Origin of the sequence: Pectobacterium colocasium, assembly GCF_020181655.1 — a bacterium.
In the GTDB taxonomy this organism is placed as follows: domain Bacteria; phylum Pseudomonadota; class Gammaproteobacteria; order Enterobacterales; family Enterobacteriaceae; genus Pectobacterium; species Pectobacterium colocasium.
Genome location: NZ_CP084032.1, coordinates 1095245 through 1152915, shown reverse-complemented (window position 1 = coordinate 1152915; position 57671 = coordinate 1095245). Strand labels below are relative to the sequence as shown.

Sequence of the window (57671 nt, the reverse complement as noted above, 5' to 3'; positions counted from 1 at the left end):
GGACGTCGCCTGCAACATTATTTTTTCGGCATGTTCAACCGTGACGTTAGAAAAATTATCGACTTCACTTTCAAACTGTCTGAGCGTGAACGTTGAATAAACCGTAAGCACCAATGCAAAAAGCGATGCCAGAATAAAAAGCAGGCTGGCGGACAATAAGAAAAAATTTTTCTTAAAATAGAGCGTTTGAAAATAGGCTAGCAGGCTTTTTTTCATAGGAGCGACGCGTCGTCATGATGAGAAATCCAACATAGCACACAACCTTCCCACAGCATGTATCGATATCTCAAATAATTCTGATTTTAAGACATTGGTGACTGTCGCATTCTGCGCATCCTCTCAGGCAAAGATCCATACCGACACCTTCTCGAGCCAGTCGATGCACGTGGTGCGGCGATCGCTGGCCATGTTTTTGGCCATCACTCATGGTCATCATTACCTCATAAAAATATTTATATCCCCTCAAAAATAGCCTTGTTAGCCGCAAACCACCGGAACCGCTACTCTGCTGGTATGACATGGAACCCACACAGGCGGAGGAAACCACATCATGGCGACTCGCACTCTTCATCAGAATTTAAGGAAAAATAATATGGGATTAACATTGCACCATCTTAATGATTCACGGTCTGTTCGTATCCTCTGGCTGCTTGAGGAAGCAGGAATACCTTATGAACTCGTCAGATATCAGCGGGATGAAAAAACGCACTTAGCACCGGCCTCATTAAAAGCGATACATCCTTTGGGTAAATCGCCGTTGATTGAAGAAGAGGGCAAGATCATCGCGGAATCTGGCGCTATCGTTGAATACCTGATCAATCGCCATGCAAAACACCTGGCTCCAGATGTAAGTGAGGCCGAATACATTGACTATCTTCAGTGGATACACTTCGCGGAAAGCTCCGCCATGCTGCCAGTGTTATTAAAGATCTTTGGCGAATTTGAAAAGAATACCGGCACCACGCTAAATTTCCTTGAGAGCTACGCCGACAACGAATTCGAGAAAGTCTTTTCATTTTTAGACAACATGCTGTCTGCAAGAGAATTTATCGTGGGCGATAAGCTGAGTGGTGCGGATATTATGCTGGGCTTCGTGATTAATACCGTCGTAGAACGACTCGTGCCCGGAGAACGATTCCCGAATATTCAGCGCTATTCACAGCGCCTGAAAAATCTGCCTAGCTGGCAGAAAGTTCAGGACATTGAGTCGCGCGCAGAATAAGGAATCAGCGCGAGGCATCACTTATTTAACAGGCAAACTTGCGAGCCGCCTCGCGCACTTAAGCGCTAGTGGAAAAATCGAATACGCGTCCTTATCCCAGTCATCTGCTACATTGCAAAGAACTGACCTTATGTTTGATAACGTAGTGGTGAGTATCCAACGTGGGGATGACCTCATGTTTTGTCTAAGGCCTCGGCATCCCTATCAAAATCAACAACACGCTATTTTTCAAGATCATGGATAAGATCCCACCGCGACTCATACATATTAATGCGTATAAAAAGCAAGACGTGTCGCCATGCATACCAAATGCCATTGTATTTGTTTTGCTCTGCCGGGTAGGATGATATGACAGAACCACCCAATGTATGGCAATAGTTTCTAGGGAGAATCCAGTGGGTTATAAAGAGAAAGCACTTTGTAAAATACGGACTGTGACAGCATTTCTATCATTAAGTCACGATAAAGAGAGTTGGCAGACAGAAATTAATAAAGCCTCAAAATTTTTATCAGATTTAACGGCAGAGTTTCAACGTCACCACTACACGGTACAGTCCATTCGCATTGTTACCAATCCATTTGGGGAATATCTCGACCTAAACAGTATAGAGAATGCCCGAGCTGATTTACACTATATTAGCAAATTACTGGCTCACAATAATCAGTCAGGAATAAGGGTAAGATTTGCTATTGGTGAAGCAAAAACCACAAGAGAAATTGAGATGCTGCCTGATCTCATTAATGAGTTTGGCGATTTGTGCAATGCCTGTGTAAATATCCCTTTAGATGATTGTGGTATTGTCGACAATGAGCTTATTAAGACTGCCGCATCATGTGTGAAAAAAATTAGTGTAATAACCCCACGAGGCGAGGGAAATTTTAACTTTACAGTCAACTTCAATTGTAAACCACTAATACCTTATTTTCCGGCCGGATATCATCAAAAAGAATTAGGGGATTGCTTTGTTATTGGTCTTGAAACCCCCGATCTGCTGGTTAATACATTAAAAAACTTCAATAAACAGAAAGGTACAAAAAACCATAATCAACTGTTCAGTAATTATTACACCGTCCTGAGCACAGCCCTTCAGTATCATATATCAGCAATTCAACATATTATTAACCATGCAAAAATGGATTTTCCCTTTACGTTTTCAGGCTTCGATAGTTCGGCTGCACCCTCTAAAAATTGTGCCAGTATGGCCGAAGTCTATGAACAAATGGGGGTCGAATACTTTGGAGCATCAGGCACTGTCGAAGTATCAGGATTATTAACTAAGGTATTTAAATCAGTAAAAGAGACTGAGTTGGTGGGGTTTTCTGGGTTAATGCTTGCATTAACTGAAGATCAAGGTTTAGCTGATGGATCTGTAAAATCAAATTTTGATATTCGCTCGTTGCTGACTTACAGCGCTGTTTGTGGAATTGGGCTGGATACCGTTCCTGTTCCCGGTGATGTCTCTATTGATAAACTGTCAGCCCTAATGAGAGACACAGGGACGATGGCTTTTCGCTTAAATAAACCGCTTACTGTTCGAGTCTTCCCTGTTCCTGGTATGCAGGCGGGTGATATCACCAACTTTGAAAGTGATGACTTATGTAATTGTGCGGTGTTGGCTGTACCATAACGTTAAAAAGATAATCTATTTGGCGGGATTTAATACCGTCAAATAGGCTCATTGATTTAGCAGAAACGCTCTAATGCTAAGCTCAGCAGCATTGATTTTCATGAATTAATTATTATTGACCTGATACCTCTTCATGGCAAACTTGCGAGCCGCCTCGCGCGTTCGAGCAAATCGGATACGCATCCCTGATTCAGTCTGGTAACGTCGTCTGACGCCAAATAACGGCCACCAGTGGTAAGATAGCGCATTCACGGGTGATGTTTTTCATCTGTCAGCCAGTATACTTCTGGCATTCCATTTCAAGGCTCAGGTGACACGCCATCAGCACGGTTGACCATCAAACCCTGCACCATCACCTGAACGAACAAAAGCGTTAAGACTGAGTAAAATCAATATGAATGAAGCCACAGAGAAGGACTTCACCGCCCATACGCCAATGATGCAGCAGTACTTTAGGTTAAAGGCTGAACATCCGGAAATCCTGCTGTTTTACCGCATGGGCGATTTTTACGAGCTGTTCTATGACGATGCCAAGCGGGCTTCTCAACTGCTGGATATCTCGCTGACGAAGCGCGGTGCCTCCGCAGGGGAACCGATACCGATGGCAGGCGTTCCCCACCATGCCGTTGAAAACTACCTTGCCAGGCTGGTGCAAATGGGCGAATCCGTCGCTATCTGCGAACAGGTTGGCGATCCCGCCACCAGCAAAGGTCCGGTAGAACGCAAAGTAGTACGTATCGTCACGCCGGGAACCATCAGCGACGAAGCACTATTGCAGGAAAAGCAGGACAACCTGCTGGCCGCTATCTGGCAGGATAGTCGGGGATTCGGTTATGCCACTCTGGATATCAGCTCTGGACGCTTTCGCGTGAGCGAGCCTGCCGATCGGGAAACCATGGCGGCCGAATTACAGCGCACCAACCCGGCGGAATTACTCTACCCTGAATCCTTCGAATCCATGGATTTGCTCGAAAACCGTCATGGACTACGCCGTCGTCCGCTGTGGGAGTTTGAACCGGATACCGCACGTCAGCAGTTGAACCTGCAATTTGGCACCCGCGATTTGACGGGTTTTGGTGTAGAGCAGGCGAAGCTCGCGCTGCGCGCCGCCGGATGCCTGCTGCAATACGCGAAAGACACTCAGCGCACCTCGCTGCCGCATATCCGTGGGATTACCATGGAGCGCCAGCAGGACGGTATCATCATGGATGCGGCCACCCGCCGTAACCTTGAACTGACGCAAAACCTGTCCGGTGGCGTGGAAAATACGCTGGCTGCCGTCTTGGACTGCACCGTAACAGCGATGGGCAGTCGGATGCTGAAGCGCTGGATTCATATGCCCAGTCGCGATATTGATGCGCTTAAGCAGCGCCAGCAGGCTATCAGCGCGTTGCAGGACATCACGCCCGATCTGCAACCCTCTCTGCGACAGGTCGGCGATCTGGAACGTATTCTGGCGCGACTCGCATTGCGCACGGCACGCCCGCGCGATCTGGCACGTATGCGCCACGCCTTCCAGCAATTTCCCGATATTCGTGAGCAGCTTGCACCGCTTGATATTGACTCAGTTCGCCGTTTAGTCAGCCTGATTGGGCAATTTGATGAATTACGAGACTTGCTGGAACGCGCGGTTGTCGAAGCTCCGCCCGTGCTGGTTCGTGACGGTGGCGTCATCGCGCCAGGCTACAATGCGGAACTGGACGAGTGGCGTGCGCTGGCCGATGGTGCCAGCGACTATCTGGATCGTCTGGAAATTCGCGAACGAGAAAAGCTGGGGCTCGATACACTGAAAGTCGGCTTCAATGGCGTACACGGTTATTACATTCAGGTAAGCCGCGGTCAAAGCCATCTGGTGCCGATCCACTACGTACGCCGTCAGACGCTGAAAAATGCCGAACGCTACATCATCCCTGAACTGAAAGAGTACGAAGACAAAGTTCTGACTTCAAAGGGCAAAGCGCTGGCGCTGGAAAAAGCACTCTATGATGAGCTTTTCGATCTGCTGCTGCCTCACCTGGCTGAGCTTCAGCAAAGTGCAGCCGCGCTGGCCGAGTTGGATGTCCTGACGAATCTGGCCGAACGCGCTGATACGCTCAATTACGTCTGCCCGACGCTGAGTGACAAACCCGGCATCAAAATCACAGGAGGTCGTCACCCTGTCGTCGAACAGGTGCTTCGTGAGCCGTTTATTTCGAACCCGTTGTCGCTGGCACCACAGCGCCGTATGCTGATCATTACCGGCCCCAATATGGGCGGTAAAAGTACCTATATGCGTCAGGCTGCACTCATCGTGTTGATGGCGCACATCGGCTGCTTTGTGCCTGCGGATCAGGCGGTTATTGGCCCAGTCGATCGCATTTTCACACGCGTAGGTGCCGCGGACGATCTGGCTTCTGGTCGTTCCACCTTTATGGTGGAAATGACAGAAACGGCAAATATTCTGCACAACGCCACGGAAAACAGCCTGGTATTGATGGACGAAATCGGCCGTGGAACCTCAACCTACGACGGCCTGTCGCTGGCCTGGGCCTGTGCCGAAAATCTGGCGAACCGCATCAAAGCCATGACGCTGTTTGCCACGCACTATTTTGAACTGACCACCCTGCCAGAAAAAATGGAAGGCGTGGTGAATGTGCATTTAGATGCGCGCGAACACGGCGATACCATTGCCTTTATGCACAGCGTACAAGATGGTGCAGCCAGTAAAAGTTACGGTCTTGCCGTTGCCGCACTGGCTGGTGTCCCGAAAGAAGTGATTAAGCGCGCACGCCAGAAACTGAAAGAGCTGGAAACGTTATCGAATAATGCGTCATCCAGTCATATTGACGGCGCGCAGTTGGCACTGCTGAGCAATGATGAGCCGTCTCCGGCGATTGAAGCGCTGGAAGCCATCGATCCTGATGCGCTCACGCCACGTCAGGCGCTGGACTGGCTGTATCAGCTAAAGAAAATGCTCTAACGTGTAATGAATGGATGAAAAAAAGGCACTGAAAATCAGTGCCTTTTCTTTTTAACGCTGTATCAATCTATCTGCGTATCGCAGTTTGCCCGCGCGTTCATACGTGCTTTATCGCTGCTGTTAGGGACCACCGCTTTCACCATCTGTCCTTCTTCCATTGATGGAATAACGGCAAAATGCGCAGTAAAGGAAACCAGTACCGGTTCACCCGCCGACGCCGTAGTACGAAGATACAGTCTTTCCAGCACGGCATTACTCGCTACTACAAACGTTTTCCCTGTCGCACAGTCAGAGAAGGTCGCAGCATCCGCCAGATAGCGGTACATGCCCTTCATCGACATCGGCGTATCCGGCAATGCCTGCTCGGTTGCCGTCAGTTGGCGAGGAAGAGAGGAGTTGATGGGAAGCCCTTGCTGATCCAGCATTTCCAGCCCCTTATCAATCGGGCGGAAGTAACGTTTTTCTCCTGCACTATCCGTCAATACCAGCTTATCCGCGGTACGTCGCCATTGCCCATAGGAAGCAAATGTGTTGTTGCCCGCTCGCGTTGTCTGATACTGCTCTCGCAGCACAAAAGTCCCGTCTTTTTCCAAAAACAGCGACGTATCAATCCCTCCGCAGTCCGCACAGGGTAAAACGCCACGATAACTTTGCGCCATTGGTTTAAGAGGCTCTTCCTGAACTTGTGAACGGGTATGACACCCAATCAACCCAGAAACCCCTGCAATCAACAGCACACCGATAGCCAGTTTTTTCATCATTATTGTCCTGCCGTCTCTGCCCTGTTTTTATCGTTCTGACTCAATGCTCTGGAATGTATCCAGCCTGTTATCATCCCTGAGTCTGAGGAATTTTCCACTCAGAAAATGCTATTTCCAGACTATTCTTATCGTCAGACAACCAGATCGTCCCTTCCTGTATCGTTGCCTGCAACGCCATCGTGCGTGCGGCCAGCCCGGCAAGTTGAGTCAGTTGATTATCATCCAAAAAGCGAATAGCCAGATTCTTGTATCCGGAAACCTTACTTGCTATCGCACTCCACCAAACCTGCGCCGCACGCTCGCTGTACGCGTATAGCACCACGGCACGGGACTGGTTGCAGGCTTTCTTAAGCCGCTTTTCATCCGGCAGACCCAGCTCAATCCACAACTCCAGTTCCATCGTATCATTGCGCCGCCAGATTTCCGGTTCGTCATCGGCACTGAGCCCTTTGGTAAAGCGCAGGTTTTCATCAGCATGGCAAATCCACGCTAAAAGCCGCAGCATCATGCGCTGTTCCGTTTCAGACGGATGCTGCGCGATCGTCAGGTTCGCGTCGTGAAAAAAATTCCGATCCATATCGGCAATATTAACTGCTGCTTTGTAAACCGTTGCTTTTAGTGCCATCAGTAACCTCGTCGTTATTCCCTTTAGTTTACTTGAGTTAGCGCCATCCTCACAGTAAAGGTGATATCTGCCACGTAACTGATAGATTAGGCCTCTAAGGACTACTGATATCCTGTTAGTGCCTATGCTATAGTCGGTTTGATAAATAGAGTTTATCTTCGTAGGCTTACAACATCGCGCACCGCAACAGGTGATGATGCATGAATATCTACCGAGCTAAGCTTTCAAGGGAGGATATAGTGCAAGAATACTGTGAATTAGTACGTCGCTTATACGCAGAGATCGCCAGTGGCGATCTGGGCTATATACCCGATTCGCTGGGTTGTGTTTTGAAAACCCTGGATGGCATTGCCGCGAATGATGCGCTGCCATCCTCCGTCAGGGAACAGGCCGCTTTTGCCGCCGCTAACTTATTGGTGAGTGATTATGTCAATGAGTAATGAATATCAACCCATCAACTGTGATGATTACGACAGCCTGGAAGCCACTTGTCAGCAGAATATGACGCTGACGCTGGAACTACGCAATGGTGAAGTTGTGACCGGTAAAGCCAGTGATATGATCTCCCGTAAGCAGGTCGAATATCTGGTGATCGAAGCCTCCGGGGCAATGCGCGAACTGCGCCTCGACCACATCGTCAGTTTCAGTCATCCTGAAATCGGGAAGGTCGTCGTCAGCGAATCCTGACAGGCTTATCCTTTCATTCAGCGGCAAACGCTGAACAAACGCTTCCGAAACGGACAACGCAGGTTGTCCGTTTTTATTCGAGTATTTACCTGCTTTCGCTTTTATCCAGATCAGATGACTTCAGCTTTTATCCCAAACTTATTCTTCCCAAACCCTATTTTTCCCAAACCGTATTTTCCCAAACAATGTGCCACACGGGCTGGTTTTCTCTCACCTGCCCTTCCCGCGTGACGAATCGTCCCACGGCCGCAATGAGCTGTTCGTTGTAGAACACCAGCGGCGTCCGGTCGCGCCACCAGGGCGGAACACCCAGTTCCTGCCAAAGTTTCTTGATTTGCCGCCCGTGGGTTCTGCCGACAATATGCACGGTTCCACGGGTCGAAAAACGAATACTTACCGCTTCACCGTTTTCCGGCGCGCGCACTGCCAGCCCACTATCGGCCAGCAGCAGCGTACCAAGATTGTCAGGGAGCGGCAGCGGACGTGACGTCGGCTGCCACGGCAAAATGCGGTCTTGTAGCGAGCTCATCAGCGGCAGCAAATAGAGATGCTGACGGAAACGACGGATCTGCCACTGATTTAATTGCAATATAGGTTCCGCATCCTGACGGCTCATCGCCACCTCATCCCAGAGTCGCTGTAGCTGTTCACGCGCGGGCATGGTCGCACCTTGCTGTGCCAGCCAGCGCCGCAGTAGCGCAAAACGACGCACCGGGCTTAGCGGAGCCAGGCCGTCAATGCTCAGCGCCCCATCCGGCTGACATAGCGCCTGCAATGATTCTTCCAACAGTTCATCCAGCAACTGTTCCTGTTCAGCACACAGTTCGGCGCTACGCGCCACGGCGGAGGAGAAATGCGGCCAGCGCTGCGTCAAGCGCGGTAAAATTTGCCGGCGTAGAAAATTGCGATCGAAACGCTCATCCTGATTGCTGTCGTCCTCGATCCAGTGAAGCTGATGCCGCTGCGCATACGCTTCCAACTGGATACGCGAAAATCCTAACAACGGACGCACCAGTCGATGATGACCTAGCGTACTGTGCGCTGCCATGGCAGACAATCCGGCAGGCCCGCTGCCGCGTTTAAGCGCCAGTAAAAAAGTTTCACTCTGGTCATCAAGATGCTGCGCCGTCAGCAGGGTTTCCCCCTCTTGCAGATGCGCTTGCAGTGCCTGATAACGCGCCGTTCTGGCTGCCGCTTCAATACCGCCGTTCTGCGCCTCAACCGTCACCGACAGCGAGGCAAACGGCACCTGCCAGTATTCACACTGCTGACGACAATGTTCAGCCCAACTCTCTGCCAGCGGATTTAAACCGTGATGAATATAGGCCGCGCGAATAGCCAGCCCGGAACGCTGACGAACCGCCACCAGCAGATGTAGCAACACGCTGGAGTCCAGACCGCCGCTGTAAGCCAGCAGGATCGACCTGCATCCGGCCGTTTGCGCCGCGATCGTCTGGAGCAATCCATCATCAGGTAATCCATCGTTAGATTCAGTGCCGTTCACAACATCAGGTCTCATACAGTTCTAAGGGCAAGCCGTCAGGATCGGAGAAAAACGTGAAGCGCTGCTGCGTTTCAGGATCGATCCGTACGGGTTCGCAAATAACACCTGACTGCTCCAGCGCGGCAACAGCCTGTTCAACATCAGCCACAGCGAAAGCCAGATGGCGCAGGCCGCAGGCTTCCGGCCGACTCACACGCGCAGGTGAATGAGGGAAAGAAAATAACTCAATGGTATAACGCCCATTCAGCGAGAGATCCCCTTTCCACGACTGCCGCGCTTCACGGTAAACCTCCTGGTTCAACGTAAACCCCAGCACATCACAATAAAACGCCTTACTGCGCGCATAGTCGGAGGCAATAACCGCAATGTGATGAACATCAAGCAGCTTCAGCATGCTTCAACCCCTCATAGCAAAAAATCCGCTGTCATTTCTGACAACGGATTTTCAGAGTAACGCCAGAATTGCCTGATTGATAATACTGCAATCAATCAGACAATCACGCTATCAGCAGTAACCATAGTTCATCAAACGCTGATAACGGCGGTTTAGCAGTTCTTCTTCCGTCAGACCGTCGAGGTCGAGCAAATCGGCTAGCAGCTGCGCTTTCAACGATTCGGCCATCACTGGAACGTTACGGTGTGCCGAACCCAGCGGTTCAGGAATCACGGTATCGATCAGTTTCAGCTCTTTCAGACGCGGCGCGATGATGCCCATCGCTTCCGCCGCCAGCGGTGCCTTATCCGCACTCTTCCACAGGATAGACGCACAGCCTTCCGGTGAAATAACTGAATAGGTGCTGTACTGCAACATGTTGACCTTGTCGCCCACGCCGATAGCCAACGCACCACCGGAACCCCCTTCACCGATAACGGTACAGATGATTGGCACTCGCAGCGTCGACATTTCACGCAGGTTGCGCGCAATCGCTTCAGACTGACCGCGCTCTTCCGCGCCAACGCCCGGATAGGCACCCGGCGTATCGATAAAGGTAATAATCGGCATCTTGAAGCGTTCGGCCATTTCCATCAGGCGCAGCGCTTTGCGATAACCTTCCGGTGCGGGCATGCCGAAGTTACGGCGAATCTTTTCTTTGGTTTCACGTCCTTTCTGATGACCAATGATCATCACCGGACGCCCATCCAAACGGGCAATCCCGCCGACGATGGCTTTGTCATCGGCATAGGCGCGATCGCCAGCCAATTCATCAAAGTCAGTAAAGATGTGCTTAATATAATCAAGCGTATAAGGACGTTGCGGATGGCGCGCTAATTGCGCAACCTGCCAGGCACCCAAATCAGCGAAGATTTTGCGCGTCAATTCAACGCTCTTCTCACGCAGGCGCTGGACTTCTTCGTCCAGATTAATATCCAATTTTTCGTCTTGACGGCTGACTGCGGTCAGCGAGTCAATTTTCGCTTCCAACTCTGCAATCGGCTGCTCAAAATCAAGAAAATTCAGACTCATAGTATTCCTATATTAGTCAAATTCCAGTTCCACCTGCTCATTACCCACTAATGTGCGCAGCTCGTTCAGTAGCGCATCGGCAGGCGTTACACGCCATGCTGCGCCGAAACGTAGTCGGGCGCGCGCATCTTCACGCTGGTAATAGAGATGCACTGGGATCGTCCCCGATCGATGGGGTTCCAACGATTGGCGGAGACGGTTTAATAGCTGGTCATCAATTTGCCTGTCAGTCAGCGAGATAGCAAGCCCGCGCGCGTATTTTTCCCGCGCTTCACTGATATCCATTAACTCTCGGACGGTCATTTTAAGCCCGCCGCTGAAGTCATCAAAGCTGACCTGTCCACTGGCGATAAGGATACGGTCTTTCTCAAGTAAATGCTGATATTTTTCCAATGCATCGGTAAACAGCATGATCTCGAGACGACCGGAGCGATCGTCCAGCGTACAGACACCAATGCGGTTACCCCGCTTGGTTACCATGACGCGAGCCGCCAACACCAGCCCAACGGCAGTGGTCATTTTACCCCGATCCGTCGGGTGCATATCTTTCAAACGCACGCCACCGGCGTAGCGTTCAATTTCCTTAATATATTGCGTGATCGGGTGGCCGGTCAGGTACAGCCCCAGCGTTTCCCGCTCCCCATCCAACACCACCTGCTCCGGCCACGGCGGCACGGTGCTGTAAGATTGCTCAACCTGCTCAGGCGCCTCTGCCAGCACACCGAACATATCCACCTGACCAATGGCTTCCGCTTTCGCATGCTGATCGGCAGCTTTAAGCGCATCAGCCAATGAATTCATTAGCGCGGCGCGATGCGGCCCCAGGCGGTCAAATGCCCCGGACATAATCAGCTTCTCCAGCACACGGCGGTTCAGCTTCTTAATGTCAGTACGCGCGCAAAGATCAAATAGCTCTCTGAAATAACCGCCCTGATTACGCGCTTCGATAATCGCTTCAATCGGGCCTTCACCCACGCCTTTAATTGCGCCGATGCCGTAAACAATCTCGCCATCGTCGTTAACGTGGAAGTGGTACAGCCCACTGTTGATGTCAGGAGGCAGGATTTTTAACCCCATCCGCCAGCATTCATCAACCAGCCCGACCACCTTATCCGTGTTGTCCATATCGGCCGTCATTACCGCCGCCATGAATTCAGCCGGATAGTGCGCTTTCAGCCACAGCGTCTGGTAAGACACCAGCGCATAAGCCGCTGAGTGAGATTTATTAAAGCCGTAACCAGCGAATTTTTCCACCAGATCGAAGATTTTCATCGACAGTTCACCGTCGACGCCCATCCGCTCCGCCCCGTCTTTAAAGACGGACCGCTGTTTGGCCATCTCTTCCGGTTTTTTCTTACCCATCGCACGGCGTAGCATATCTGCGCCGCCTAGCGTATAGCCAGACAGGACCTGAGCGATCTGCATGACCTGTTCCTGATACAGGATAATGCCGTAGGTCGGCTCCAGCACCGGCTTGAGTGACTCGTGCTGCCATTCGATATCAGGATAAGAGATCGCTTCACGGCCGTGCTTACGGTCGATGAAGTTATCCACCATGCCGGATTGCAGCGGGCCGGGGCGGAATAGCGCCACCAGTGCGATCATATCTTCGAAGCAGTCGGGTTTCAGACGCTTGATGAGATCCTTCATGCCGCGAGATTCAAGCTGGAATACCGCTGTGGTTTCCGAGCGTTGCAGCATGTCGAAACTTTTCTTGTCATCGAGCGGGATCGCCGCGATGTCAATCGGTTCCTGTCCCTGCTTCGCGCGGCGGGCGTTAATCATCCCCAGCGCCCAGTCGATGATGGTCAGCGTACGCAGACCCAGGAAGTCAAACTTCACCAGCCCGGCATATTCCACGTCGTTCTTATCGAACTGGGTAACCGGGTGGTTCCCTTCCGCATCACAATACAGCGGTGCGAAATCGGTAATCTTGGTGGGGGATATCACCACCCCACCCGCATGTTTACCGGCGTTACGCGTTACCCCTTCGAGCTTGCGCGCCATATCAATGAGAGCCTTAACTTCCTCATCGGCTTCATAAATTTCCGGCAATTGCGGTTCAGCGGCAAAGGCTTTTTCCAGCGTCATGCCCGGATCGGGCGGCACCAGTTTTGAAATACGATCGACAAACCCATAAGGGTGCCCAAGCACGCGTCCGACGTCACGAATAACCGCTTTCGCCGCCATCGTACCGAAGGTGATAATCTGTGATACCGCATCACGTCCGTACATTTCCGCAACGTGATCGATGACCTTATCGCGTTTTTCCATACAGAAATCGACGTCGAAGTCGGGCATGGAAACACGTTCAGGGTTAAGGAAACGTTCGAACAGCAAGTCGAATTCCAGCGGGTCCAGATCGGTGATTTTCAGTGCGTAGGCCACCAATGACCCCGCACCGGAGCCACGCCCCGGCCCAACAGGCACGTCGTTGTCCTTCGACCACTGAATAAATTCCATGACGATCAGGAAGTAACCGGGGAACCCCATCTGGTTAATTACGCCCAGTTCAACATCCAGACGCTCGTCGTACTCCGGCCGCCGCGCGGCGCGCACTTCCGGGTCAGGGAACAGGAATTCGAGACGTTCCTCCAGCCCCTTTTTCGAGCACTCAACCAGAAAATCTTCCGTGGTCATATCGCCCGTCGGGAACTGCGGCAGGAAATATTCCCCCAAACGGATCGTTACGTTACAGCGTTTGGCAATTTCAACGCTGTTCGCCAGCGCTTCGGGGATATCCGCAAATAGCTCGCACATTTCCTCTTCGGTACGCATGTACTGCTGTGGGCTGTAATTACGCGGACGTTTGGGGTCATCAAGCGTGTAGCCATCGTGGATAGCCACGCGGATTTCGTGAGCGTCAAAATCATCAGTGCTGATAAAACACACTTCATTGGTCGCGACTACAGGCAACCCGTGCTTTGTCGCCAGCTCGACGGCAGCATGCAAATAGCTTTCTTCGTCGGGGCGTGACGTGCGGGTCAGTTCCAGATAGTAGCGCTGGGGGAAGTGTTCCTGATAAAACGCCAGACACTGCTCGGCCTGTGTCTGGTTGCCGCGTAGCAAAAACTGGCCGACATCACCCCGGCGACCGCCAGACAGTAAAATCAGCCCTTCCCGATGCTCAATCAGCCAATCCCGGTCAATTGTCGGCCCGGCAGCGCCATAACCACGCTGATAAGCATGAGAAATCAGCAGAGTGAGATTCTGGTAGCCTTCATTATTCATCGCCAGAACAGTGAGATGTGCGAGTTCATCCCCTAATTCGTCGCTTTCGACAGAAAAGTCTGCGCCGATAATCGGCTTGATGCCCGCGCCATGCGCGCCGCCATAGAACTTAACCAGCCCGCATAGGTTGGTAAAATCGGTAATCGCCAGCGCTGGCATGCCGAGTGCCGCTGCTTTTTTTACCAGCGGACCGACTTTGGCCAGCCCATCGATCATGGAATAGTCACTGTGAACACGCAGGTGAACAAAACGTGGTTCGGCCATATCCAGATCCCATAATTTATCGATTAGTTAGCATGGCAGGCACGACGACATGCACATGCCACATCGAGAGTTAATGATGATGTTTTACGTCAGCCTATGTATTACGTGAGCCGACGTTTTAAGCCAACTTATGTTTTACGCCAACCCTAATGCGCGTTTGACTGGCGCGAAGCTCCGACGGTGAAACTCAGTGGCACCCAGTGCGGCCAGTTTCTCCAGATGAAAAGCCGTTGGATAACCTTTATGTTGGGCAAAACCATAAGCGGGGAAGCGTTGATCCAACTCGACCATCTCACGATCGCGAGTGACTTTCGCCATAATCGAGGCTGCGCTGATTTCAGCCACGCGACTATCCCCTTTAACCACCGCCTGAGCGGGCATCGACAGCGCCGGGCAACGGTTGCCGTCAATCAGAACAAAATCAGGCACGACAGCCAACCCAGCCACCGCACGCTGCATGGCCAACATGGTAGCATGCAGGATATTCAGTTGATCAATCTCTTCCGGTTCTGCACGGCCAAGGCTCCACGCCAGCGCCTTCTCTTTGATTTCATCATAGAGCGCCAGCCGACGTTTTTCACTCAGCTGTTTGGAGTCCGCCAGCCCGACAATTGGCTGAGTCGGGTCCAGAATCACCGCAGCCGTCACCACTGCGCCAACCAGAGGGCCGCGCCCCACTTCATCAACGCCAGCGATACAGGTCGCCTGCGGATAGATAAACATTTCACTCATGGCTTTATTAACATGGTTTTACGAATAGGGGGTTTATGAACGCGGCTTGACTAATTCCAGTACCGCCTGAGCCGCCTGCTCATCGGCGTTACAGCGAATCTGCTGATGCAAATCCACAAATGTCGTACGCAGTGCAGCCGTTTTATCTGAATCTGCAAACAGCGGCAGCAGCGCGGCAGCCAGCTTGTCAGGCGTACAGTCTGTCTGTAGCAATTCCGTCACCAGTTCGCGCCCAGCCAGCAAATTCGGCAACGACACCCACGGCGTTTTGACCAGACGTTGTGCTAGCCAGAAGGTAAAAGGCTTCATGCGGTAGCCCACAACCATCGGGCATTTAGCCAGCATACACTCCAGCGCCGCCGTACCGGATGCTAATAGCGCCGCATCACTGGCAATCATCGCTTCACGCGCCTGACCATCCAGCAGATGTACGCGTAAATCGGGAGCCACAGTGCTTTTGATCTGCTCAAACTGTTCACGCCGTTTGCTGTTCACCAGCGGAACCACAATGTCCAGATCGGGAAAATGTTGGCGTAGCAACACCGCCGTATTGAGGAAATCCGCGCTAAGCATTTCCACCTCTGCGCCGCGACTACCCGGCAGAAGCGCCAGACAGTGCGCTTCTGCCGCAATACCCAATGTTGCACGCGCCGCCAGCTTATCGGGGTGCAATGGCATTGCATCAGCCATCGTGTGGCCGATAAAGCGACAAGGTACATTGAAACGATCGTAAAACGCTTTTTCAAAAGGCAAAAAAGCCAGCACCAGATTGGTCGCTTTACCTATTTTGAAAACGCGTTTTTGACGCCATGCCCACACGGACGGGCTGACGTAGTGAATGGTATTGATGCCTCGCTGCTTGAGGTTACCCTCCAGCGTGATATTAAAATCGGGTGCATCAATCCCCACGAACACATCAGGCTGGAGTTCACTGAAGCGCTGGGTTAAATCCCGCCGAATTTTCAGCAGACGAGGAAGTCGCCCAAGCACTTCAACAATCCCCATGACGGCCAGCTCTTCCATTTCGTACCAGGCTTCACAACCTTCAGCCTGCATACGCGGCCCGGCAACACCGACAAACCGCGCATCGGGCACCTTTTCTTTTAGCGCCCGGATCAGGCCCGCGCCAAGGATGTCGCCGGAAGTTTCCCCGGCGACCAGCCCGATAGTCAAAGGACGTGATGACATGGATTAACGAATAATGCCGCGAGTAGAACGGGCAAAGAAATCGGTAAACGCCTGCACCGCCGGATGTTCCGCTGCCAGTGCTTCAATTTCCGGTTTCACTTCGTCCAGCGTTTTACCGCTGCGGTAAATCAGCTTGTACGCGTTACGGATCGCGTGCAGGGTTTCTTTTTCGAAACCACGACGCTTCAGGCCTTCAATATTCAGGCCAAACGGCGTCGCGTGGTTACCCTGAGCGATAACATACGGCGGCACGTCTTGCGCCACGCCGGAGCATCCACCCACCATGACGTGAGCACCGATGATGCAGAACTGGTGTACTGCCGTCATCCCACCGATAATCGCAAAATCATCAACGGAAACGTGACCACCTAGCGTTGCGTTATTCGCCAGAATACAGCGATTGCCCACCACGCAGTCGTGTGCGATATGCGTGTTGATCATCAACAGGTTATCGCTACCGACTTTAGTCAACCCACCGCCCTGTGTCGTGCCGCGATGAATCGTGACGCTTTCACGGATACGGTTACGATCGCCAATCTCAACACGGGTCGGTTCCCCAGCGTATTTGAGATCCTGATTCACTTCACCAATTGACGTGAACTGATAGATTTCATTATCGCGACCAATTTTAGTGACGCCATTGACGACGACATGTGATTTCAGCACCGTACCCGCACCGATCTCAACCTGAGAACCGATATAGCAGAACGGGCCAATATGAACGCCAGCGCCAATAATGGCACCGTCTTCAACAATCGAACTTGGGTGAATAAAGGCGGTTTGATCAATCACGTTATCAGGACTCCCGACGGCGAGCACACATCATTGACGCTTCGCAGGCCACTTCGCCATCAACTTTGGCAACACCTTTAAAGCGTGCAACGCCGCGACGCTCTTTGATGAATTCAACTTCAAGGATCATTTGATCGCCTGGCTGCACAGGGCGCTTAAAGCGCGCTTCGTCCACAGCGGCGAAATAGTACAGTTCGCCCGGCTCCAGTTTGCCCACGCTTTTAAACGCCAGAATACCGGTGGCCTGAGCCATCGCTTCCAGAATCAGCACGCCGGGAAAAATCGGTTTGCCCGGGAAATGGCCCTGGAAGAAGGGTTCGTTGAAAGAGACGTTTTTCACCGCCCGCAGAAACTTCCCTTCTTCAAAATCCAGTACCCGATCAACCAGTAAAAATGGGAAACGGTGCGGTAATAGTTCTAAAATCTCTTCAATATGCAGAGTATGAGTGTCAGTAGTCAAAATACTCTTCCTGTCCATAAAAACTGATGCCATCAACAACACGGCCTGCGCAGACCCTAAATTAGGTGTCTTCAGGCAGGCCGCAAATAAAAACGCGAGTGATTAAACGTTATCGACTTTTCGTTCAACGGCTTTTAACCGTTTGCTTATCTCATCAATATTCATCACCAGCGCTGCGGTTTTACGCCATACTTTGTTGGGTTGCAAAGGAATGCCCGAAGAGTATACCCCAGGTTCTGTGATTGGTCGCATGACCATCCCCATTCCCGTTACCGTCACTTTATCGCAGATCTCCATGTGCCCGTTAATGACGCTGGCACCACCGATCATGCAATAACGACCAATTTTCAAGCTCCCCGCCATAATGACGCCACCCGCTACCGCGGTATTGTCGCCAATCACGACGTTGTGCGCAATCTGACATTGGTTATCAATGATAACACCATTGCCAATGACCGTATCATCCAACGCGCCACGATCGATAGTCGTGCTTGCGCCGATCTCAACCCGATCGCCAATTCTGACCGTTCCTAACTGCGGGATCTTCACCCAGTTACCGCGATCGTTGGCATAGCCAAAACCGTCTGAACCGATAACCGTTCCTGACTGGATCAGACAATGTTCACCCAGCTCAACGCGGTGATAAATCGTTACATTTGCCCACAAACGGGTACCGGCGCCAATGCGGGCATCTTTACCGATAAAGCAGCCAGGGCCAATAACAACGCCATCGCCCAGCTGTGCACCAGATTCAATGACGGCATTTGCACCAACTGACACCTGCTGGCCCAGCGTCGCGTCTGGCGCGATAACCGCGCTCGGCGCAATGTCGGTTGCCGGTTGCGGCGTGGTGTCCAGCAGTTGCGCCATACGAGCATAGGTAAGGTAGGGATTCTTCACTACCAGCGCAGTGACCTGACAGTAAGGTAAATCCGCTTCCGTCAGCACGACCGCTGACGCTTGCGTCCCAGCCAGTTGCTCACGGTAACGACTGTCGGAAAGAAACGTAATTTGCCCAGTTTTTGCCGAATGCATAGAAGCAACACCGGTGATGACGATATCGCCATCACCGTGTAATTGTGCATCCAACTGTTGAGCTAACGCGTCCAGTCGAATTGAATACATGGTTTATTTAACCTGTTTCAGCACATCTGCAGTAATGTCTTTCGCATTGGCAACATACGCAACAGCGTTAGCGTCAATCACAACATCATAGCCTTCTTTGGTTGCAACAGCTTTCACGGCATCCTGGATACGGCTCAGGATTTTGTTGCGTTCTTCCATCTGACGACGACGGTTGTCCTGGTCAAAAGCCTGTGCTTTGGTAGAGAACTGCTCACGCTGCGCCATGACGTCCTTCTCCATTTTGCTGCGATCGCTCGCTTTCATGGTAGAACCATCACGCTGCAACTTCTGCATCTTGGTCTGTAAATCGTTTTCCATAGATTGCAGTTCAGAAGCACGGCCTTTGAACTCGTTTTCCAGCTGTTTGCCAACGGTTTCACGCTGCGGCAGCTGTTGGAAAATGCTGGAGACGTTAACAACGGCAATTTTGTCAGCAGCCTGAACGCTGGCTGAAGCAGCCAATGCTAAACCGAGGCCTGCGGCACATAACCACTTTTTCACTATAAACTCCTCAACCTAACCTATTTGTGTCTTAACACTTTAATTATGAGCATCACGTCATAGTATGAACGGTTTATGTTCAACCGTTCATATCCACGAACTATTCATATCAACGAGCTATTTATATCAACAAGATACTCGTCTCAACGAATCATGATACGACATTCCCTGCATACGACCTATTGACGTCACACTACCAGGTTTTGCCAATGTTAAACTGGAATTGTTCCGACTTGTCTCCATCGTACTTTTTAACCGGCTGGGCATAGGAGAAGACCAATGGCCCAAGCGGAGACATCCATTGCAACGCGATACCGCTGGAAACACGGAAGTTGCTCGCTTTGCTGTAATCCGGCACGCCTGCGGCAATCGTTGCTGGTGTATTTTCCCAGTTGGTATCCCATACCGTACCACCATCGACAAAGAAGGAAGTACGGACGGAGCTCGCGTATTTGTCGCTGATAAACGGCGTCGGCACGATCAGTTCCGCACTCAGCACGGCCATCGCGTTACCTCCCACTGCGTCATCCAGATTGGTTGAATCAATCGGGCAGTTGGAATAAGACGTTGCACCCGCAGCACACTTGTAATACGCCGCTTTAGGACCAATGGTGTTGGACTGGAAGCCACGCACCGTGCTGGAACCACCGGCATAGAAATTGTCGTAGAACGGCACTTCTTTACCACCGAGACCATCAGCAAATCCCGCACGCGTACGGCCCATCACGACCCACTTACCACTCTCGGTCAACGGATAGTAGCTCGCCGAATCAAACGTCAGTTTGTAGTATTCGTTATCCGAGCCCGGCACCGTGACTTTCACATTCGCAGACGCACGTGTTCCTTTCGTCGGGAAGTAGCCGCGATCCAGATTGTTATATGACCATCCGGTATTCAGGAAGAAATCGTTCGCTTTGAAGTCAGCGCTAGATTTATTACCTTCCTGAACCACGGATGGATTCACTCCTACGGAATCCAGATAACGCCACATCGCCACCTGCGGTCTCATATCCGACAGATCGTTATGGACATAATCCAGACCGACACGCAGTGAGTTATTCTCGTTAATCGGGAAGCCCAGTGTGCTGCCAACGCCGTAACTCACGTTGGTATAGTCGGACAGATCGGCGTCAGACGCCTCAAATTTGTTATAGAAGATACGGCCACCGAGGCTAACGCCATCGACGGTAAAGTACGGGTCAGTCAGTGACAGTTCGACATACGTCTGGTAATCGTTTTTCGTCCCGCTGATACCCACGGAGTTACCCGTTCCCAGCCAGTTGTCCTGCTGAACCCCAGCCTGGAAGCTCACGCCACTTTCTGTACCGAAACCGACACCAAAGTTGAAGGTACCCGTATTACGCTCTTTGACTTTATACGTGACATCAACCTGATCGGCCACGCCGGGAACACGCTGCGTTTCTACATCAACGCTTTCAAAGAATCCCAGTCGGTTTAGACGCTCTTTGCCCTGTTCAACCAGATCGTTGCCTAACCAGGCACCTTCCATCTGGCGCATTTCACGACGCAGAACGGCGTCTTTCGACGTGTCGTTGCCGTCAAAGCGGATATGACGAACATAGAAACGGTTACCAGCATCAACGTTGATGTTTAATCTCACCGTCTTGTCTGCATCATTAATTTCCGGCTGCGTTACCACGCGCGGATAGGCATAGCCATAACGACCCAGCAGTTTCTTGATGTCCTCTTCCATCCGGGTCACTTTCGTCCCGTTGTAGAGTTCACCCGGTTCAATCTTCGTCAGTCCTTCGATTTCCGCAGAGTGGCCAGCCAGATTGCCTTTCACCGTCACGCCGGACAGCTTGTACTGCTCGCCTTCCGTCATATTGATGGTGATGTAGATACCTTTTTTATCTGGCGTCAGGCTCACCTGAGTAGAATCGATGTTGAAACGCGCATAGCCGCGATCCAGATAGAAACTCCGAAGGGTTTCCAGGTCGCCAGACAGTTTTTGTTTCTGGTATTTACGATCGCCAACCACGTTCCACCACGGCACTTCATCACGCAGTTGGAAACGGGAGATCAATTCGTCGGAGCTGAACGCTTTGTTACCGACAATATTAATCTGTTGGATCTTGGCGGAAACGCCTTCCGTGAAGACCAGTTTCAGGTCTACGCGGTTACGCGGAAGTGGCGTGACAACGGCTTTAACCGATGCGCTGTACTTACCCACGCTGTAGTAGAAATCTTCCAGTCCTTTTTCGATGCTAGTGAGCGCGGTGCGGTCCAACGCTTCACCGACGCGCACGCCGGAGGCCTCCAGGTTTTCTTTCAGCATGTCGTCTTTAACGGACTTATTGCCGGAAAACGTGACGCTGGCGATTGTCGGACGCTCTTTCACCTGCACAATCAGCGTTCCGCCATCGCGCAGGACGCGAACATCTTCAAAATTTCCGGTCGCAAACAAGGCACGGATGGTGTTACCGATATCATCGTCACCGATGGTATCACCAACGCGGACTGGCATACTAAGTAATGCCGCCCCGACGGCAACCCTTTGCAGGCCCTCGAAATGAATGTCCTTCACCACGAACCCGTCTGCACCGTATACGGTTGCGCTGCTGAACAGCAGCGACGCTATGAGCAACTTTTTGATCGCCATCGTTGTTATGCGTTTTTCCTAACCTAATCCCGCGCCTAGAGACGAGAGAAATCATTGAAAAGTGCGAGTCCCATTAACAACATCAGCAATACTGTACCAATGCGATAGCTAACGTCCTGCACACGCTCAGAAACCGGCCTACCCTTCAGCTTTTCAACCGCAAGAAAGAGCAGGTGTCCACCATCCAATACCGGCAGAGGGAACAGATTGATGATCCCCAAATTGACGCTGATTAAGGCCAAAAACATCAGGTAATAAATCAATCCATAATCTGCTGACATTCCTGCGCCCTGAGCAATCGAAATGGGACCACTCAGGTTGTTCAGCTTAACATCACCCATAACCAGTTTCCCTAACATACTGACGGTCAATTTCATCAGTTGCCAGGTTTTATCTGTTGCCTGGTAGATTGCGCTAAACGGCCCATACTGGCGCACAGTCCTGTATTCTTCAGGCAGTGGCGTCACACTTGGCATAACGCCCGCTAGCCCTTCAACTCTGCCACTCCCCACAGATTTGCTGTCTGGCGTTAACGTCAACGGTACTGTTGCACCGTTCCGTTCCACCTCCAGAGCAATAGATTGTCCGGGATTATCACGCACGGCGATGACGAAATCACGCCATTGCGCGAGCACCTGCCCGTCGACTTTAACGATCCTGTCTCCGACTTGCAAACCTGCTTTTTCCGCCGCCGACCCCGCCTGCACTTGATGCAGTACTGGCTCGATTTGCGGACCGCGCGGAATAATCCCGAGCGAAGCGGCAGGATCTTGCTTATCAGGCTCAAACTGCCAATCACGTAAATCCAGCGTTTTCTGAACGACGCGATCAGAGCCTAATGGAGCGGTTCCGATCACAACCTCGCTATCACCGATTTTACCGATCAACGCCAGACGCGCAGTATCCCAATCAGGCGTTTCGATACCATCTACTGACTTTAGTTCCATTCCCGCCGACATTTCCGCTTGCGCCGCGATGGAGTTGGGCAGTATTTCACCCACAACCGGACGCACGCCCGGCACGCCGAGAATAAACACCAGCCAGTACGCCACAATGGCAAACAGGAAATTGGCAATCGGGCCAGCGCTAACGATAGCCGCACGCTGCCAGACTGTTTTACTGTTAAAGGATTGGTGGCGGAATTCTGGCGCAACCGCGTCGACGCGCTCATCCAGCATCTTGACGTAGCCGCCAAGCGGGATCAGCGCAATCACAAATTCTGTACCGGTACGATCGCGACGACGCCATATTGCGCGCCCGAAGCCAACGGAGAAGCGTTCGACCTTCACACCACAGCGGCGAGCCACCCAGAAATGCCCAAACTCATGGACGGTGACCAACACACCCAGTGCGATGATAAACGCGGCAAGATTCCAGAGAAAACTCAGCATAAATAGCTCTACCGCTTTATTCTAAGCCACTTTAAACAGCAGCAGCATCAGGCAAGAGAATACAGGAACCGCAGCCGTCAGGCTGTCGATACGATCGAGCACACCACCGTGTCCCGGAATCAAATGACTACTGTCTTTGATGCCCGCCTCACGTTTGAACATGCTTTCCGTCAAATCACCCAGTACCGAAGCCAACGCCGCAGCGATAGAACACATCAGCAACGTCGATGGGGAGACCGTTAATGGTGCGTAGAGGCTAAACAGCACGGAGATGAGCGCCGACGTCGCCAGACCGCCGAGAAAGCCTTCCCAGGTTTTGCCCGGCGACACTTTTGGCGCGAGTTTACGCTTGCCAAACAGTTTACCGAACATGTAGGCACCGCTGTCCGCTCCCCACACCAGCAGCATGACGTACAGCAGCCACCAGGCCCCCGTAAACGGATTAATCGCGTAATGATAATGACGAAGTGCGACCATGCCCCAGAAAAACGGCACAATCGTCATAATGCCGAACACAAGCCGCAATGCGCGCGAATGGCGCCAGAATGAGGCAGAAGCCGGATAGAACAGAACCAACAGCAGCGCCACACTCCACCACGCCAGCGATGACCAGAGTGCGATACTGATCTGTGGAATATGCACGGAATAATGGTAGGCCGGGAGCGACAACAGCATCAGCGCCAGCAAGAAACCACATAGAATAGCGAGCCACAGGCGTTGACTATAAGAGGCAAACCCCGCCAGTTGACCCCACTCCCATGCCGCCAGCATACAAACAGCCAGCGTAACAAGCGTGAACCCCAGAGGAGGCAGCAAGAAAAGCGCCGCAATAACAATCGGGATCAAAATAAAAGCAGTAATCAGGCGATACTTCAGCAAAAGTTCCCCCTAGGATGCATCAGCATCGATAGGTGTTGTTCCCCCGAAGCGGCGCTCGCGTTGTGCAAAAGCATTCAGCGCACCTTCAAAGACTTGTTCATCGAAATCAGGCCAGAGGACATCAGTAAAGTAAAGTTCAGCATAAGCAATTTGCCACAGAAGAAAATTACTGATGCGGTGTTCTCCACCGGTTCTGATCACCAAATCAACCGGAGCCAGATCATTCAGACAGATGTACTGACATAATGATGCTTCATCAATACTATCAGGACGCAGAATGCCTTCCTGCACCTGCTCTGCAAGTTGCCGTACTCCCTGAATAATATCCCAACGGCCGCCATAATTCGCAGCAATATTCAGTGTGAGCCCCTGATTCTTTTCCGTCAGCGTCTCCGAACGGCGGATGCGCTCTTGCAAGCGAGGACTGAAGCGGCCGATATCGCCGACGACCCTTAAGCGAACATTGTGCTTGTGCAGGCTTTTTACTTCGCTGTCCAGCGCCCGAACAAACAGTTCCATGAGTGCGGAAACTTCCTGCGCCGGACGGTTCCAGTTTTCACTACTAAATGCATAAAGCGTTAGTGCGTCCAGCCCTTGGCTTACTGCAAAACTGACTGAACGTCGCACAGCCTTTACACCAGCCTGATGGCCAAAAATCCGCATTTTCCCCCGGCTTTTCGCCCAGCGACCATTGCCATCCATGATAATGGCAACATGCCGCGGTCCGGCGGGTGGCAGATCGTGAGTATTTTTTTGATTATCGGACGGCATAACGCGTACTTATTTCCTCAAGCAAGAAATACAACAGTCCTTCCGTAACATCAGACCCCGTTAGCGCAAAAAAAGCCGTGAACGATCACGGCTTAGCTTCACGGTCGATTAAACAACTTTCGCATAATCAACCACTGAGTGGCGCAGACTATACCACCTCCACCGCACATGAACAAATTGTGCCACGGGTCTATCCGGCTATCGCGCGTAGTGTGTCAGGATCTGTGCTGCGGCCTGTCTAGCCCAGCGATCGATGTCAAGAACATCATCAACACTGGCGGGTTCTGGTAATGTAAGTTGTTCAATAACATGCCGATTTACCGCCGCAATATCCGTAAAGCGAATCTGCGACTGCAAAAATGCCGCTACCGCAATTTCATTCGCGGCGTTCAATGCCGTCGTGGCTGACTGACCATGATTACAGGCATCAATTGCCAACTGCAAACAAGGATAGCGCGCATAGTCCGGCGCCAAAAATGTCAGCGCGCCAATCTGGCAAAAATCTAACGCTTTTGCGCCCGATGTCACACGCTCGGGATAAGCCATCGCATGGGCAATCGGTGTACGCATATCAGGTGATCCTAACTGAGCCAGAACGCTGCCATCACGGTAACGTACCATCGAGTGAATCACTGACTGCGGATGAATAATGACTTCCATCTGCTCAGCAGAAGCGTTAAACAGCCAGCGCGCTTCGATATACTCCAGCCCTTTGTTCATCATCGTGGCGGAATCAACCGAAATTTTGCGCCCCATTGACCAGTTTGGATGCGCACACGCCTGATCCGGCGTCATGTCCGCCAGCGCCGACACCGCGGTCTCACGAAACGGTCCGCCAGATCCCGTCAAAACAATACGTTCAACACCATGCTGCGACAATGAAGCGTAGCCTAACTGACGCTGAATTTGCTCAGGTAAACTCTGAAAAATCGCATTATGCTCGCTATCAATCGGTAAAAGCTGCGCGCCACTTTGTGCGACCGCGTCCATAAAGAGACGCCCGCAGGTAACCAATGATTCTTTATTCGCCAACAAGACCTGTTTTCCAGCATGAATTGCCGCCAGCGTCGGCAATAATCCTGCGGCCCCCACAATCGCGGCCATGACCTGATCGACGCCATCCAACGCGGCAAGCTCACACGCAGCCTGCTCCCCAGCCAAAACCTCCGTTTTGCAGCCGTATTCCGCCAACTGTTGGCGCAGAGCCATTGCAGAAGCTTCATCCGCCATTGAGGCATAGGCGGGTTGGAAAGTGAGACACTGCTCCAGCATCAGCTTGACGTTGTACCCAGCGGATAATGCGCGTACGGCAAACTTATCAGGATTGGCTTTAATGACGGCCAGAGAACTGACGCCAATAGAGCCAGTGGAACCAAGAATTGTCAGTTGCTTCATTAAAAATGCTCTGAATAACCGGATTTGATGACAGGAAGGTACACGAGTCTGAGACGATTCCCATGATATACCCGTAATACTTCAAGCCGCAGGTGCGTTGGCTGCGTTCACTCACCCGAATCACTTACCTGAGTAAGCTCATCGGGACTCCCTCTCTTGCCGCCTTCCTGCAACTTGAATTATTTGGGGTATATATCTCTGCTATCGATCACAGTCGCAGTCATATATATAGCAAAAAATTGTTTACTGCTCAGAGGGGCTGGCCTTCACCCATTCCTTGCATAAAAAAATAAAGCGCCGCCGGAAAAAAGGGGCAAGCCCACACATTTCCTGCGACGCAATATTCAACAGGCTGATTAGAACTCCATCAGCTCCGCTTCTTTTTCTGCCAGTGCGGTATCCACTTTCTTGATGAAGTTGTCAGTCAGTTTCTGCACATCATCCTGAGCACGACGTTCTTCATCTTCACTGATCGCTTTATCTTTCAGCAGCGCTTTCAGTTTGTCGTTAGCATCACGGCGCACGTTGCGTACAGAAACACGCCCTTGTTCCGCTTCGCCGCGCACGACTTTGATCAGATCTTTACGACGTTCTTCCGTCAATGGTGGCAGCGGAACACGGATGACGGTGCCAGCAGAAGAAGGGTTCAGGCCGAGATCGGAGGCCATGATGGCTTTCTCAACCGCCGGGCCAAGCGTACGGTCGAATACCGTAATCGCCAGCGTGCGGGAGTCTTCTACGACAACGTTAGCAACCTGACGCAGTGGCGTTGCGCTGCCATAGTATTCAACCTGAATGCCATCGAGAATGCTAGGCGATGCACGGCCAGTACGGATTTTGCTGATCTGGTTTTTAAACGCTTCAACACATTTGTCCATGCGCGTTTCAGCATCTTTTCTGATTTCATTAGTCACGTTGTGAACCCTTGAAAACTGGTTGCCTGGCGGACCATGTCAGTACACGATCCGGTGAATAATTAATGCCAGCGCTTGGCTGGCGTATGGAGCAATACTGACAATATATTACCCCATAATTGACGTTACTGGCTGATTAACGTCCCTTCTTTTTCACCCATGACAACGCGGCGCAGTGCGCCCGGCTTGTTCATGTTGAAAACACGAATCGGTAAATTATGGTCGCGTGCCAGCGTAAACGCAGCAAGATCCATCACTTTCAGCTCACGTTCCAGCACTTCCTGATAGGTCAGCGAATCGTATAACGTTGCTGAAGGATCTTTTACCGGATCGGCAGAATAGACGCCATCGACCTTTGTCGCTTTCAATACGACATCCGCTTCAATCTCAATGCCGCGCAGGCAAGCCGCAGAATCCGTGGTAAAGAAAGGGTTACCTGTCCCGGCGGAGAAAATCACCACACGGTTATTACGCAGCAGGCTAATGGCTTCCGCCCAGCTGTAATTGTCACAGACGCCATTCAGAGGAATGGCGGACATCAGGCGAGCGTTCACATAGGCACGGTGCAACGCATCACGCATTGCCAGACCATTCATGACGGTCGCCAGCATTCCCATGTGGTCGCCCACAACGCGGTTCATACCCGCTTTAGCCAGACCCGCGCCACGAAACAGGTTACCACCGCCGATAACCACACCGACCTGAATGCCTAACTCAACCAGTTCTTTCACTTCCTGAGCCATGCGATCCAGAATGCTCGCATCGATACCAAAACCTTCAGTTCCCTGTAAAGCTTCGCCACTGAGCTTCAGCAGGATTCGTTGATAGACGGGTTTTGCATTGGTTGCCATGGTGTTCTTATCCTACAGGCTGTCGTCGTATTGGGGGGTTGTAAAATCAAAACTATTCCACCCGGCCCCCTATCTGAATGCAGGAAGCCAAGCGTATTGAAACTCTTTGGGCTGGATAAAAAGGAACCGCCAACTGGCGGCTCTTTTTTTACTGATTAAGACTGCTTACTCATCGCTGCGACTTCAGCAGCAAAGTCAGTCTCAACTTTCTCAATACCTTCACCCACTTCGAAACGGATGAAGTTAGTTACGTCAGCATTGTGCTCTTTCAGCAGCTGACCAACAGACTTGGCTGGATCCATAACGAAAGGTTGACCAGTCAGAGAAACTTCACCGGTGAATTTCTTCATGCGGCCTTCAACCATTTTCTCTGCGATTTCTTTCGGCTTACCAGACTGCATCGCGATTTCCAACTGAACCTGGTACTCTTTCTCTACCACTTCAGCAGACACGTCTTCCGGCTTAACGAATTCAGGCTTGCTTGCAGCAACGTGCATAGCCAGGTGTTTAACCAGCTCTTCGTCAGCACCTTTAGCAGCAACCAGAACACCGATGCGCGCACCGTGTTGGTAGTTACCCAGAACTTCGCCTTCCAGAGCAGAAACGCGGCGAATGTTGATGTTCTCACCAATTTTCGCAACCAGCGCAACACGCTCTTCTTCGAACTGTGCTTTCAGCACTTCAACATCAGTGATTTTGCCTGCAACAGCCGCGTCCAGCACTTTGTCAGCAAAGGCCTGGAAACCACCATCTTTAGCAACGAAGTCGGTCTGGCAGTTAACTTCCAGGATCACAGCGTAGTTACCGTCGATCTTAGTCTTGATTACGCCATCAGCAGCAACGTTACCTGCTTTCTTCGCCGCTTTGATTGCGCCGGATTTACGCATGTTTTCGATAGCCAGCTCGATGTCGCCGTTAGCTTCAACCAGCGCTTTCTTACATTCCATCATGCCCGCAGCGGTACGCTCACGCAGCTCTTTTACCAGTGATGCGGTAATTTCAGCCATTCTAAAATCCTCGGGAGATTTGCTCTGCCTGGTCGTCACGACCAAACAGCTTTAAAAGTGAAAAAGGGGCCATAAAAAGGCCCCTAACCAAACTAGTACTACCTGGTTAATAAGGGCTCAACGAGCCAGACTTATTATTCAGCTTCTACTAAGCCTTCTTCTGCCTGCACAGCCAGATCTTGAGAACGGCCTTCGCGGACAGCAGTAGCAACAGCGCTCAGGTACAGGCTAACTGCACGGATTGCGTCATCGTTACCAGGGATGATGTAGTCAACGCCATCTGGATCGGAGTTGGTATCAACCACGGCGAATACTGGAATGCCCAGGTTGTTAGCTTCTTTGATGGCGATGTGCTCGTGATCGGCGTCGATAACGAACAGCGCGTCTGGCAGACCGCCCATATCTTTGATACCGCCCAGGCTGTTTTCCAGCTTGTCCAGTTCACGAGTGCGCATCAGCGCCTCTTTTTTGGTCAGCTTGTCGAACGTGCCGTCTTGAGATTGGGTTTCCAGATCTTTCAAACGTTTGATGGACTGACGAACGGTTTTCCAGTTAGTCAGCATACCGCCCAACCAACGATGGTTCACGAAGAACTGATCGCAGTTGTTGGCTGCATCTTTTACCGCTTCGCTTGCTGCGCGTTTAGTACCAACGAACAGAATTTTGCCTTTGCGAGAAGCAATTTTGCTCAGCTCAGCCAGAGCGTCGTTGAACATTGGTACAGTTTTTTCAAGGTTGATGATGTGAACTTTGTTACGCGCACCGAAGATGAATGGTTTCATTTTCGGGTTCCAGTAACGGGTCTGGTGACCAAAGTGTACGCCAGCCTTGAGCATATCGCGCATGGAAACAGTTGCCATGATTACCTCTATTAATTAAGTATGGGGTTATGCCTCCACATGTCCCATTGCGCCGACCCCATCCGGTGAAACACCTCAGGAGCACCCCGGCGAACGTGCCGACATGTGTGTGTTATTTACACAAAGTGAGTTTAGTCGATGTGGTTGAGTACCGTATAACCGATATCCAGCCGGATCATCGGCGCGCTTTATACCATAAATCCCCCAGCGACACCAACATTTGTTATTCCATCGTCTACGAATCAGAATGATAGTTTGGCAAGCCAGCGGCAGGACTGGTAACATAAGTTATTAGTTATTCATCTTAATTCTCGTGTCTTAAATGACACCTGCGGACGACCACCCATGGCAATTTCAATTAAAACTCCCGAAGACATCGAAAAAATGCGCGTCGCTGGCCGTCTGGCTGCCGAAGTTCTGGAAATCATCGAACCCCACGTGGTGCCGGGCGTGAGCACCGCCGAGCTGGACAGAATCTGTCACGATCACATCACCAACAAGCAGCAGGCCATTTCCGCCAGCCTGGGCTACCATGGATTCCCGAAATCCGTGTGCATTTCCGTCAATGAAGTGGTGTGTCACGGTATTCCGAGCGACGACAAAATCCTTAAGGATGGCGATATCGTCAATATCGACGTCACCGTCATCAAAGACGGCTTCCACGGCGATACCTCAAAAATGTTCATCGCAGGCAAGCCAACCATTCTGGGCGAGCGCCTCTGTCGCATCACGCAGGAAAGCCTCTATCTGGCGCTGAAAATGGTTAAACCCGGCATTCGTCTGCGTACGTTGGGTAAAGCTATCCAGCAGTTTGCGGAAGGGAATAACTTCTCCGTAGTGCGTGAATATTGCGGTCACGGTATCGGTAAAGGCTTCCATGAAGAGCCGCAGGTTCTGCACTATGATGCCGATGACGGCGGTGTGGTGTTGCAGGCGGGTATGGCATTTACGATCGAGCCCATGCTTAATGCCGGTGATTTCCGTATTCGCACGATGAAAGACGGCTGGACGGTAAAAACCAAAGATCGCAGCTTGTCGGCACAGTACGAGCATACTATTGTGGTAACCGATAACGGCTGCGAAATAATGACGTTGCGAAAGGATGACACCATCCCCAACATCATCACGCATGAAGAGTAAACACTAAGCCGGCAGATGCCGGCTTTTTTTATGGCGTGCAGAAAGCACGCCCCCCTACGGGCCGCCGCAAGAGGCGTTGAAAAACGCGCTCTGCGTTTTTTTATGGGCTGCGCTATGACAGATAACCGCTTTTCGCCAGACAATACACCACCTGACGCGTCCTCACCAGACAGCCCTATAGACACCACTGCATCAGTACAGCTTCCTGCGTCACCGCTGACCTACGCGGATGACATGTTGGATTGTCAGACGTTGAAACAGCAATTAGAACTGTTTCAGCTTTGGCTCGGTGCAGAATTCCGCGCCGGCGTCAGCGCAGAAAAGCTGATAGATGCCAGAACCCTGTTTATCGATCGCCTGTTGCAGCGGCTGTGGTACTTCTACGGCTTTGAAAATATCGCCCAGACCTCGCTGGTCGCTGTAGGCGGATATGGCCGCGGTGAACTGCACCCCCTCTCCGACATCGACGTGCTGGTCTTAAGCCAGACGGCACTAAGTGAGGAACATTCCCAGCGCGTCGGCCAATTCATCACCCTGCTGTGGGATCTGAAACTGGAAGTCGGCCATAGCGTCAGAACGCTGGAAGAGTGCCTACAGGAAGGACGTGCCGATATCTCCGTCGCAACCAATCTGATCGAATCGCGCATGATATGCGGCGACGTCGCCCTGTTTCTCACGCTGCAAAAACACGTATTCAGTGATGAATTCTGGCCATCATCCACGTTTTTTCCGGCAAAAATCGCCGAACAGCAGGAACGCCATCAACGCTATCACAGCACCAGCTACAATCTGGAGCCCGATATCAAGAGCAGTCCAGGCGGGCTACGCGATATTCATACGCTGTTGTGGGTCGCGAGACGCCATTTTGGTGCCACGTCGCTGAATGAGATGGTGGGGTTCGGCTTCCTGACCGAGGCCGAACGTAAAGAGCTGAATGAATGCCAAAGCTTTTTGTGGCGCATCCGCTTCGCCCTGCATCTGATCCTGCCGCGTTACGACAACCGACTGCTGTTCGACAGGCAGCTTAACGTCGCACAGCTGTTGCAATATCGGGGTGAAGGCAACACGCCAGTAGAGCGCATGATGAAGGATTTCTACCGTATGACGCGCCGCGTCAGCGAGTTGAATCAGATGCTGTTGCAGCTCTTTGACGAAGCCATTCTGGCACTGGATGCGAGTGAGAAACCTCGTCCGATTGACGATGAATTCCAGCTACGCGGTAATCTGGTGGACCTGCGCGATGAAAACCTGTTTATCAAAAAGCCGGAAGCCATCATGCGCATGTTCTACCTGATGGTGCGCAACCGCGACATCAACGGTATTTACTCCACCACCTTGCGCCAACTGCGCCATGCACGTCGTCACCTCGCCAGCCCGCTTTGCACCATTCCAGAAGCGCGCCAGCTATTCATGAATATTCTGCGTCACCCGCATGCGGTGAGCCGTGCGCTGCTGCCAATGCATCGCCACAGCGTGCTGTGGGCGTACATGCCGCTGTGGGGGAATATTGTCGGTCAGATGCAATTCGATCTGTTCCATGCCTATACGGTGGATGAGCACACCATTCGCGTCCTGCTCAAACTGGAAAGCTTCGCCGATGAGGAGACGCGACCGCAGCATCCGCTGTGCGTAGAACTCTACCCTCGCCTACCCCAGCCTGAATTATTGCTGCTGGCCGCCCTGTTCCACGACATCGCAAAAGGCCGTGGGGGCGATCATTCCGAACTGGGCGCACAGGACGTGCTGGAATTTGCCGCGCTGCACGGGCTGAATTCACGCGAAGCTCAACTGGTTTCCTGGCTGGTGCGCTGCCATTTGCTGATGTCCGTCACCGCACAGCGTCGCGACATTCAGGATCCCACCGTCATTCAGCAATTTGCTACCGAAGTGCAGAGCGAAACCCGCTTGCGCTATCTGGTCAGCCTGACAGTAGCGGATATCTGCGCCACCAATGAAACGCTGTGGAATAGCTGGAAGCAAAGCCTGTTGCGCGAACTCTATTTTGCGACAGAAAAACAGCTGCGCCGTGGTATGCAAAATACGCCGGATTTACGCGAACGCGTCCGTCATCATCGCTTGCAGGCGCTGGCGCTGCTGCGGATGGATAATATTGACGAAGAAGCGTTGCACCACATCTGGAGCCGCTGTCGGGCCGATTATTTCCTGCGCCACTCGCCAAACCAGCTGGCCTGGCACGCGCGTCACCTGTTGGAGCATGATGTCAACAAACCGCTGGTGCTGATCAGCCATCAAGCCAGCCGTGGCGGCACAGAGATTTTTATCTGGAGCCCGGACAGGCCTTATCTTTTCGCGGCGGTCGCCGGTGAGTTAGATCGACGCAACCTCAGCGTGCACGACGCGCAAATCTTTACCAGCCGCGACGGCATGGCGATGGATACGTTCATCGTGCTGGAACCTGACGGCAGCCCGCTGGCGCAGGATCGGCATGAAATGATACGTCACGCGCTGGAACAAGCGCTGACACAACGGCATTATCAACACCCGCGCGTACGGCGACCGTCACCTAAACTGCGCCACTTCAGCGTGCCAACGGAAGTCAACTTCCTGCCGACACATACGGACAGACGCAGCTATATGGAGCTGAGCGCGCTCGATCAACCAGGGCTGTTGGCACGCATCGGTGAGATTTTTGCCGATCTCAACCTGTCGCTGCACGGCGCACGCATTTCCACCATCGGCGAACGGGTAGAGGATCTTTTCATTCTGGCTGACAGCGACAGGCGGGCATTAAAGCCGGAATTACGTCTTAAATTGCAAGAACGGTTGACAGAAGCCCTTAACCCAAACGATAAAGTACCATTGAGTTAATTTTTACAATCAGGAAAGAGAAATCAGGATGCACCAACAACTACAGAACATCATTGAGACGGCTTTCGAGCGCCGCGCTGAAATCACTCCGGCAAATGCAGATACCGTTACGCGTGAAGCCGTCAATCAGGCTATCAGCCTGCTGGATAGCGGCGCCCTGCGCGTTGCAGAGAAAATCGACGGCCAATGGGTTACCCATCAGTGGCTGAAGAAAGCCGTGCTGCTCTCTTTCCGCATTAACGATAACCAACTTATCGAAGGTGGAGAAACACGCTTTTTCGACAAAGTGCCAATGAAATTCGCTGACTATGATGAAGCGCGTTTCCAGCGTGAAGGCGTGCGCGTTGCTCCACCAGCCAGCGTGCGTCGCGGTGCCTATATCGCACGTAATACCGTACTGATGCCATCTTACGTCAACATCGGCGCTTACGTTGATGAAGGCACCATGGTGGATACCTGGGTAACCGTCGGTTCTTGTGCTCAGATCGGTAAAAATGTTCACCTGTCCGGCGGCGTCGGCATCGGTGGTGTTCTGGAGCCGTTACAGGCGAACCCAACCATCATCGAAGATAACTGCTTCATCGGTGCGCGTTCTGAAGTCGTGGAAGGCGTTGTGGTTGAGGAAGGTTCCGTCATCTCTATGGGCGTGTTCATCAGCCAAAGCACGCGTATTTACGATCGTGAAACCGGTGAAATTCACTACGGTCGCGTACCCGCAGGCTCCGTTGTGGTTTCCGGCAACCTGCCGTCCAAAGACGGTAGCCACAGCCTGTACTGCGCCATCATCGTGAAGAAAGTGGATGCGAAAACCCGCGGTAAAGTGGGTATCAATGAGTTATTACGCTCTATCGACTAAACGAGAAACGGCGGGTTAATCACCCGCCGTTTTTTTATGTTCGAACGATAAGTTATTTATATGTTCCCTCAATACTTCGGTATGACGGGTATATACCCTAAATAATTCGAGTTGCGTGAAGGCGGCAACTGCGCGAATCTCCAGGAGCTTACTCAGGTAAGTGACTGGGGTGAGTAAAGGCAGCCAACGCACAAGCAGCTTGAAGTATGACGGGTATAAACAGCGTAGGTTCTCGCTGGCATGATAATCAGGACTCTATAGAAACCGAGAAGGTGACGCTATGTATGACAATCTAAAAAGCCTGGGCATTACCAATCCCGATGATATCGATCGCTATAGCCTACGTCAGGAAGCGAACAACGACATCCTGAAGATCTATTTCCGTAAAGATAAGGGCGAGTTTTTCGCTAAAAGCGTGAAGTTCAAATACCCACGCCAGCGTAAGACCATCGTGGCCGACAACTCAGGACAGGGCTATAAAGAGATCAACGAGATCAGCCCCAATCTGCGCTATGTGATTGATGAATTAGACAAGATCTGCCAGCAGGAACAGGTTGAAGTCGATCTGAAACGCAAAATTCTCGACGATCTACGTCATCTGGAAAGTGTTGTGTCCAACAAGATTACCGAAATCGAAGCGGATTTAGAGAAGCTGACCAAGAGTCGCTAAACACGGTCATCGCTAATAGGTCGCAACGAAAACGGGAGCACAACAGGCTCCCGTTTCTCATTTCAGCACAGCATCACTGCGCATCAACCAAATCAGCCCATCCTTCAACCCACGGACATGACATCACTTCCGGTTCTGGATGTTCGACGGCATCAATTTCCAACACGTCGCCCAGGCGCTTAGCACCGATTTCCTGCAACAGCGCATCGAAAAGATGGCCGCCTGCACAGAAATTCGGATAGCTGCTATCGCCTAACGCAATCACCCCATAGCGCAGCGCGGGCTGGTAACCGCCTTTCTCACGCAGTGCGGCGTAGAGCGGAACAATAGAGTCAGGCAGTTGGCCTTGTCCCGTCGTCGACGTGACCACTAAAACCGTATGCTCGCGGTAATCCAGCCAAGATTCCAGCGTGGCATCTTCAAAGACCTTAACCTCATGGCCACGATCCCTGAGGATATTTTCGGCTTCTTCAGCCACCAGCAATGCATTCCCGTAGACCGTACCGACAAAAATACCAATCTGCGCCATGCTTCTGACTCCCTTTGTAATTCGATGTATTTGATATAGATAGGTTTGATATAAACGTTATACGGCAGATATTACCCAACGAAATGCTCGCTATCCTGACCTGAGTCGGCAGGAAACTCAACCCCTTCAAACTCAGGGAGAATCCCCTGCCAGCCAAATTGAGTCATCACGCCCTGCCACGGCGCATCCCAGCGAGCCTGCAACGTCAATGGCTGCCCGCTCACTGGATGATTAAGCTGTAGCTCGCTGGCATGCAGCATGAGTCTACCGCAGGAAAAATGTGTCTCCATGCCACGATTGTGTCGCAGGTCACCGTGCGCGGTATCGCCGATAATCGGATGACGAAGGTGTGACATATGGCGGCGGAGCTGATGTTTACGCCCGGTCTGCGGTTTCAGTTCCATCAGGCTGTAGCGTGCCGTTGGGTAACGGCCGATGGCAACCGGCATTTCGACCTGCGCCAAAGAACGATAATGCGTGACAGCAGGCTGCGGTGCCTTATCAGGATTCGTAAACTTGTCGGCGATCTTGTCCAGTTCTTCGGTGAGCGCATAGTCAATCACGCCATCATCCAGCACATAGCCCCGCACCACGGCATGATACATTTTCTGCATCTGGTGTGATTCAAACTGCTGGGATAACGCACGCGCCACCTCGCTGGACAGCGCGAGCAACAACACGCCGGATGTCGGCCTGTCGAGACGATGCACGGTATAGACGTGCTGGCCGATCTGATCGCGCACGGTCTGCATCACCACGACTTTTTCTTTGCGATCCAGCCAGCTACGGTGGACTAGCCAGCCGCTGGGTTTATTGACGGCGACCAGATGCTCATCCTGATAAATAATCTCAAGCATCGTGTACTGCGCCATCCTGTGCATCCGGGCGGAATAGCTCATCGAGTAGCCCGATACGCAACAGGATCGCCGCCGTCTCTTCTGGCGTGCCTTCCAGCGCTTCTTCAAAATAGGGAAGCAAAGCCAGCTCAGCAGGCAGCGCTAATTCGCTATCCAACAAAGCATGCATGCGCGGCAAAAAGACCCACTGCAACCACTCTTCGGGTTTCATGGTATCCAGGCTGAAAGGCTCAGTGCTGTTAAACGCCTCATCTTCTGGCGGAACAACCTGCCAGAAAGGACTTTCTCTCAATGCGCGCTCAATATCGAATAATGACTGACGAACCTGGTTCTCTCTACTCATGCGGTTTCTCGCCCTTGAAGCCAACAGTAATGGCGGCAAAGCATAGCATTGATATCAGACTGACCCAATCGCCGCATGTTGACCACAGGCTATCGGCGACAGCCTCAGTTCCCCATGCTACAGGCAAAAAAGTGGGGGTACTGATTGCTCAGTACCCCCGGTTCGTTTTATAGCTATCCCGCTACACATTTGCATCCCTGCTCATCCATGAAAACTTTTCCTTTTTGGTCTCCCTGACCCACAATCCTTGCTGGCGTCCTACTTTCTTCCTGACGTTTCCATCCTGTATCTTCCGTGACTAAATCCCTTTAGGCTCCTGCCCCACCGATATTCCTAATCGGCTCTCGGTCTCCTTCCTGGAGGTGTCCCTGATTTCATCCTGAAACCGTGTTTCTTCCTGAAACTGCGCTTCTTCCTGAAACGAGTGTTTCTTCCTAAAACAATCTTTATCCCTAAAACAGTGTTTCATCCTGAAACTGTGTCTCTTCCTGAAACAACGTTTCGTCCTGAAAACAACCCGAGTGCAGTAACACTATTTTGTTACCGATAGTCACCATTACACACACTGTAACCGGTTACTAACTTAAGTAATAAGATGTATTAATTGTCAGCTTTCAGCAAGGGGGAAGTGACAATGTTTCTCAACATCCCTTAAGCGACACGGTAATTTTTTATTGTAATTTGCTAATTAATAATGGAAAAATAAAAATGAAACATATTTTCAACATTAAAGATAAGACATTTCTTACAGCAAATGTAAGAGATCTCTCACAAAGCCGAAAGTGAAATTCGATTAACCATTAGACCGCTAACGGGTTCAGGTTAGAAAGAAACGCTGTCAGCGTCGGCGCTAAAATCTGACGCTTTTTCGTACCGAACTCTTCCAGGATGATTTCACCAGAAATATTACACAACGACACCATTGTCATCTCAGAATCAGTCGTTGCTAAAAACAGCGTTGGCGTCAGCTTAAGGCGTTTCTGAGTTAACAAGTGACCAATCAGATTCTCCTGCATGCGGGTGAAATCTTCCTCGCTCCACACCTGCAACAGTTGACAGGAGAGCGAATCAAACTGCGCCGCCATATCCCCAGCATACTGCGCGGTGTAAAAAGCATGAACATCAGGATGCAGGCTGATTTCCAGTGCACGTTCCACGCCATCCAATGCGGCTGAAGGAGCAAAAGGCTGCGGCGACCAGTAAACCGTATCTTCATGATTTTCGACAATACACGGGGAAGGTATGCCGTAAAGGGCTTCACTGGCGGGTAAATGCCCCTTCTCCTGCTGCCAGCAGTCAACATAGCGCTGGGTAAACGCCGCCAGTGCCGAAACGACCTCATGCTCCATAATTTTTCTCATCACTCTTTTAGTCAGGTTACACTATTCGCCATCACGCTTATCACATCAAGGTAACAGCATGTCCGTTTATGACAAGCATCAGGCCCTGAGCGGGCTGACACTGGGCAAACCCACTCCCTATCACGATCGCTATGATGCCGCCCTTCTCCAACCCGTGCCACGTAGCCTGAACCGCGATCCACTGGGTATTCATCCTGATAGCCTGCCTTTTCATGGCGCAGATATCTGGACGCTCTACGAGCTTTCCTGGCTGAACAACCGCGGCGTGCCTCAGGTGGCCGTCGGTGAAATGCATCTCAATGCGGAAAGCCTGAATCTGATTGAATCAAAAAGTTTTAAGCTGTACCTGAACAGCTTTAATCAGACGACATTCGACAGTTGGGAAAGCGTACGCGCAACGTTAGCCAAGGATCTGGCGCACTGCGCTCAGGGGGATGTCAGCATCACGCTTTTCAAACTCAGCGAGCTTGAAGGGCAGCCGCTAGCAGGATTCACAGGCGAGTGCATCGACGATCAAGACATTCAGATCGACAGCTACGATTTCAACGCCGACTATCTGGCGACAAACGAACAGGACGCACCTGTCGTTGAAGAAACACTGGTCAGCCACCTGCTGAAATCCAACTGTTTGATCACCCATCAGCCCGACTGGGGCTCTGTACAGATCCACTATCGCGGCAAACGCATTAACCGCGAAGCGCTGCTGCGCTACATTGTTTCGTTTCGTCATCATAACGAATTTCATGAGCAGTGTGTGGAACGAATTTTTAACGACATCATGCGCTATTACCAGCCGGAAAAACTCAGCGTTTATGCCCGCTATACCCGACGCGGCGGGCTGGATATCAACCCGTGGCGCAGTAACACCCCGTTTAACGCGCCAAATGGACGCCTGCCACGCCAGTAACCGACCGATAAATCACAGGCTCGTACAGTAAGATGCGTAGCGTCACGCAAGTTAGGCGACAGACTGCTGCCAACATTGGAAAAAATGATGGCAGCGCGTTAAGGTGGTGTGCCAGACAACAAAAGATCCATAACGTCTGAACGGTACTCAAGTAGGTTTCATTTAGGCTCGCGGTATTTAACGTATGACGTTTCGCGTCGCGTCTAAAATGAATGACATTCGTGCCGTGTTGCTGAAACGTCGAGCGTGTAGCGACGGAACGTGCTCTCAGCAGCCAGCATGGCATCGCGAATTATATTGCGTTTCAAGGAGCAAAATTGATTACACATATCAGCCCATTGGGATCGATGGATTTGTTATCGCAGTTGGAAGTGGACATGCTGAAAAGCACAGCCAGCAGCGATCTCTACCGTTTGTTTCGCAACTGTTCCCTCGCCGTACTGAATTCCGGTAGCCAGACAGATAACAGTAAAGAACTGCTGTCTCGTTATGAAGATTTTGATATCAACGTGCTGCGCCGTGAGCGCGGTGTCAAACTGGAATTGGTGAACCCGCCGGAAGATGCTTTCGTTGACGGCAACATCATTCGCGCTTTGCAAGCTAACCTGTTCGCCGTATTGCGCGACATTCTTTTCGTCAACGGCCAAATCGCCAGCGCAGGTCGCTACCAGAACCTGAATCTGGAAAATTCCTCCCATATCACCAATCTGGTGTTCTCTATCCTGCGTAATGCCAAGGCGCTCCACGTCGGGGAAGAGCCGAACATGGTGGTTTGCTGGGGTGGCCACTCAATTAATGAAATCGAATACCAGTATGCGCGTAAGGTGGGCAGCCAGCTCGGCCTGCGTGAACTGAATATCTGTACGGGCTGCGGCCCTGGTGCGATGGAAGCGCCAATGAAAGGTGCCGCCGTTGGTCACGCACAGCAGCGCTATAAAGAAGGACGTTTCATTGGTATGACCGAGCCGTCCATCATTGCGGCCGAACCGCCGAATCCGCTGGTCAATGAACTGATCATCATGCCGGACATAGAAAAGCGTCTGGAAGCTTTTGTCCGTATCGGACACGGCATCATTATTTTCCCTGGTGGGGTCGGAACGGCGGAAGAGTTCCTCTATCTGCTGGGCATCATGATGAACCCGGAAAACAGCGAGCAAGTGTTGCCGATTATCCTGACCGGGCCGGAAGAAAGCGCAGACTATTTCCGCGTGCTGGACGAATTCATTGTGGGCACGCTGGGTCGTCAGGCTCGCCGTTACTACTCGATCATCATTAATGACGCTGCGGAAGTCGCCCGCCAGATGAAGAAAGCGATGCCGCAGGTGAAAGAAAGCCGTCGCCACACGGGCGATGCCTACAGCTTTAACTGGTCATTGCGCATCGCTCCCGATCTGCAACTGCCCTTCGAGCCGACACATGAAAATATGGCCGATCTCAACCTGCATCCGAATCAGCCAGCTGAAGAGCTGGCTGCCGCGCTACGCCGGGCGTTCTCCGGGATTGTGGCCGGTAATGTGAAGGAAGTCGGCATTCAGGCGATTGAACAACGTGGGCCGTACAAAATTCATGGCGACCCGCAGATGATGAAAAGCATGGATACGCTGTTACAGGGCTTTGTCGCACAACAGCGCATGAAGCTGCCCGGCAGCGCCTATATCCCCTGCTACGAAATCTGCTCCTAACGGTTCACCGCTCGGTCGTACCTATGTGGGGGGAGCCCAGCTTCCCCCGCTTATTACATCAGGAATTACGCGATGCCCGTCCATTTGTTGATTATTGACGCGCTCAATCTGATACGTCGCATTCATGCGGTACAAGGTTCTCCCTGTATCACAGCATGCCAACATGCATTGCAGCAACTCATACAACACAGCCAGCCTACGCACGCTGTTGCCGTTTTTGATCATGAAGAGTTTGATGATGAAGGTCGTGTGACCAGTTGGCGCCATCAGCTCCTGCCTGACTACAAGGCAGGACGCACGCCAATGCCAGATAATCTGAAACAAGAACTCCCGCAGATTAAAGCAGCGTTTGCCGAAGTTGGTGTAGCAAGCTGGCATAGTCCCGGCAATGAAGCCGACGATCTGGCAGCCACGCTAGCCACCAAGTTGTCATCAGCGGGTCATCAAACAACCATTGTGTCGACCGATAAAGGGTACTGTCAGCTATTAGCGCCACACATTCAGATCAGGGATTACTTTCAGAAACGCTGGCTGGACCTGCCATTTATCGAACAAGAGTTTGGTGTGTCACCGCAACAGCTTACGGACTACTGGGGACTGGCAGGCATTAGCAGCAGTAAAATTCCGGGCGTCGCAGGTATTGGCCCCAAAAGCGCCGCACAGCTTTTGCAACAGGCAGGGAGCCTGGAGGCGCTTTATCAGCAACTCGATGCCGTGCCAGAAAAGTGGCGTAAGAAGCTGGAACAGCATAAAGACATGGCGCTAATCAGCCGTCAGGTGGCCATGCTGCGTACCGATTTAACGCTTAATGGCAATCTGCAACAGTTGAGGCTACCGTATTAAGAGACGGGCGATGTGCCCCTATTAATACCTGTCTCTTAGTCACATTTTTTATGCAGACTAGGAGAGGGTTTCGCGCGCAATAATACCATCATTTTTCATGCTACCCCAGTAGCACGCGCCCGACATGGGGCGGCTCACACGCCGCTCGCCCCATGACCCCAGGCTTCTGGCTAAATTATGCCGCTACGCGGTGCCTTCGTCGGTATCTGGCTTAACGGACCGCTTGCGACATGCTCCCAGCATGGCGCAAGCTTTCGCCGCATCCCTGCGGCTCATCCTAAGCCGACTATTTCCTCAGCATAATTTTTTACGCCGGATAACAGCAAAATCCACAATATCTCTTATTTTACCGCTCGTCGCGACGGCCAGGCACTGCGCTCCAGAAACGACGAACGTGTACGGTGATTTCCTCGCGGTCATGGTACAAATGCTTGGCATGCACTTCAGCATTAATCCCATTTTCGCTCAGGCGTTCACGCAGCACGGCCAGATTCTGCGACACCTCTTCATAGCGCTTCTTCATCGGCAGTTTCAGGTTGAAAATGGCCTCGCGACACCAACCCTTGATCAGCCAATCACTCATCAGGCTGGTGACCTTCGCCGGCTTTTCCACCATGTCGCACACCAGCCAGTACACGTTATTACGCGGTGGCTCAAAGCGGAAGCCGTCCGCCTGATGGTGCATCACCTGCCCAGTCTCCATCAGGCTCGGTGCCATGGGTCCATTGTCTACCGCATAAACCATCATGCTGCGTTTAACCAGTTGGTAAGTCCAGCCGCCGGGACACGCGCCTAAATCCACCGCGTACATACCGCTGCCCAAGCGCTCATCCCACTCATCCGCAGGAATAAAAACGTGGAATGCTTCTTCCAGTTTCAGCGTCGAGCGGCTTGGTGCATCAGAAGGGAATTTCAGCCGTGGGATCCCCATATAAAACGGTGAATTGTTATTGCTATAGGAATAGCCGACATAGCAGCAGCCTGGCGCAATGAACAGCACATGTAGTACCGGCCGATCCGCTTTTTCATAGCCCAACAGAATTTTATGTTCGCGCAGTGCCGCACGCAGCGGCACGGTGAATTTGCGGCAGAACTTCATCAGTTCTTTGCTTTCGTTGGTGTCAGGAACTTCAACGCGCAGCTCTCCCGCCCGTTCAATAGCCCCTGACAACATACCGACAATTGGCGTGATGCGATCTTCCGGCGGCAAATCGCGCAGCAGTTCACCACTTACGAACATCTGACGGGCAAAAATCAGCTCATGAAACGGCAGTGTTTTCACCAAACGCTCAGCATCTTCATGCTGATAGCATTCAAACACCACGTAACCGCTGTTTTCTTTTACCCGCGCGAAGCCGAAGGCGTTATGCTGCGTGGCTTTTTCCGTTATTTCCGCCGCACACTCTTTCTCAAACCCGGGACGACAATACAAAATGACCTTATTCATGGCGTTCAGCCTTTCTCTTCAGACGCAGTGCGCCAATCAATAATAATATCCATCCCACCAGAAAACAGGTGCCACCAATCGGCGTCACATAAACCCACAGTTTCAGGTGAGAAAGCGCCAGACAGTACAAACTTCCGCTGAAGAGTACCGTTCCCAACGCCAGAAAAACGCTGCTCCAGTAAAACCACAGATTGGTTCGCTGTTGCATCGCAACCGCCAGCGCCAGAATCGCTAACGTGTGAAATGCCTGATATTCAAGGCCGGTACGCAGCCAGCCCAGTTCCGTTGCGCCCAGCGTTTTGCTGAGGACATGGGAACCAAACGCGCCTAGCGCGACAAAAGTGAAGCCGCTGATAGCAGCAAACACCAGCATGAAACGACTATTCATCGTAGTTACCTATAATCGTTGTTATCTATCATCGTAGCTATCTGCATAAGTTATCTACGTGAGTTATTCGGTCACTCAACCTTCGACAGCCACACGGCCTCAGCGCGTGCCGTTGTCATAGCGAAAACGAAACTTTTCCTGCTCACTGGCGGCCCGCGCCAGAATCCAATGGCGAAAGGCGGCTATTTTACCCAGTTCTGCCTGACTGTCATGACATACCAGATAAAAAGCGTTCCGGCTGACCAGCACATCGTTAAATGGGCACACCAGTCGCCCGGCTTCGATTTCCGTTTGTGCCATGACATTATTCGCCAACGCCACGCCCTGCCCGTGAATGGCCGCCTGCAACACCATGGCGCTATGGCTGAAAATCGGCCCCTGCTGCACGTTAATTTGCACGCCAAGCTGACGCGTATAGGACAACCAGTCACGACGTGACGCATCGTGCAGCAGCGTGTGTGCGACCAAATCATCTGGTGTTTTTAACGGGTGATTCCCCGTCAGCAACGCTGGCGAACAAACCGGCAAAAGATACTCCGCGTACAGTTTTTCTACCCGCAACCCCGGCCAATTTCCGCGACCGTAGAAAATCGCGACATCCACGTCATCCGCCAGACGATCTTCATCGCGATCCACCGCCTGAATACGCACATCAATCCCCGGATAGTCGGAGTTAAAGCTCGACAGACGCGGTACCAGCCAATGAATGGCAAAGCTGGGCAACAGACTGACCGTTAACGCGCCTTTGGCACTGCGGGATTGCAGCTTACGGGTTGCGTCATTCAAAGAGGAGAAGATCTCTTTGATATCAAGATAGTAACTTTGCCCCTCTTCCGTCAGCAGCAGAGAGCGATTACGACGGCGGAACAATTTAAGCCCCAGAAAATCTTCCAATGATTTAATCTGGTGGCTGACGGCAGCCTGCGTAACAAACAATTCTTCTGCCGCTTTGGTAAAGCTTAAATGGCGAGCCGCCGCATCAAAAACGCGCAATGCGTTGAGCGGGGGGAGACGTTTTGACATGAATGAAATCTTTTAGTTTACGCTAAATCAGCGGTTTATCGGGCACATTTATACCCATTAAATCTTAAGATGCAGAAAGGCAACAAAGGGCAAGATCGCCTGCCAATTAGCTGGCTAAGCGATTAATACCAGTGGCAATAGCCGGATTCTCTGCAACGAAAAGATGACGGGTACAACTATTAGTTTTTATAATCCGAGACATTATAATTTGTCCGTTGAGGATGTACCAGCAAATACCTATATTAGCGCAACTTCCTGGGCCGGAACGAAAAGTGCGGAGGGGTAACCTGAGGTGCTTTTGGCTTGTGGTTGTGATGTTGTGTTTGCTATTTGTTTGTCTGCCTTTTGCAGATGTGGTAGCGAGTCTACCCTATTCACTTCCTGTACATTTACCCTGTCTGTCCAAAGTGATTTTTTGTGTAGCACCGCAAATTGCGGTGCTTTTTTTTTGGCCTGCGTTTCACACCTGAAACGATGACAACCGATGCGAGTCTGCGCAGCTTAACAGGTAACGCGGGATGATAGGCAAACCGCACTATTTCCCTTTCGCCATTTCTTTCACATTATCGCGATTAATTTGCTGCTGCTGACCGTAGGCATCGGTATAGCTGATCATACCCGTCTCATCATCAACCTTCGGTTTCCCCTCTGCAACGATGGTGCGCCCGTCATTGGTATGCATGACGTAATTACTGGAACAGGCTGCCAGAGAAAACGCCATCACGATAGCGGCAAAAATAGAAATTTTATTCTTCATAGTTAAGCCTCAATGAATTTAAATGTTTTCTAGTTAACCTTATTCATCAGGAAATCCTGAAAATTAACACTTTAAAGCGTAGCAATAGTTGCTTTTTTTTCCATAAAATCGCATTAGGCATAGTCCTAAACTTGTCTCTCTCAACAAAATGGGACAGGATCGCCCCTCCAAAAGAGGATGCTCATGACACCGTTTAACCCCGCCACCTTTCGCCAACAGTTTCCCGCTCTTCAGCATTCGACGGTGTATCTTGATAGCGCCGCGACCGCGCTGAAACCACAGGCTGTCATTGATGCGGTTCAAGCGTTCTATTGCAGTGAGAGTGGTACGGTGCACCGCAGCCAGCATCGCGGTGCGCAGGCGTTGACCCAGCGCTTTGAAGGCGCTCGAGAGCAAGTCGCTACCTTACTCCACGCGGACGATCCGCGTTCGATTGTCTGGACCAGAGGCACGACGGAAGCGATCAATCTGGTTGCGCAGAGCTATGCCCGTCCTCGCCTTCAACCGGGCGATGAGATCGTGGTGAGTGAGGCGGAGCATCACGCTAACCTCATTCCGTGGCTAATGGTGGCGCAGCAAACCGGCGCAAAGGTGGTGAAGTTACCGATAGGCGCGGACTTCTTACCGGATGTTGAGCAGCTAGCCACGCTGCTTACCCCCAAAACCCGGTTGCTGGCGCTGGGGCAAATGTCAAACGTGACGGGCGGACAGCCCGATCTGGCGCGCGCGATTGCGCTGGCCCACCGTTATGGCGCGGTAGTGATGGTTGATGGCGCGCAGGGCATTGTTCACTGTCCGCCGGATGTACAGGCGTTGGATATTGATTTCTATGCGTTTTCCGGGCACAAATTGTATGCCCCAACCGGGATTGGCGTGCTGTACGGCAAAACCGCCTTGCTGGAAAGCATGATGCCGTGGCAAGGCGGCGGAAAAATGATGACGCAGGTGTCCTTTGACGGCTTCAAGCCCAAGGCGATTCCACAGCGGTTTGAGGCGGGAACGCCACACATTGCCGGCGTGCTTGGCCTGTCTGCGGCACTCGACTGGCTGACCACGCTGGACTGGCACGCCGCAGAGCAGCACAGCCAGCAGTTAGCGCAGCTTGCCGAAACGTATTTAGCGCAGTTCCCCGGCTTTCGCAGCTTCCGTAGCCCGCAGTCCAGCGTGCTGTCCTTTGATATTGCCGATGTGCACCACAGCGATCTGGTTACGCTGTTAGCTGAAAGCGGCATCGCACTGCGTGCTGGGCATCACTGTGCGCAGCCGCTGATGGACGCGCTCGGCGTCAGCGGCACGCTCCGCGCCTCGTTTGCCCCCTATAACAACCAACAGGATGTTGCTGCGCTGATCGCAGCAGTGGGCAGCGCCCTTGAATTATTGATCGACTAAACCATGACCCAGACAACTGACACCACGCATCCTTTTGGCCACCACACCACCGTCGCCGACCTGCTGGCGCGATTCGATGCCTGCCGCGCGTGGGAAGATCGCTATCGGCAGCTCATTTTATTGGCAAAGGCGTTGCCAACGCTGCCCGAGGTGCTGAAAACCGACGAGATTTCATTATCCGGCTGTGAAAATCGCGTCTGGCTGGGTTATCAGCGTCAGGAAGACGGCAGGCTGCATTTTTATGGCGACAGCGACGGGCGCATTGTGCGGGGATTACTGGCGGTATTGCTAACCGCCGTTGAGGGAAAAACGCCAGAAACGCTATTGCAGCACGATCCGCTGGCGCTGTTCGATATGTTGGGGCTGCGCGCGCAGCTCAGCGCTTCGCGTTCAAGCGGGCTGGCGGCGCTGGCCGCCAGAATCAGGGACATAGCAGAACACGAAGCAGCGGGAAAATAGCGAGATTCACGCGACTTCTGCACCACAGGCTTTATTTTGTCACAAACACCTGTTACGTCGCAGACGCCCTTTCCCTTTTCGCCATCATCTTCTTCAGCGCATGGGATACCGCAACAAACCCGAAGGTTGCGGTGACCATCGTCGCGGCCCCAAAGCCTGATGCGCAATCCATACGCATGACGCCGTCTGCCGTGCTGCGCGATGCACAAACGGAACCGTCAGGCTGCGGATAAACCAGTGGCTCGCTGGAAAACACACAGTCGATACCCAACTTTCCCTTGCTGTTCTTCACCACGTTAAAATCGTGCTTTAACCGCTCGCGCAACTTGGCAGCCAGCGGATCCTGAATCGTTTTCGCCAGATCGACCACTTCAATCCGAGTCGGATCGATCTGCCCACCTGCACCGCCGGTTGTCACCACCGGGATTTTATAGCGGCGACAGTAGGAGAGCAGCGCCGCCTTCGGGCGTACGCTGTCGATGGCATCAATCACATAGCTGAAGTTTTTATCGAGCAGCTCGGCCACGTTTTCCGCGCTAATGAAATCATCCACGCAGGTGACGCGACATTCCGGGTTGATCGCCAGAATACGTTCCGCCATCACTTCCGTCTTCGACTGCCCAGTGTGCTGACGCAGCGCGTGGATCTGTCGATTGGTGTTACTGACGCACACATCATCCATATCAATCAGCGTAATCGCGCCGATGCCGGTACGCGCCAGCGCCTCAGCCGCCCAGGAACCGACACCACCAATGCCAATCACACAAACGTGAGCCTGAGAAAACAGCGCCAGCGCCTGTTGACCATATAACCGTGCGGTGCCGCCGAAGCGTTGCAAATAGGCTTCGGATAATTGCGTACTCATTCAATCAACCTTACGAAAACAAAATCACAGGAAAATAACACAGCGAAAAAGCGGCTCAGGATAGCGCTAAACCCGCACCACATCCACCAAACAGCTCATGGCATTCGGCCCCTGCGTCAGCGGCGATGTGCCGATATCCAGCGTCAGTACATTCGCATTGCCAGACTGCTCAACCGGATACCACGTTTTCTGACCGAAGCCGGGTTCAAACCAGGCACCGGTGGACATAATCACCACGCCCGGCGTGACGCCATCGGTAATCTGTACGCCCGCCAGAATGCGACCACGCGCGTTTCTGACTTCCACCTGCGAACGGTCGACGATATCCCGTTTGGCGGCATCCTGCGGGTGCATGTACAGCGTCTCTTTTCCTGCGGTTTTATTCGCGGCAACCTGCGGCGTCGCTGCCAGTTGGCTGTGCAAACGGTCGGACGGCTGAATGGAAATAAAGTGCAGCGGCCATTCCTCCGTGCTTTTGGCTCCCAGCCATTCAACGGGAGGCTGCCATTCCGGGTGCGGCGCAAAATCGGCATAACCATAGCTGGCGATGGCCGAGCTGAACAGTTCAATTTTACCGCTTGGCGTACTCAGCGCATGCTGCTGAGGATCGCGGCGGAAATCCTCAAAGAACACAAACGGCTTTTCATCCATCGGGATTTCGACATATCCCTGCTGCCAGAAATCCTCGAATGACGGCCAGCTGTCAGCGGCATCCCGCTGCCTTGCTCGGCATTCTTCATACAGGTGTTCCAGCCACTGCTGCTCACTGCGATTTTGCGTGAACACATCGCCATAACCCAGACGCTCGGCCAGTTCGCTGAAAATATCCACGTCATTACGCGCCTGATGCTGCGGCGCAATCGCCTGATGCATGGCAAAGATAAAGCGATCGCGAGACGACCCGCCGATATCATTACGCTCCAGCGTTGTCGTGACGGGCAGTACGATATCCGCCATCTGCGCTGCTGGCGTCCAGACGATATCCTGCACAATCACCGTATCCGGTTTGCGCCAGCCGTCTACCAGACGGTTCAACTGCTGGTGATGATGGAATGGGTTACCGCCCGCCCAGTGAATCAGATGAATATCGGGATAAGTATGGGTTTCGCCCTGGAAGGTATAAGGCGTGCCGGGATGCAATAGCATATCGGCGATGCGCGCCACGGGGATCGCTCGCCCCGCATTCGGGCTGGAAGGCGAAGCGGGCGCTGGCGTTGAAATACGCTCGTTGCCGACGCTATTCATCGAACCATGCCCGAAGGAGAATCCGCCGCCGGGCAACCCCACCTGTCCCAACATTGAAGACAGCGCAATCATCATCCAATACGGCTGTTCGCCGCGGTGCGCGCGTTGCACTGAATAAGAACAGGTAATAAAGCTGCGCACACCGATCAACTGCTGCGCCAGACGCCGAATACGTTCAGCGGGAATGCCAGTGATGTCGCTGGCCCATTCGGGCGTTTTCACCACGCCGTCGCCGCGACCGTGCAAGTAGTCGCTCAACTGCTCGTAACCAACACAGTAGCGTTGCAGGAAATCCTTATCGTCAGCGCCCAAACGCTGAATTTCATAGCCCAGCGCCAGCATCAGAGCGACATCGGTATTCGGGCGGATTGGAATCCACTCGGCATTCACAAATTCAGGGCAGTCATCGCGCATCGGGCTGATGTTAATGACCGGAATCCCTTTCGCCACCAGCGTTTCCAGCGCGGGCTTCAAGGTGTGGTGCCCGGCACCGCCGGAGGCCACCTGCGCGTTTTTCAGCGCCAGACCACCAAACGCGAGGAAAATATCACAGTGCTCGGCGACGCTGCGCCATTCCGTCACCTTGCCCGTCAGCGGATGGAAGGTGCCAATCACGTACGGCAGGAAGAACTGCGCTGCGCCCCAGCTGTAATTCCCCTGCTGATCGACCGCGCCGCCGCCGGAGAAATAGAAGCGCCGAACCTGAGAACGCGCATGGTGATAGCGCCCGGCAGATGACCAGCCGTAGGAACCGGCAAACAGGCCATCCGCACCGTAGCGATCGCGAATACGGCGATTCTCCTGCGCAACCAGATCGAGCGCGACGTCCCAATCTACTTCAACAAAATCTTCTCTGCCGCGCAGAGTTCTGTCGCTATTTTCGCGTTTCTGGAGCCAGGAACGCCGCACCGAAGGCCGACGGATACGTCGGTCGGAATACACCAGCGGCACGATGGAATCGAGCATGGCGGAAGGTGCCGGATCGTCAGCAAACGGCTCGCATCGAATCAACCTGCCGTCTTCAACTACAGCGGTAAACGCGCCCCAATGCGCAAGATGTGGATAACGTTTAATCGCCATGACAACCTCAGGATAAGTAATTAGCAGGGTGGATAATACCCTGAATTACCGACGCCCCCAACAGCAAGAAGAGTGAATAGCTTATGCGTAATTCGGCATTAGTTATCCATATTTAAACGTTCGTTTAAAACACGCGTTAGGCTAGGGTTTAACCAGAAAATAAAGAGGTGGTTCAGGCCGTTTTATTATTTTTTCGTTATTAAAACCAGGAACGCAGCATGAAACCCATTACGCCACACAGCAACGGTAATGACGTTATTTCATTACTGTCCCGATGTTGACCCCCTTTATCTCTCTCAGAGAAAGGTGCGTTGTCACCCCAAACACATCATTCACAACACGCCATTAAAAATAAAAGTGGGGAGCACACCGTTGCCCTCTGCATACGGATGGGAAATATGAAAAAAAATCTATTCTTATCAGCGTTGATTCTGACGTCTTCGTTATTCGGCCTTGCCGCACAGGCGGAAACCCTGACGCCCAAGCGCGGCGGCACGCTGAATTTTTTGGCCGAGCCTGAACCGCCCGTGTTAACCAGCCTGGTTAGCACCAGCGGCGCGGTGATGAAGGTCAACGCCAAGGTCATTGAAGGCTTGTTGAATTACGATTTCGATATGAAACCGACCCCGCAGTTGGCAACTAGTTGGTCAGTTAGCCCGGACGGCAAACAATATACGTTCCATTTGCGTAAAGGCGTGAAATGGCATGATGGGCAAGACTTCACTTCTGCGGACGTCGCGTTTTCCATTATGACCGTCAAAAAATACAATTCACGCGGTCAGGGCACGTTTGCCAACGTCACCGAAGTGAAAACCCCCGATCCGTATACCGCGATTCTTGAACTGTCAAAACCCGCGCCTTATCTGCTGAGCGCGTTCTCCGCCAACGAAGCGCCTATCGTGCCAAAACACTTATATGAAGGCACAAACATTCTGTCGAATCCTCACAATACCGCACCGATTGGTACCGGTCCGTTCGTCTTCAAAGAATGGGTTCGTGGCAGCCATATCCTGTATGAACGTAACCCGAACTACTGGGATAGCCCCAAGCCTTACGTTGATAAACTGGTGGTGAAAATCATTCCCGATGCAGCCACTCGCACCATTGCGCTTGAAACCGGCGCGCTGGATCTGGGAAGCGACTCTCCCGTTCCGCTGAGTGAAATTGAACGCATCAAGAAAAACCCCAAGCTAGGCATTGAAACCAACGGCTACGGTTATAGCCCAACGCAAACGCGTATCGAGTTCAATCTGGATAACCCTTACCTGAAGAATTTGAAGGTTCGCCAGGCCATTGCGCACAGCATCAATATTGATGTGTTGAAAAACGTGGTGTGGTATGGATACGCGGTAAATTCACCGACACCCATTACGCCAGAGCTGGCGCAGTTCCATGATGCGACCCCCTCCCCTTATGGCTTCGATATTGCCAAAGCGAACAAACTGCTGGATGAAGCGGGCTTCCCGCGTCAGGCAGACGGTATCCGCTTCAAGCTGGTACATGACTTCATGCCCTATGGTGATAGCTTCAAACGCGTAGCGGAATACCTCAAATCGTCACTCGCCAAAGTCGGCATCGACGTCACCATTCGCTCACAGGATTTCGCCACCTTCGTTAAGCGCGTTTATACCGACCGCGACTTTGATTTCAACAACGGTTCCATCTCGAATCTGTTCGATCCCGCCGTAGGTGTACAGCGTCTGTACTGGTCAAAAACCTATCAACCGGGCGTGCCTTTCGGCAACGGCTCACATTACAGCAACCCGGAAGTCGACCGCCTGCTTGAGCAAGCCTCGGTGGAAACCAATCCTGAAAAACGCGTGGATTTGTACAAGCAGTTCCAACGCATCATCGCTACGGATATTCCCGATTTGAACCTGCTCCAGATTAAGCGCCAGACGATTTACAACAAGCGCGTGCACAACGTCGTCACGGATATTCAGGGCGTCAACAGCAGTCTGGCCGACGTGTGGCTGGATCAGTAATCGTAATACAGCATACCCCTGCGCTGGCAGGGGAATCCCATGAAGGTATGTGATGAATAAAGTAGAACGAATCGGGCGCGTACTGTGGCGAACCCTGCTTCATGCGCTGCCAACGGCCATTGGCATTGTCATTCTGGTGTTTTTCCTGCTGCAGTTGGTGCCGGGAGACGCCGTTGATGTGCTGGCCGGCGAGTCAGGCAATGCAACCGAAGCGACGATGGCACACCTGCGCGCTCAATTCGGTCTCGATCAACCCATACTGCAACAGCTCTCTGTTTATTTGGGCAATTTGGCGCAGTTCAGCCTCGGCTTTTCGCCTCGCTACAATGCGCCAGTAATGGATCTGATCCTGTCACGGTTGCCGGGCACCCTATTCCTGATGCTGCTGTCGCAGGTTTTTGCCATCATCATCGGTATAACGCTGGGAACGATCATGGCGGTGTGGGCAGGTAAATGGCCCGACCGTTTGCTCTCCCTCATCGCGCTGCTGCTCTACTCCACGCCGGGATTCTGGATCGGCCTGATGACGCTGATTCTGTTTTCCGTACATCTTGATTGGCTGCCAAGTGGCGGCAATATCACCATCGGCGCGAGCCTGACCGGTTGGGCATATTTCAAGGATATGTTGCAGCATGCCATCCTTCCGGTCGTGGCGCTGAGCAGCTTTTTTATTGCCATTTATGCCCGTCTGACCCGCGCGGCCATGTTGGAAATCGCTCAGCAGGATTTCGTGCGCACCGCACATGCCAAAGGGCTGTCGCCGCTGTGGGTCACCGTCAGACACATTCTGCGCTGCGCGCTGCTGCCTATCACTACCGTGGCGGGGATGCACTTCGGCAATCTGCTGGGTGGAGCAGCCGTGGTCGAGACGGTCTTTAGCTGGCCGGGACTGGGCCGTCTGGCGCTGGAAGCGGTGATGGCACGTGACTTCAACGTCTTGTTAGGCGTCCTGCTGCTTTCCGCCTTCTTAGTCATTTTGGCTAACGTGCTGGTGGACTTACTGCAATCCTGGCTCGATCCCCGAATTAAGGCACGCTGATATGAACCACCTTTCTCCTGAAAATCTCACCCCGAAGAAAGCCGCAGCGGATGGCGTTAGCTCAGCGGCAACTCGCCCGTTAAAAACGCCTTTCCGCCTGTCGCCGGAGGTGCGTGCATTTATCCGCAACCCCGCGGGGATGGCTGGCCTGCTGTTGCTGATTACGGTATTTCTGATGGCCGCCTTCGCACCGTTGCTCTATCCCGGCGATCCGCTGGATATGGTCGCTCAGCCTTTCTTGTGGCCGGGCGAAAACCCTGATTTCCCCTTAGGAACCGATTCGATGGGCCGGGATGTCGCCGCCGGCATCGTCCACGGTTCACAGGTTTCCTTGCAGATCGGTTTCTCGGCAGTCATCGTCAGCCTGTTAATTGGCACCGTCGTCGGTGCACTGGCGGGCTATTTTGGCGGTCGGGTTGATGACCTGCTGGTTCATATCACCGAACTGTTCCAGACCTTCCCGACTTTTTTGCTGGTCGTGGTGCTGGTCGCCATCGGTTCGCCTTCGGTTACGCTGATTTCACTGGCTATCGGGATTGCCTCGTGGCCAACGATTGCCCGTCTGGTACGGGCCGAATTTCGCTCCCTGCGCGAAAGCGATTTTGTGTTAGCCGCACGCAGTCAGGGATTTTCCAGTCTGCGTATCATCTTTCAGGAAATGCTGCCGAACGCGCTGCCGTCGATCATCGTCACCACGTCGGTCATGGTCGCCTCGGCCATTTTGATTGAATCCGCCCTCTCCTTCTTGGGCTTTGGCGATCCGAACCGCGTGAGCTGGGGCAGCATGATCGGCGCTGGCCGGGAATCGCTGCGTACCGCCTGGTTTCTTACCGCCTTGCCCGGCACCGCACTGGTCTTAACCGTGCTGTCATTGAATCTGGTGGGCGACGCATTGAACGATGCACTGAATCCACGGTTACGGGGGAGAAGCGCATGAAGCCGCTGGTCGATATTCAAGATTTACACGTCAATTTTCCTGGTCATCAAGCCGTTCGAGGGCTAAACCTGACGATTAATGCCGGAGAAACGCTGGCGCTGGTCGGCGAATCCGGCTGCGGTAAATCCGCGACGGCGCTGTCCCTGATGCGGCTGGTCGCCGAACCGGGAACAATCAGCGGCCGCATCCTGTTTGATGGACAGGATCTGCTGACCCTGCCAGACCGGCAGATGCGCCAGCTGCGTGGCAATGCGCTGTCGATGATTTTTCAGGAACCGATGACCTCGCTCAATCCAGTACTTTCCATCGGGCAGCAAATTAGCGAAACGCTGCGATTGCATGAAGCGCTGACGCCTGCACAGGCACGGACGCGCGCCATCGAATTGCTGGATCTGGTCAAGATCCCAGAACCCGCCCGCCGGGTGGATGACTATCCACATAACCTTTCTGGCGGACAGCGTCAGCGCGTCATGATCGCCATGGCGGTGGCGTGCCGGCCGCGTCTGCTGATTGCCGATGAGCCGACCACGGCGCTGGACGTTACCATTCAGGCACAGATTCTGGCGCTGCTGGATAACCTGCGGCGTGAATTCTCGATGAGCCTGCTGCTGATTACCCACGACCTTGGGCTGGTGGCGCAATGGGCCGACCGCGTGGCGGTGATGTATGCCGGACAAAAGGTAGAAGAAGCACAAGCGGCTGACCTGTTTCAGTCATCCACACACCACTTCTCCCCCAAACACAGCTATACGCGCGGGCTGTTAGCGACATCGCTACATATGGATCAGGACAGGCACTACCGTACCCATCGGCTGGCGGAAATCCATCATGCGCCAACGGACGAAGGTTTTACGCTGCTGACGCCGCCCAGCTTGATTCACCGTGCCACCGATACAAACCAGCCGCCGCTGCTCTCGCTGAAAAATATTCATACCCGCTATTCAACAGCACAGGGCAAAGTGCTGGCCGTTGACGATGTGTCACTGACTATTTTACCCGGAGAAACCCTCGGTCTGGTGGGCGAATCCGGCTGTGGTAAATCCACACTGTCCAAAACCATTCTGCGCCTGCTACCGCCTTCGCACGGGCAGATCGTGTTCGATGGGCAAGACATCACCACGCTAAAAGAATCACGGCTGAAAGCGTTACGTCAGCGGGTGCAGATGATCTTTCAGGATCCGTACGCTTCGCTGAATCCACGCCACAGCATTCAGCATATTCTTGAAACGCCGCTGATCGTACATGGCCTTGGCGATCGTTCTCAGCGACAGCAGGCAATCAAAAATATCATCGATCGTGTCGGTCTGCCGCAAAGCAGCCTAAGCCGCTATCCCCATGAATTTTCCGGCGGACAGCGCCAGCGTATCGGCATTGCCCGTGCACTGGTGGTACGCCCTTCACTGGTGATTTGCGACGAACCGGTGTCCGCACTCGATGTGTCTATTCAGGCACAGATCCTCAATCTGTTGGTTGAGTTAAAAAACGAAATGGGCCTGTCGCTACTGTTTATTTCCCACGATCTCGCCGTGGTGCGTTATATCGCCGATCGGGTCATGGTCATGCAAAACGGACGCTGTGTGGAAAGTGGCGATCACCACAGCATCTGGCATCAGCCACAACACCCGTACACCCGCAAGCTGATCGATGCCGTCCCAGGCGGCGGGCAGCGTGATGCGCTTGTGCCTCCACAGCCGATGAGTAGACAGGCGCATGGATAAGAACAGAGAACACATGATGAATACACCGACACCAACCGCTATTGACCAAACAGCGATGGAATTGGTCATTCAGGATTTTTTACCTGAGCTGATTGCGATTCGTCACCATATTCATCAACACCCAGAAATTGGCTTTGAAGAGTTTGCCACCGCGCAATTAGTGGCAGAAAAGCTGACGGAGTGGGGGCTTGCCGTCACAACGGGCATCGGTGGAACGGGCGTGGTCGCCACACTACATGGTCGTTATCCCGGTGGAGACAGCATCGGCCTGCGGGCAGATATGGACGCGTTGTATATCAATGAGAAAACGGATCTGCCCTATGCATCGGTGCATGCCGGGAAAATGCATGCCTGCGGACATGATGGACACACCACCATGCTGCTGGGCGCCGCACGCTATTTGTCTCAGCACCCCAACTTTGCTGGAACGGTACATTTTATTTTCCAGCCAGCGGAAGAAGGATTAGGTGGCGGACTTGCCATGCTCAATGACGGCCTGCTGACCGCGTTCCCCTGCAACCGACTCTTTGGTCTGCATAACAAACCCGGTATCGAAGTGGGAAAATTCGCGATTCGCAGCGGGCCAATGCTGGCAGCCAGCGATACCTGGCAGGTCACGTTTCACGGCACGGGTGGACACGGCGGTTCAGGCGTCCACCTTTCTATCGACCCGACGCTACCCGCCGCACAATTTATGCTTGGCCTGCAAACCATCGTTAGCCGTAACGTCCCCGCGATGGATGCGGCGGTGCTCAGCATCGGCCATATTCAGGGCGGCGATATCCATGCTCCAAACGTGATCCCCGATAGCGTCATCCTTAAAGGAACCGGACGGAGCTACTCACCGAGCGTTCGCGATCTACTGGAAACGCGCCTGCGAGAACTGGCACACAGCACCGCACAAGGCTTTGGTGCAACGGCCGACGTGCACTATGAACGGCAATATCCCGCGCTGGTTAACGATACGCATGTCACGCAGTTAGCCGTTAATGCCGCCGCGCAGGTGGTCGGACGCGAACAGGTTGACACCGCGATGACGCCGCTGCTGGGTGCAGAAGATTTTGCCTACATGCTGGAGCAGCGCCCGGGCGCATTCATGATGCTGGGTAACAACGACAAAAAGGCGTCCAACGTGCATCACCTGCATACCCCGCACTACGACTTTAATGACGCGCTGATCCCACTAGGCATCCGCTATTGGGCAACATTGGTTTATCAAGAGTTGGGTTTTCAAGAACTGGCCTAGCGACAGCGCATTTTACACAGCCTCACTATCACAACGCATGACGTCGGTGCCCCCGACTGTGAGCGTGAGCAAAAAGGATGAATCATGGTGGCGTTATTGAAAACCAAAGAGCAAAGCAAAGAAAAAGAGGCAGACATTAAACAGCGCATCCTGCGTGAAGCCATCACGATCTTCGCCTGTAAAGGCAGTGAGCTAACGACGATTCGCGAAATAACGGAAGCCACCAACGTGAATGTCGCGT

The 57671-nt window shown here is 52.5% G+C and carries 52 protein-coding genes (2 of these 52 running past the window's edge); 20 read left to right on the top strand and 32 right to left on the bottom strand.

Annotated elements, in window-relative coordinates; translation table 11 throughout:
- A protein-coding gene (locus LCF41_RS05155) for an EAL domain-containing protein (RefSeq protein ID WP_225087165.1) crosses the window boundary here: on the bottom strand, positions 1 to 216 show its 5' end (the start). It extends 1407 nt beyond the left edge of the window; the window shows 216 of its 1623 coding nt (coding positions 1-216); it begins with the start codon at positions 214 to 216; its stop codon lies beyond the left edge, outside the window.
- A gap of 376 nt (positions 217 to 592) precedes the next feature.
- On the opposite strand from LCF41_RS05155, the gene LCF41_RS05150 reads away from it, so the two are divergent.
- From LCF41_RS05150 to mutS, 3 genes are all read left to right on the top strand, one after another.
- The gene (locus LCF41_RS05150; protein ID WP_225087164.1) at positions 593 to 1222 is read left to right on the top strand and encodes a glutathione S-transferase family protein; all 630 of its coding nucleotides are present in this window, start codon (positions 593 to 595) and stop codon (positions 1220 to 1222) included.
- A gap of 395 nt (positions 1223 to 1617) precedes the next feature.
- The gene (locus LCF41_RS05145) at positions 1618 to 2850 is read left to right on the top strand and encodes a DUF711 family protein (RefSeq protein WP_225087163.1); all 1233 of its coding nucleotides are present in this window, start codon (positions 1618 to 1620) and stop codon (positions 2848 to 2850) included.
- Positions 2851 to 3244: 394 nt separating this feature from the next.
- Entirely contained in the window at positions 3245 to 5809 is a 2565-nt protein-coding gene (gene mutS, locus LCF41_RS05140) for a DNA mismatch repair protein MutS (protein WP_225087162.1), read from the top strand.
- 62 nt (positions 5810 to 5871) lie between these two features.
- Here mutS and nlpE read toward each other — a convergent pair whose 3' ends face one another.
- Positions 5872 to 6567 (bottom strand): envelope stress response activation lipoprotein NlpE, encoded by a 696-nt coding sequence (gene nlpE, locus LCF41_RS05135; RefSeq protein WP_225088103.1) that lies wholly within the window; start codon positions 6565 to 6567, stop codon positions 5872 to 5874.
- 73 nt (positions 6568 to 6640) lie between these two features.
- Positions 6641 to 7195 (bottom strand): YaeQ family protein, encoded by a 555-nt coding sequence (locus tag LCF41_RS05130; protein WP_225087161.1) that lies wholly within the window; start codon positions 7193 to 7195, stop codon positions 6641 to 6643.
- Between the two features lie 239 nt (positions 7196 to 7434).
- Between LCF41_RS05130 and LCF41_RS05125 the strand changes: the two genes are divergently transcribed.
- A complete protein-coding gene (locus LCF41_RS05125; RefSeq protein WP_010285748.1) occupies positions 7435 to 7635 on the top strand; it encodes a YaeP family protein in 201 nt (66 codons plus the stop codon).
- Entirely contained in the window at positions 7622 to 7882 is a 261-nt protein-coding gene (gene rof / locus LCF41_RS05120; protein WP_225087160.1) for a Rho-binding antiterminator, read from the top strand. Before LCF41_RS05125 ends, rof begins: the two co-directional genes overlap by 14 nt.
- Positions 7883 to 8036: 154 nt before the next feature.
- Here the strand turns inward: rof and tilS are convergent, their stop codons facing one another.
- From tilS to rpsB, 19 genes are all read right to left on the bottom strand, one after another.
- Positions 8037 to 9401 carry a tRNA lysidine(34) synthetase TilS gene (gene tilS / locus LCF41_RS05115; protein ID WP_225087159.1) on the bottom strand — a complete coding sequence of 455 codons (1365 nt, stop codon included), beginning with the start codon at positions 9399 to 9401 and terminating at the stop codon, positions 8037 to 8039.
- Positions 9391 to 9780 (bottom strand): VOC family protein, encoded by a 390-nt coding sequence (locus tag LCF41_RS05110; protein WP_225087158.1) that lies wholly within the window; start codon positions 9778 to 9780, stop codon positions 9391 to 9393. Before LCF41_RS05110 ends, tilS begins: the two co-directional genes overlap by 11 nt.
- Positions 9781 to 9891: 111 nt before the next feature.
- Positions 9892 to 10851, bottom strand: coding sequence for an acetyl-CoA carboxylase carboxyl transferase subunit alpha (accA, locus tag LCF41_RS05105; RefSeq protein ID WP_225087157.1), 960 nt, complete (start codon positions 10849 to 10851; stop codon positions 9892 to 9894).
- A gap of 12 nt (positions 10852 to 10863) precedes the next feature.
- Positions 10864 to 14346, bottom strand: a complete 3483-nt coding sequence (dnaE, locus tag LCF41_RS05100) for a DNA polymerase III subunit alpha (protein ID WP_225087156.1) — start codon at positions 14344 to 14346, stop codon at positions 10864 to 10866.
- 135 nt (positions 14347 to 14481) lie between these two features.
- Positions 14482 to 15078 carry a ribonuclease HII gene (rnhB, locus tag LCF41_RS05095; RefSeq protein ID WP_225087155.1) on the bottom strand — a complete coding sequence of 199 codons (597 nt, stop codon included), beginning with the start codon at positions 15076 to 15078 and terminating at the stop codon, positions 14482 to 14484.
- Between the two features lie 33 nt (positions 15079 to 15111).
- The gene (lpxB, locus tag LCF41_RS05090) at positions 15112 to 16266 is read right to left on the bottom strand and encodes a lipid-A-disaccharide synthase (RefSeq protein ID WP_225087154.1); all 1155 of its coding nucleotides are present in this window, start codon (positions 16264 to 16266) and stop codon (positions 15112 to 15114) included.
- A 3-nt stretch (positions 16267 to 16269) separates the two neighbouring features.
- Positions 16270 to 17058 carry an acyl-ACP--UDP-N-acetylglucosamine O-acyltransferase gene (gene lpxA / locus LCF41_RS05085; RefSeq protein ID WP_225087153.1) on the bottom strand — a complete coding sequence of 263 codons (789 nt, stop codon included), beginning with the start codon at positions 17056 to 17058 and terminating at the stop codon, positions 16270 to 16272.
- 4 nt (positions 17059 to 17062) lie between these two features.
- On the bottom strand, positions 17063 to 17536 hold the full coding sequence (gene fabZ, locus LCF41_RS05080; protein WP_172644777.1) for a 3-hydroxyacyl-ACP dehydratase FabZ: 474 nt from the start codon (positions 17534 to 17536) through the stop codon (positions 17063 to 17065).
- 84 nt (positions 17537 to 17620) lie between these two features.
- Positions 17621 to 18643 carry a UDP-3-O-(3-hydroxymyristoyl)glucosamine N-acyltransferase gene (gene lpxD / locus LCF41_RS05075; RefSeq protein ID WP_180742186.1) on the bottom strand — a complete coding sequence of 341 codons (1023 nt, stop codon included), beginning with the start codon at positions 18641 to 18643 and terminating at the stop codon, positions 17621 to 17623.
- A 3-nt stretch (positions 18644 to 18646) separates the two neighbouring features.
- Entirely contained in the window at positions 18647 to 19144 is a 498-nt protein-coding gene (gene skp, locus LCF41_RS05070; protein ID WP_012773638.1) for a molecular chaperone Skp, read from the bottom strand.
- Positions 19145 to 19337: 193 nt separating this feature from the next.
- Positions 19338 to 21767 (bottom strand): outer membrane protein assembly factor BamA, encoded by a 2430-nt coding sequence (bamA, locus tag LCF41_RS05065; protein WP_225087152.1) that lies wholly within the window; start codon positions 21765 to 21767, stop codon positions 19338 to 19340.
- A 35-nt stretch (positions 21768 to 21802) separates the two neighbouring features.
- The gene (rseP, locus tag LCF41_RS05060; RefSeq protein WP_225087151.1) at positions 21803 to 23158 is read right to left on the bottom strand and encodes a sigma E protease regulator RseP; all 1356 of its coding nucleotides are present in this window, start codon (positions 23156 to 23158) and stop codon (positions 21803 to 21805) included.
- 21 nt (positions 23159 to 23179) lie between these two features.
- On the bottom strand, positions 23180 to 24037 hold the full coding sequence (cdsA, locus tag LCF41_RS05055; RefSeq protein WP_225087150.1) for a phosphatidate cytidylyltransferase: 858 nt from the start codon (positions 24035 to 24037) through the stop codon (positions 23180 to 23182).
- 9 nt (positions 24038 to 24046) lie between these two features.
- Entirely contained in the window at positions 24047 to 24808 is a 762-nt protein-coding gene (ispU, locus tag LCF41_RS05050) for a (2E,6E)-farnesyl-diphosphate-specific ditrans,polycis-undecaprenyl-diphosphate synthase (protein ID WP_225087149.1), read from the bottom strand.
- Positions 24809 to 25006: 198 nt separating this feature from the next.
- On the bottom strand, positions 25007 to 26203 hold the full coding sequence (gene ispC / locus LCF41_RS05045; protein ID WP_225087148.1) for a 1-deoxy-D-xylulose-5-phosphate reductoisomerase: 1197 nt from the start codon (positions 26201 to 26203) through the stop codon (positions 25007 to 25009).
- Between the two features lie 356 nt (positions 26204 to 26559).
- Complete coding sequence (frr, locus tag LCF41_RS05040) at positions 26560 to 27117, bottom strand: ribosome recycling factor (protein ID WP_012773632.1); 558 nt, start codon at positions 27115 to 27117, stop codon at positions 26560 to 26562.
- 125 nt (positions 27118 to 27242) lie between these two features.
- The gene (pyrH, locus tag LCF41_RS05035) at positions 27243 to 27968 is read right to left on the bottom strand and encodes a UMP kinase (RefSeq protein ID WP_012773631.1); all 726 of its coding nucleotides are present in this window, start codon (positions 27966 to 27968) and stop codon (positions 27243 to 27245) included.
- A gap of 155 nt (positions 27969 to 28123) precedes the next feature.
- Positions 28124 to 28975, bottom strand: a complete 852-nt coding sequence (gene tsf / locus LCF41_RS05030) for a translation elongation factor Ts (protein ID WP_225087147.1) — start codon at positions 28973 to 28975, stop codon at positions 28124 to 28126.
- Between the two features lie 134 nt (positions 28976 to 29109).
- Positions 29110 to 29835 (bottom strand): 30S ribosomal protein S2, encoded by a 726-nt coding sequence (gene rpsB, locus LCF41_RS05025; RefSeq protein ID WP_010284816.1) that lies wholly within the window; start codon positions 29833 to 29835, stop codon positions 29110 to 29112.
- A 345-nt stretch (positions 29836 to 30180) separates the two neighbouring features.
- Between rpsB and map the strand changes: the two genes are divergently transcribed.
- The 4 genes from map (at position 30181) to LCF41_RS05005 (ending at position 35330) form a co-directional block, all read left to right on the top strand.
- Entirely contained in the window at positions 30181 to 30975 is a 795-nt protein-coding gene (gene map, locus LCF41_RS05020; RefSeq protein ID WP_225087146.1) for a type I methionyl aminopeptidase, read from the top strand.
- Between the two features lie 114 nt (positions 30976 to 31089).
- Positions 31090 to 33804: a bifunctional uridylyltransferase/uridylyl-removing protein GlnD gene (gene glnD / locus LCF41_RS05015; RefSeq protein WP_225087145.1), complete on the top strand. Its 2715-nt coding sequence runs from the start codon at positions 31090 to 31092 to the stop codon at positions 33802 to 33804.
- A gap of 28 nt (positions 33805 to 33832) precedes the next feature.
- Positions 33833 to 34660: a 2,3,4,5-tetrahydropyridine-2,6-dicarboxylate N-succinyltransferase gene (gene dapD, locus LCF41_RS05010; protein WP_225087144.1), complete on the top strand. Its 828-nt coding sequence runs from the start codon at positions 33833 to 33835 to the stop codon at positions 34658 to 34660.
- A 280-nt stretch (positions 34661 to 34940) separates the two neighbouring features.
- The gene (locus LCF41_RS05005) at positions 34941 to 35330 is read left to right on the top strand and encodes a DUF3461 family protein (RefSeq protein ID WP_225087143.1); all 390 of its coding nucleotides are present in this window, start codon (positions 34941 to 34943) and stop codon (positions 35328 to 35330) included.
- A gap of 73 nt (positions 35331 to 35403) precedes the next feature.
- Here the strand turns inward: LCF41_RS05005 and LCF41_RS05000 are convergent, their stop codons facing one another.
- The 4 genes from LCF41_RS05000 to syd form a co-directional block, all read right to left on the bottom strand.
- Positions 35404 to 35859 (bottom strand): flavodoxin, encoded by a 456-nt coding sequence (locus LCF41_RS05000; protein ID WP_225087142.1) that lies wholly within the window; start codon positions 35857 to 35859, stop codon positions 35404 to 35406.
- A gap of 71 nt (positions 35860 to 35930) precedes the next feature.
- Positions 35931 to 36716 (bottom strand): tRNA pseudouridine(65) synthase TruC, encoded by a 786-nt coding sequence (gene truC, locus LCF41_RS04995; protein ID WP_225088102.1) that lies wholly within the window; start codon positions 36714 to 36716, stop codon positions 35931 to 35933.
- Positions 36709 to 37059: a YqcC family protein gene (locus LCF41_RS04990; RefSeq protein ID WP_012773624.1), complete on the bottom strand. Its 351-nt coding sequence runs from the start codon at positions 37057 to 37059 to the stop codon at positions 36709 to 36711. The genes truC and LCF41_RS04990 overlap by 8 nt, the downstream gene beginning before the upstream one ends.
- A gap of 800 nt (positions 37060 to 37859) precedes the next feature.
- Positions 37860 to 38408: a SecY-interacting protein gene (gene syd, locus LCF41_RS04985; protein WP_225087141.1), complete on the bottom strand. Its 549-nt coding sequence runs from the start codon at positions 38406 to 38408 to the stop codon at positions 37860 to 37862.
- Positions 38409 to 38478: 70 nt separating this feature from the next.
- Between syd and queF the strand changes: the two genes are divergently transcribed.
- From queF to xni, 3 genes are all read left to right on the top strand, one after another.
- Positions 38479 to 39327 carry an NADPH-dependent 7-cyano-7-deazaguanine reductase QueF gene (gene queF / locus LCF41_RS04980; protein ID WP_225087140.1) on the top strand — a complete coding sequence of 283 codons (849 nt, stop codon included), beginning with the start codon at positions 38479 to 38481 and terminating at the stop codon, positions 39325 to 39327.
- A gap of 317 nt (positions 39328 to 39644) precedes the next feature.
- On the top strand, positions 39645 to 41009 hold the full coding sequence (gene ppnN, locus LCF41_RS04975; RefSeq protein WP_225087139.1) for a nucleotide 5'-monophosphate nucleosidase PpnN: 1365 nt from the start codon (positions 39645 to 39647) through the stop codon (positions 41007 to 41009).
- A gap of 72 nt (positions 41010 to 41081) precedes the next feature.
- A complete protein-coding gene (gene xni, locus LCF41_RS04970) occupies positions 41082 to 41852 on the top strand; it encodes a flap endonuclease Xni (protein ID WP_225087138.1) in 771 nt (256 codons plus the stop codon).
- 346 nt (positions 41853 to 42198) lie between these two features.
- Here xni and rlmM read toward each other — a convergent pair whose 3' ends face one another.
- The 4 genes from rlmM to LCF41_RS04950 all read right to left on the bottom strand — a co-directional run bounded on the left by rlmM (position 42199) and on the right by LCF41_RS04950 (position 45467).
- Positions 42199 to 43299, bottom strand: a complete 1101-nt coding sequence (rlmM, locus tag LCF41_RS04965; RefSeq protein WP_225087137.1) for a 23S rRNA (cytidine(2498)-2'-O)-methyltransferase RlmM — start codon at positions 43297 to 43299, stop codon at positions 42199 to 42201.
- Positions 43292 to 43687: a DUF423 domain-containing protein gene (locus LCF41_RS04960; protein WP_225087136.1), complete on the bottom strand. Its 396-nt coding sequence runs from the start codon at positions 43685 to 43687 to the stop codon at positions 43292 to 43294. Before LCF41_RS04960 ends, rlmM begins: the two co-directional genes overlap by 8 nt.
- A 99-nt stretch (positions 43688 to 43786) precedes the next feature.
- Complete coding sequence (locus LCF41_RS04955) at positions 43787 to 44710, bottom strand: transcriptional regulator GcvA (RefSeq protein ID WP_180742166.1); 924 nt, start codon at positions 44708 to 44710, stop codon at positions 43787 to 43789.
- 535 nt (positions 44711 to 45245) lie between these two features.
- The gene (locus tag LCF41_RS04950; RefSeq protein WP_005975888.1) at positions 45246 to 45467 is read right to left on the bottom strand and encodes a YgdI/YgdR family lipoprotein; all 222 of its coding nucleotides are present in this window, start codon (positions 45465 to 45467) and stop codon (positions 45246 to 45248) included.
- A gap of 183 nt (positions 45468 to 45650) precedes the next feature.
- On the opposite strand from LCF41_RS04950, the gene csdA reads away from it, so the two are divergent.
- Both csdA and csdE read left to right on the top strand, forming a co-directional pair.
- Positions 45651 to 46856: a cysteine desulfurase CsdA gene (gene csdA / locus LCF41_RS04945; protein WP_225087135.1), complete on the top strand. Its 1206-nt coding sequence runs from the start codon at positions 45651 to 45653 to the stop codon at positions 46854 to 46856.
- Positions 46857 to 46859: 3 nt separating this feature from the next.
- On the top strand, positions 46860 to 47315 hold the full coding sequence (csdE, locus tag LCF41_RS04940; RefSeq protein WP_225087134.1) for a cysteine desulfurase sulfur acceptor subunit CsdE: 456 nt from the start codon (positions 46860 to 46862) through the stop codon (positions 47313 to 47315).
- Positions 47316 to 47367: 52 nt separating this feature from the next.
- Here csdE and tcdA read toward each other — a convergent pair whose 3' ends face one another.
- The gene (gene tcdA, locus LCF41_RS04935; RefSeq protein WP_180742162.1) at positions 47368 to 48180 is read right to left on the bottom strand and encodes a tRNA cyclic N6-threonylcarbamoyladenosine(37) synthase TcdA; all 813 of its coding nucleotides are present in this window, start codon (positions 48178 to 48180) and stop codon (positions 47368 to 47370) included.
- A 66-nt stretch (positions 48181 to 48246) separates the two neighbouring features.
- A complete protein-coding gene (locus LCF41_RS04930) occupies positions 48247 to 50505 on the bottom strand; it encodes a molybdopterin-dependent oxidoreductase (protein WP_225087133.1) in 2259 nt (752 codons plus the stop codon).
- A gap of 398 nt (positions 50506 to 50903) precedes the next feature.
- Between LCF41_RS04930 and LCF41_RS04925 the strand changes: the two genes are divergently transcribed.
- The 6 genes from LCF41_RS04925 to LCF41_RS04900 form a co-directional block, all read left to right on the top strand.
- Positions 50904 to 52490: an ABC transporter substrate-binding protein gene (locus LCF41_RS04925; protein ID WP_225087132.1), complete on the top strand. Its 1587-nt coding sequence runs from the start codon at positions 50904 to 50906 to the stop codon at positions 52488 to 52490.
- 52 nt (positions 52491 to 52542) lie between these two features.
- Positions 52543 to 53529, top strand: a complete 987-nt coding sequence (locus LCF41_RS04920; RefSeq protein ID WP_119888363.1) for an ABC transporter permease — start codon at positions 52543 to 52545, stop codon at positions 53527 to 53529.
- A gap of 1 nt (position 53530) precedes the next feature.
- A complete protein-coding gene (locus tag LCF41_RS04915; protein ID WP_225087131.1) occupies positions 53531 to 54466 on the top strand; it encodes an ABC transporter permease in 936 nt (311 codons plus the stop codon).
- Positions 54463 to 56184: an ABC transporter ATP-binding protein gene (locus tag LCF41_RS04910; RefSeq protein ID WP_225087130.1), complete on the top strand. Its 1722-nt coding sequence runs from the start codon at positions 54463 to 54465 to the stop codon at positions 56182 to 56184. Before LCF41_RS04915 ends, LCF41_RS04910 begins: the two co-directional genes overlap by 4 nt.
- Positions 56177 to 57430 carry a M20 aminoacylase family protein gene (locus LCF41_RS04905; RefSeq protein ID WP_225087129.1) on the top strand — a complete coding sequence of 418 codons (1254 nt, stop codon included), beginning with the start codon at positions 56177 to 56179 and terminating at the stop codon, positions 57428 to 57430. Before LCF41_RS04910 ends, LCF41_RS04905 begins: the two co-directional genes overlap by 8 nt.
- Positions 57431 to 57514: 84 nt before the next feature.
- Positions 57515 to 57671: the beginning of a TetR/AcrR family transcriptional regulator gene (locus tag LCF41_RS04900; RefSeq protein WP_225087128.1), read on the top strand. The gene runs 545 nt beyond the window's last position; only the first 157 of its 702 coding nucleotides appear in the window; it begins with the start codon at positions 57515 to 57517; the stop codon falls past the right edge of the window.

Coding starts and splice junctions, on each gene's coding strand:
- rseP (WP_225087151.1), bottom strand. CDS start 23,158: ATGCTGAGTTTTCTCTGGAATCTTGCCGCGTTTATCATCGCACTGGGT.
- LCF41_RS05110 (WP_225087158.1), bottom strand. CDS start 9,780: ATGCTGAAGCTGCTTGATGTTCATCACATTGCGGTTATTGCCTCCGAC.
- tcdA (WP_180742162.1), bottom strand. CDS start 48,180: ATGAGTACGCAATTATCCGAAGCCTATTTGCAACGCTTCGGCGGCACC.
- LCF41_RS04960 (WP_225087136.1), bottom strand. CDS start 43,687: ATGAATAGTCGTTTCATGCTGGTGTTTGCTGCTATCAGCGGCTTCACT.
- map (WP_225087146.1), top strand. CDS start 30,181: ATGGCAATTTCAATTAAAACTCCCGAAGACATCGAAAAAATGCGCGTC.
- LCF41_RS04950 (WP_005975888.1), bottom strand. CDS start 45,467: ATGAAGAATAAAATTTCTATTTTTGCCGCTATCGTGATGGCGTTTTCT.
- LCF41_RS05000 (WP_225087142.1), bottom strand. CDS start 35,859: ATGGCGCAGATTGGTATTTTTGTCGGTACGGTCTACGGGAATGCATTG.
- glnD (WP_225087145.1), top strand. CDS start 31,090: ATGACAGATAACCGCTTTTCGCCAGACAATACACCACCTGACGCGTCC.
- LCF41_RS05130 (WP_225087161.1), bottom strand. CDS start 7,195: ATGGCACTAAAAGCAACGGTTTACAAAGCAGCAGTTAATATTGCCGAT.
- tilS (WP_225087159.1), bottom strand. CDS start 9,401: ATGAGACCTGATGTTGTGAACGGCACTGAATCTAACGATGGATTACCT.
- syd (WP_225087141.1), bottom strand. CDS start 38,408: ATGGAGCATGAGGTCGTTTCGGCACTGGCGGCGTTTACCCAGCGCTAT.
- LCF41_RS04955 (WP_180742166.1), bottom strand. CDS start 44,710: ATGTCAAAACGTCTCCCCCCGCTCAACGCATTGCGCGTTTTTGATGCG.
- rlmM (WP_225087137.1), bottom strand. CDS start 43,299: ATGAATAAGGTCATTTTGTATTGTCGTCCCGGGTTTGAGAAAGAGTGT.
- pyrH (WP_012773631.1), bottom strand. CDS start 27,968: ATGGCAACCAATGCAAAACCCGTCTATCAACGAATCCTGCTGAAGCTC.
- LCF41_RS04925 (WP_225087132.1), top strand. CDS start 50,904: ATGAAAAAAAATCTATTCTTATCAGCGTTGATTCTGACGTCTTCGTTA.
- mutS (WP_225087162.1), top strand. CDS start 3,245: ATGAATGAAGCCACAGAGAAGGACTTCACCGCCCATACGCCAATGATG.
- accA (WP_225087157.1), bottom strand. CDS start 10,851: ATGAGTCTGAATTTTCTTGATTTTGAGCAGCCGATTGCAGAGTTGGAA.
- LCF41_RS05150 (WP_225087164.1), top strand. CDS start 593: ATGGGATTAACATTGCACCATCTTAATGATTCACGGTCTGTTCGTATC.
- LCF41_RS04915 (WP_225087131.1), top strand. CDS start 53,531: ATGAACCACCTTTCTCCTGAAAATCTCACCCCGAAGAAAGCCGCAGCG.
- LCF41_RS04990 (WP_012773624.1), bottom strand. CDS start 37,059: ATGAGTAGAGAGAACCAGGTTCGTCAGTCATTATTCGATATTGAGCGC.
- xni (WP_225087138.1), top strand. CDS start 41,082: ATGCCCGTCCATTTGTTGATTATTGACGCGCTCAATCTGATACGTCGC.
- fabZ (WP_172644777.1), bottom strand. CDS start 17,536: ATGGACAGGAAGAGTATTTTGACTACTGACACTCATACTCTGCATATT.
- lpxB (WP_225087154.1), bottom strand. CDS start 16,266: ATGTCATCACGTCCTTTGACTATCGGGCTGGTCGCCGGGGAAACTTCC.
- LCF41_RS04930 (WP_225087133.1), bottom strand. CDS start 50,505: ATGGCGATTAAACGTTATCCACATCTTGCGCATTGGGGCGCGTTTACC.
- rof (WP_225087160.1), top strand. CDS start 7,622: ATGTCAATGAGTAATGAATATCAACCCATCAACTGTGATGATTACGAC.
- rpsB (WP_010284816.1), bottom strand. CDS start 29,835: ATGGCAACTGTTTCCATGCGCGATATGCTCAAGGCTGGCGTACACTTT.
- LCF41_RS05005 (WP_225087143.1), top strand. CDS start 34,941: ATGTATGACAATCTAAAAAGCCTGGGCATTACCAATCCCGATGATATC.
- rnhB (WP_225087155.1), bottom strand. CDS start 15,078: ATGAGTGAAATGTTTATCTATCCGCAGGCGACCTGTATCGCTGGCGTT.
- queF (WP_225087140.1), top strand. CDS start 38,479: ATGTCCGTTTATGACAAGCATCAGGCCCTGAGCGGGCTGACACTGGGC.
- csdE (WP_225087134.1), top strand. CDS start 46,860: ATGACCCAGACAACTGACACCACGCATCCTTTTGGCCACCACACCACC.
- tsf (WP_225087147.1), bottom strand. CDS start 28,975: ATGGCTGAAATTACCGCATCACTGGTAAAAGAGCTGCGTGAGCGTACC.
- nlpE (WP_225088103.1), bottom strand. CDS start 6,567: ATGAAAAAACTGGCTATCGGTGTGCTGTTGATTGCAGGGGTTTCTGGG.
- dnaE (WP_225087156.1), bottom strand. CDS start 14,346: ATGGCCGAACCACGTTTTGTTCACCTGCGTGTTCACAGTGACTATTCC.
- dapD (WP_225087144.1), top strand. CDS start 33,833: ATGCACCAACAACTACAGAACATCATTGAGACGGCTTTCGAGCGCCGC.
- ispC (WP_225087148.1), bottom strand. CDS start 26,203: ATGAAGCAACTGACAATTCTTGGTTCCACTGGCTCTATTGGCGTCAGT.
- csdA (WP_225087135.1), top strand. CDS start 45,651: ATGACACCGTTTAACCCCGCCACCTTTCGCCAACAGTTTCCCGCTCTT.
- LCF41_RS04905 (WP_225087129.1), top strand. CDS start 56,177: ATGGATAAGAACAGAGAACACATGATGAATACACCGACACCAACCGCT.
- truC (WP_225088102.1), bottom strand. CDS start 36,716: ATGCTTGAGATTATTTATCAGGATGAGCATCTGGTCGCCGTCAATAAA.
- lpxD (WP_180742186.1), bottom strand. CDS start 18,643: ATGTATTCAATTCGACTGGACGCGTTAGCTCAACAGTTGGATGCACAA.
- LCF41_RS04920 (WP_119888363.1), top strand. CDS start 52,543: ATGAATAAAGTAGAACGAATCGGGCGCGTACTGTGGCGAACCCTGCTT.
- bamA (WP_225087152.1), bottom strand. CDS start 21,767: ATGGCGATCAAAAAGTTGCTCATAGCGTCGCTGCTGTTCAGCAGCGCA.
- ispU (WP_225087149.1), bottom strand. CDS start 24,808: ATGCCGTCCGATAATCAAAAAAATACTCACGATCTGCCACCCGCCGGA.
- LCF41_RS04910 (WP_225087130.1), top strand. CDS start 54,463: ATGAAGCCGCTGGTCGATATTCAAGATTTACACGTCAATTTTCCTGGT.